The organism is Streptomyces sparsogenes subsp. cuspidosporus (assembly GCF_039532705.1).
Classification (GTDB): Bacteria; Actinomycetota; Actinomycetes; order Streptomycetales; family Streptomycetaceae; genus Streptomyces; species Streptomyces sparsogenes.
The window spans coordinates 1-41,462 of sequence record NZ_BAAASD010000061.1; the positions used below are offsets into that span (position 1 = coordinate 1).

Consider the following 41,462-nt stretch of genomic DNA (forward strand, 5'->3'; position numbering starts at 1 on the left):
CAAGGAGCCAGGCCCGCGCAAGGGCACTGCGGCGCCCAAGGGCGCGGCGGCGCGCGCGGCCACCGCCGCGCGCGGGGACTCCACGGCGCGCAAGGGCACAGCCGCGCGCCGGGGCACGACGGCACGCGAAGGGACGGCCGCACGCAAGGGGGCGGCTCCCCGGGAGCGGGTGGCCGCCCGCGAGCGGGCCGCGCGCCTGGTGCGCTCTCCCCGGGGCGCGGGCGCCCCCCGCCCGCCGCGCCGCCCCGCCCGGGGCAGCCTGCCGGAGGCGGTGCGCCGAACGCAGACGAGGGTCAGACGGGCCTGGGACCGGCCGCTGACCGCCTACTACCTGATCATGGGCGGCAGCCTGCTGATCCTGGTGCTCGGCCTGGTGATGGTCTACTCCGCCTCCCAGATCAAGGCGCTCCAGTCGGGCCTGGCCCCCTCCTACTTCTTCCGCAAGCAGCTGCTCGCCGCCGTGCTGGGCGGGACGCTGCTGCTGCTCGCCGTGCGCATGCCCATCAAGCTGCACCGCGCCTTCGCCTATCCGCTCCTGGCGGGGTCGGTCTTCCTGATGTGCCTGGTCCAGGTGCCGGGGATAGGGGTGGCGGTCAACGGCAACCGGAACTGGATCTCCTTCGGCGGACCGTTCCTGCTCCAGCCCAGCGAGTTCGGCAAGCTGGCGCTGGTGCTGTGGGGGGCGGATCTGCTGGCCCGCAAGCAGGACAAGCGGCTGCTGACCCAGTGGAAGCACCTGCTGGTCCCGCTGGTGCCCGCGGCGGCCCTGCTGCTCGGCCTGATCATGCTGGGCGGGGACATGGGCACCGCGATCATCCTCACCGCCATCCTCTTCGGCCTGCTGTGGGTGGCCGGCGCCCCCACCCGGCTGTTCGCCGGCGTGCTGGCCTTCGCCGGGGTGATCGGGGTGCTGCTGATCAAGTCCAGTGCCAACCGGATGTCCCGGCTCGCCTGCATCGGGGCCAACGAGCCGGGCCAGAATGATCAGTGCTGGCAGGCGGTGCACGGGATCTACGCCCTGGCCAATGGCGGCTGGTTCGGCTCCGGACTCGGGGCGAGCATGGAAAAATGGGGCGAACTACCTGAACCGCACACCGACTTCATCTTCGCCATTACCGGGGAGGAACTCGGCCTCGCGGGGACGCTGTCGGTGCTCGTCCTCTTCGCGGCTCTAGGCTATGCGGGTATCCGCGTGGCCGGACGCACGGAGGACCCCTTCGTGAGGTATGCCGCGGGAGGCGTGACCACTTGGATCACGGCCCAGGCCGTGATCAACATCGGCGCGGTGCTCGGCCTGCTGCCGATCGCCGGGGTCCCGCTCCCGCTGTTCTCCTACGGAGGGTCCGCCCTGCTGCCGACCATGTTCGCGGTCGGCCTGCTGATCGCCTTCGCGCGGGCGGAACCGAGCGCGCGGGCGGCGCTGGCCACGCGGCAGCCTGCTTTGTGGAAGAAGCTGGCTCGGGTGAGACGGAAGACGATGAGACGGCGCGTCAAGAAGCGGCCGTCCGGAGAGCGGTGAATTTCGGTGCATGTCGTACTCGCCGGTGGGGGGACCGCCGGCCACATCGAGCCCGCGCTCGCCCTCGCGGACGCCCTGCGCAGGCAGGATCCGACCGTGGGGATCACGGCGCTCGGCACGGAGCGGGGACTGGAGACCCGGCTCGTGCCCGAGCGTGGTTACGAACTCGGGCTGATCCCCGCCGTACCGCTGCCACGCAAGCCGACCCCCGAGCTGATCACCGTCCCCGGGCGGCTGCGCGGCACGATCAAGGCCGCCGAGCAGATCCTGGAGCGCACCAAGGCCGACTGCGTGGTCGGCTTCGGCGGCTATGTGGCCCTGCCCGGCTATCTGGCCGCCAAGCGGCTCGGCGTGCCCATCATCGTCCACGAGGCCAACGCCCGGCCCGGCCTCGCCAACAAGATCGGCTCCCGCTACGCCAAGTTCGTCGCGGTCTCCACCCCGGACAGCAAGCTGCGCGGCGCCCGCTACGTCGGCATCCCGCTGCGCCGCTCCATCGCCACCCTCGACCGGGCGGCGGTCCGCCCCGAGGCGCGCGCCGCCTTCGGCCTCGACCAGAATCTGCCCACCCTGCTGGTCTCCGGCGGCTCCCAGGGCGCGCGCCGGCTGAACGAGGTGGTCCAGGCGGTCGCCCCGTTCCTCCAGCGGGCCGGAATCCAGATCCTCCACGCGGTCGGACCGAAAAACGAATTGCCGCGCGTGGACAACATGCCCGGTATGCCGCCCTACATCCCGGTACCGTACGTGGACCGGATGGACCTCGCGTACGCCGCGGCGGACATGATGCTCTGCCGCGCGGGCGCGATGACCGTCGCCGAGCTGTCCGCCGTCGGGCTGCCGGCCGCCTACGTCCCGCTGCCCATCGGCAACGGCGAACAGCGGCTCAACGCCCAGCCCGTGGTCAAGGCCGGCGGCGGGCTGCTGGTCGACGACGCGGAGCTGACCCCCGAGTGGGTGCAGGGCAATGTGCTCCCGGTGCTCGGCGACCCGCACCGGCTGTACGAGATGTCCCGGCGCGCCGCCGAGTTCGGCCGCCGCGACGCCGACGATCTGCTGGTCGGCATGGTGTACGAGGCGATCGCCGCCCGCCGCTAGGCGTACGGCGAGCCGGGCCGGAAGGCGCCCCCCCGGGGGGCCACCGGCCGGAAACAGGAGGAGAAGCGTGGCCGGAGCGACGACCGCCAAGAGCGGTGCCCGACGGACGCCGCCCCCCGGCCCGCCCCCGCCCCTCCTCAGGGCACGCCGCCGCCTCCGTCCGCCCAGCCGCCGCACGCTGCTGGTCACGGGGGTGGCGGTGGCGCTCCTCGGCTCCGGCGTCACCTGGCTGCTGTACGGATCGAGCTGGCTGCGGGCCGAGCGAGTGACCGTCAGCGGCACGGCCGCCCTCACCCCGGACGAGGTACGCCGGGCCGCCGACGTCCCGCTGAACGAGCCGCTGGTGGCGGTGGACACCGGCGCCGTGGAGCGCAGGCTGCGGACGCGGCTGCCACGCATAGCGGACGTGGACGTCTCCCGCTCCTGGCCGCACACCATCGCCGTACGGGTCACCGAGCGCAGGCCCGAGGCGCTGGTCGAGAAGAACGGCAAGTTCGTCGAAGTGGACGAGGAGGGCGTGCTGTTCGCGACCGTCTCACAGGCACCGAAGGGCGTTCCGCTGCTGGAAGTGGAGGCGGACCGGTCGCCGAGTTCGCGCCATTTCGGCGCGGCCAGGCTGCGTCGCGAGGCGGTGGCCGTGATCACCCAACTGCCCGAGACGGTCCGGGCGGACACCCTCACCGTGCGCGTCCGCTCCTTCGACTCGATCACGCTGGGGCTGACCCGGGGCCGCGCGGTGGTGTGGGGCAGCTCCGAGCGCGGGGCGGCGAAGGCGAAGACGCTCACCGCGCTCATGAAGGCCGAGCCGGACGCGGAGCGCTACGACGTGCAGGCGCCGACCGCCCCCGCCGTGGCGCACAGTTGACACGCATCGCGGCAGGCCAGGACCCTGGTTGGCTAGCCCGCTGGGTGATCACATAGGGTGAAAAGAAAAACGGGAGGTTCGGCGTGTTCATTGAACGCGCGCCGCTTGTCGACTTAGTGTCCTGTTCCGAAGAGTCCAGGAAACAGAGGCACTGGTAACCCTAAACTTCAGCGTTAGGGTTGGGGTCGGCGATCAGAACCGTCCCATTCGGCATCAGTCGGCGCACCGCGGCAACGGCGGGGTGGCGACACGTAACTCGAGGCGAGAGGCCTTCGACGTGGCAGCACCGCAGAACTACCTCGCAGTCATCAAGGTCGTCGGCATCGGCGGCGGTGGCGTGAATGCCATCAACCGGATGATCGAGGTCGGGCTCAAGGGCGTCGAGTTCATCGCGATCAACACCGATGCGCAGGCCCTGCTGATGAGTGACGCCGACGTCAAGCTCGACGTCGGCCGGGAACTCACCCGCGGCCTCGGCGCCGGGGCCAACCCCGATGTCGGCCGCAAGGCCGCCGAGGACCACCGCGAGGAGATCGAGGAGGTCCTCAAGGGGGCCGACATGGTCTTCGTCACCGCGGGCGAGGGCGGCGGCACCGGCACCGGCGGCGCCCCCGTCGTGGCCAACATCGCCCGCTCGCTGGGCGCCCTGACGATCGGCGTGGTCACCCGTCCCTTCACCTTCGAGGGCCGCCGCCGCGCCAACCAGGCCGAGGACGGCATCGCGGGGCTGCGCGACGAGGTCGACACCCTGATCGTGATCCCGAACGATCGACTGCTGTCCATTTCGGACCGTCAGGTGAGCGTGCTCGACGCGTTCAAGTCCGCGGACCAGGTGCTGCTGTCGGGCGTCCAGGGCATCACCGACCTGATCACCACCCCGGGCCTGATCAACCTCGACTTCGCGGACGTCAAGTCGGTGATGTCCGAGGCCGGCTCGGCGCTCATGGGCATCGGCTCGGCCCGCGGCGACGACCGCGCGGTGGCCGCCGCCGAGATGGCGATCTCCTCGCCGCTGCTGGAGGCCTCCATCGACGGCGCCCGCGGCGTGCTGCTCTCCATCTCCGGCGGCTCCGACCTGGGCCTGTTCGAGATCAACGAGGCGGCGCAGCTGGTGAGCGAGGCCGCGCACCCCGAGGCGAACATCATCTTCGGCGCGGTGATCGACGACGCGCTCGGCGACGAGGTCCGGGTCACCGTCATCGCGGCCGGCTTCGACGGCGGCCAGCCGCCGGCCAAGAACCGCGACAAAGTGCTCGGCTCCTCCTACAGCGGCGGCAGCCGCGACGAGACCCTCGGCTCCACCGGCCCGAGCACCGGCCGCACCTCCTCCGACACCGGCAGCCGGCCGTCCTTCGGCGGGCTCGGCAGCGTCACCCCGCGCGAGGAGGAGCCCCTCGCGCCCGAGCCGACCCCGGTCGCCGAGGTGCCGTCCACCCCGATGCCCGCCCCCCAGGTCCCGCCGGCCCGTCCGTACCCGGAGAGCCAGGCCGAGGAGCTGGACGTGCCGGACTTCCTCAAGTGAGCCGTGGCGACATGGCTCCACGGCGATCCTGAAGCGATCCAGAAGTGATAGCGCAACAGTACGACGCGAGCGGCGCGCACTTCGCCTTCACCGACCGGTGGGGCGGAGTGAGCGCCGCTCCGTATGACGAGCTCAACCTCGGCGGCGCGGTCGGCGACGACCCCGCGGCCGTACGGACCAACCGCGAGCTGGCGGCCAAGGCGCTGGGCCTGGACCCGGCCGACGTCGTCTGGATGAACCAGGTGCACGGCCGTGACGTGGCCGTGGTCGACGGGCCGTGGGGGGACCGGGAGGTCCCCGCGGTGGACGCGGTGGTGACGGCGCGTCGGGGGCTCGCCCTCGCCGTGCTCACCGCCGACTGCACCCCGGTGCTGCTGGCCGACCCGGTGGCGGGCGTCGCCGGGGCCGCGCACGCCGGACGGCCGGGCCTGGTCGCCGGGGTGGTCCCCGCGGTGGTGCGGGCCATGACCGAACTGGGCGCGGACCCCGCCCGGATCCTCGCCCGCACCGGGCCCTCGGTCTGCGGACGCTGCTACGAGGTTCCCGAGGCGATGCGCGCCGAGGTCGCCGGGGTCGTGCCCGAGGCATGGGCCGAGACGAGTTGGGGCACTCCGGCGGTGGACGTGACCGCCGGCGTGCGCTCCCAGCTCGCGCGCGCGGGCGTGCCGACGGAGGGTCAGCCCCACGTCTGCACGCTGGAATCGGCGGACCACTTCTCGTACCGGCGCGAGCGCACCACCGGGCGGCTCGCGAGCTATGTCTGGTTGGGCGGCTGAGTCGTGACGGATCGCAGAACGGAACTGGCCGACAATCTGGCCCGCGTGGAGGAACGTATCTCCGCGGCTTGTGCGGCAGCCAACCGCAAACGTGAAGAAGTCACGTTGATTGTGGTGACCAAGACCTACCCGGCGAGCGATGTCCGGATCCTCGCGGAACTCGGCGTTCACCATGTGGCCGAGAACCGCGATCAGGACGCCGCCCCCAAAGCGGCCGAATGCGCCGATCTTCCGCTGATTTGGCACTTTGTCGGGCAATTGCAGACCAATAAGGTGCGATCGGTGGCCAGTTATGCCGATATGGTGCAATCCGTCGACCGCAAGCGACTGGTGGACGCGCTGTCGCGCGCCGCGGTGGGGGCCGGCCGTGAACTCGGCTGTCTGATCCAGGTCGCGCTCGACGCGGAGTCGGGTCAACAGGGAAGCAGGGGAGGTGTCGCGCCGGACGGAGTCGAGGCGCTCGCCGACGCGGTGGTGGCGGCGCCGGGGCTGCGCCTTGACGGGCTGATGACCGTGGCGCCGCTGGCCGGACCGTACGCGGGGCGGCCCCGGGCCGCCTTCGATCGGCTGATGGAAATCTCATCCGGCCTGCGCGCGGCCCATCCTGCTGCGAACATGGTCTCGGCCGGGATGAGCTCGGATCTCGAGGACGCGGTGGCGGCCGGAGCGACACATGTGCGCGTCGGCACGGCGGTGCTCGGAGTCCGACCCAGGCTCCGGTAACGTCGCGAAGAAGTCGGACCACAGCACAAAATATGGTCATTCCCGCCAAAAGGCGGGCAGGCCGCGTGGATCCAAGGCATCCGGTGGCGGAGCCGATCCACCACAGAGCGGAGGACGCAGAGAATGGCCGGCGCGATGCGCAAGATGGCGGTCTACCTCGGCCTCGTGGAGGACGATGGGTACGACGGCCGGGGATTCGACCCCGACGACGAGTTCGAGCCCGAACCGGAGCCCGAGCGGGATCGTCGCAGGCATCAGGTGGCGGAGACCGAGCCCCGTCCGGAGAGGGGCGAATCTGTACGAGTCGTCCACCCCCCGGCGCAGCGTGAACCCGCCCCGCTCGCAGCGGAAACCGGGCGACCCGCGCGAATCGCCCCCGTGGCATCCATCACACCTGAACGTCATAACTTGGAGAAGAACGCGCCGGTGATCATGCCCAAGGTCGTGTCCGAGCGAGAGCCGTACCGCATCACGACGCTGCACCCCAGGACCTACAACGAGGCCCGTACTATCGGGGAACACTTCCGTGAGGGCACCCCGGTGATCATGAATCTGACGGAGATGGACGACACGGACGCGAAGCGACTTGTCGACTTTGCGGCCGGACTCGTCTTCGGTCTCCATGGGAGCATTGAGCGGGTGACTCAGAAGGTGTTCCTGTTGTCTCCTGCTAACGTCGATGTCACGGCGGAGGACAAGGCCCGTATCGCAGAGGGCGGGTTCTTCAACCAAAGCTGAGACGCAACACGGCAACACCGAGACAACAACAGGCCGTACGGCCGAGCACGCAAGGGGAGAGGGACGCGCGGGATGGACGTCGCACTGCAGGTGATCTACATCGCGCTGTATTGCTTCCTGATCGTGCTGATCTTCCGGCTGGTGATGGACTACGTCTTCCAGTTCGCCCGCTCATGGCAACCCGGTAAGGCGATGGTGGTCATCCTCGAGGCCACCTACACTGTCACCGATCCGCCGCTGAAGCTTCTGCGGCGGTTCATCCCGCCGTTGCGTCTCGGGGGTGTGGCGCTCGACCTGTCCTTCTTCGTTCTGATGATCATCGTCTGGATCGTGATCTCCGTCGTCCGCAATTTTGCGAGCAGCGTGTGAACGATACGGTCTTGCCGATTGCCGACGACTACGTTGAGGTGAGTTAGAGATGCCGTTGACCCCCGAGGACGTGCGGAACAAGCAGTTCACGACCGTCCGCCTCCGAGAAGGCTATGACGAGGACGAGGTCGATGCCTTCCTCGACGAGGTCGAAGCCGAACTGACCCGCCTGCTGCGGGAGAACGAGGACCTGCGCGCCAAGCTGGCCGCCGCGACGCGGGCCGCCGCGCAGAGTCAGCAGCAGAATATGCGCAAACCTCCGGAACAGCAGGAGCGACCCGGCGCCCCCGTGCCCGCCGCCATATCCGGACCGCAGCCCGTGCCGCCCGGCCAGCAGCAGATGGGTGGCCCGCCCCAACTCCCGGGTGGTGCCCCGCAGCTGCCGGCAGGCCCGATGGGTCAGGGCGGTCCGGGTCCGATGGGGCAGGGCGGCCCCGGCCCGATGGGTCAGAACGGCCCGATGGGCCCCGGTGGCCCCATGGGCGGCCCGATGGGCGGCCCCGGCGGTCCGCAGATGCCGCAGCCGGGCCAGGGCCCGGGCGGCGACAGCGCCGCGCGCGTGCTCTCGCTCGCGCAGCAGACCGCCGACCAGGCGATCGCGGAGGCCCGTTCCGAGGCCAACAAGATCGTCGGCGAGGCCCGCAGCCGCGCCGAGGGCCTGGAGCGGGACGCCCGCGCCAAGGCCGACGCGCTGGAGCGGGACGCGCAGGAGAAGCACCGCGTCGCCATGGGCTCGCTGGAGTCGGCCCGCGCCACGCTGGAGCGCAAGGTCGAGGACCTGCGCGGCTTCGAGCGCGAGTACCGCACCCGGCTGAAGTCGTACCTGGAGAGCCAGCTGCGCCAGCTGGAGAACCAGGCCGACGACTCGCTGGCCCCGCCGCGCACCCCGGCGACCGCGTCGCTGCCGCCGTCCCCGTCCATGACCGGTTCCATGGCCTCGGCCGGCGCCGGCACGATGGGCGGCCACACCATGGGCGGCAACCAGTCCATGGGCGGCCACACCCAGGGCGGCGGCGCGCCGTCCTACGGCGGCCAGCAGCAGATGTCCCCCGCGATGACCCAGCCGATGGCCCCGGTGCGGCCGCAGAGCCCGCAGCCGATGCAGCAGGCGCCGAGCCCCATGCGCGGGTTCCTCATCGACGAGGACGACAACTGACGCCGCGGCGCGCGTAACGCGCGCAGCGCGTGGCGTCGGCAGTCATACGATCCGGGCCCGGGAGCATCGCTCCCGGGCCCGGGTTGCTTGTGCGCCCTCAGCCGGCGCCGGTCTCGCGGACCTCGGTGGAAGCGCAGAGCGCCGGAGGTGGCTGCTTGGCAGCCCCCTCCGGCGCTCACCGGAACGGGATTACGCCTTGCGGAGGCGGAACGAGAGGTTCAGGCCCTCGTCGGAGAACTCCTCGCCGTAGCCGGAGTCGCCCTCGCCCAAGCCACCGTCGCCCAAGTCGCCGTCGGCGGACGCGAAGTCCGTCGCCAGGACCTCGTCCGCGATCAGCGCGGCGTGGTCGGTCAGCGCCGTACGGACCTCCTCGTCCGCGGAGCGCCAGCGCAGCGCGATCCGGTCGGCGACGTCCAGACCGCTGTTCTTGCGGGCCTCCTGGATCAGCCGGATCGCGTCACGGGCCAGGCCCGCGCGCCGCAGCTCCGGGGTGATCTCCAGGTCGAGGGCCACCGTCGCGCCCGCGTCGGAGGCGACCGACCAGCCCTCGCGCGGGGTCTCGGTGATGATCACCTCGTCCGCGGACAGCGGGACCGTCTCGCCGTCCACGACCACCGACGCCGTCCCCTCGCGCAGCGCCACCGACAGCGCGGCCGCGTCCGCCTCGGCGATCGCCTTGGCGACCGGCTGGGTGCCCTTGCCGAAGCGCTTGCCCAGGGCGCGGAAGTTGGCCTTCGCCGTGGTGTCCACCAGCGAGCCGCCGACCTCGCTCAGGGAGGCCAGGGACGAGACGTTCAGCTCCTCCTCGATCTGCGCGCGCAGCTCCGCGGACAGCGACTCGAAGCCGGACGCCGCGACCAGCGCGCGCGACAGCGGCTGCCGGGTCTTGACCCCCGACTCGGCGCGGGTCGCGCGGCCCAGCTCCACCAGGCGGCGCACCAGCGCCATCCGGGTCGACAGGTCCGGGTCGATCAGGTCCTTGTCGACCTCCGGCCAGGTGGCCAGGTGCACGGACTCCGGGCCGTCCGGGGTGACCGGGACGACCAGATCCTGCCAGACCCGCTCGGTGATGAAGGGGACGAGCGGGGCCATCAGCCGGGTGACCGTCTCGATCACGTCGTGCAGGGTGCGCAGCGCGGCCGCGTCGCCCTGCCAGAAGCGGCGGCGGGAGCGGCGCACGTACCAGTTGGACAGGTCGTCGACGAACGCGGACAGCAGCTTGCCGGCGCGCTGGGTGTCGTACGCCTCCAGGGCCTGCGTCACCTGGTCGGTCAGCGTGCCCAGCTCGCTCAGCAGCCAGCGGTCGAGCAGTGGCCGGTCGGCCGGCGCCGGGTCGGCCGCGCTCGGGGACCAGCCGGAGGTGCGGGCGTACAGGGCCTGGAAGGCGACCGTGTTCCAGTAGGTGAGCAGCGTCTTGCGGACGACCTCCTGGATGGTGCCGTGGCCCACCCGGCGGGCCGCCCAGGGCGAGCCGCCGGCGGCCATGAACCAGCGGACGGCGTCCGCGCCGTGCTGGTCCATGAGCGGGATGGGCTCCAGGATGTTGCCCAGGTGCTTGGACATCTTCCGCCCGTCCTCGGCCAGGATGTGACCGAGGCAGACCACGTTCTCATAGCTCGACTTGTCGAAGACGAGCGTGCCGACCGCCATCAGGGTGTAGAACCAGCCACGGGTCTGGTCGATGGCCTCGCAGACGAACTGCGCCGGGTACCGCTTCTCGAAGGTCTCCTTGTTGTGGTACGGGTAGCCCCACTGGGCGAAGGGCATCGAGCCCGAGTCGTACCAGGCGTCGATGACCTCGGGCACCCGCACGGCCTCCAGCGAGCAGCCGTCGGCGGGGCAGGTGAAGGTGACCTCGTCGATGAACGGCCGGTGCGGGTCCAGGCCCGACTGGTCGGTGCCGGTCAGCTCCGTAAGCTCGGCGCGCGAGCCGACGCAGGTGAGGTGGTTCTCGGCGCAGCGCCAGATGGGCAGCGGCGTGCCCCAGTAGCGGTTCCGGGACAGGGCCCAGTCGATGTTGTTGTTGAGCCAGTCGCCGTAGCGGCCGTGCTTGACCGACTCCGGGAACCAGTTCGTCCCCTCGTTCTCGCGTAGCAGTGCGTCCTTGATCGCGGTGGTGCGGATGTACCAGGACGGCTGCGCGTAGTAGAGGAGGGCGGTGTGGCAGCGCCAGCAGTGCGGGTAGCTGTGCTCGTACGGCACATGGCGGAACAGCAGGCCGCGGGCGCCCAGGTCGGCCGTCAGCGCCTCGTCGGCCTTCTTGAAGAACTGGCCGCCGACCAGCTCCAGGCCCTCCTCGAAGGTGCCGTCCGGGCGGACCGGGTTGACCACCGGCAGGCCGTAGGCGCGGCAGGTCCGCAGGTCGTCCTCGCCGAAGGCGGGGGCCTGGTGGACCAGGCCGGTGCCGTCCTCGGTGGTCACGTAGTCGGCGTTGACGACGAAGTGGGCCTCGCCGTCGAAGTCCACGAGGGTGAAGGGCCGCTGGTAGGCCCAGCGCTCCATCTCGGCGCCGGTGAACGCCTGCCCGGTCGCGGTCCAGCCCTCGCCGAGCGCCTTCTCCAGCAGCGGCTCGGCGACGACCAGCTTCTCCGTGCCGTCGGTGGCGACCACATAGCGCACCTCGGGGTGCGCGGCGACGGCGGTGTTGGACACCAGGGTCCACGGGGTGGTGGTCCACACCAGCAGCGCGGCCTCGCCGGCGAGCGGCCCGGAGGTCAGCGGGAAGCGCACGAAGACCGAGGGGTCGACGACCGTCTCGTAGCCCTGCGCGAGCTCGTGGTCGGACAGCCCGGTGCCGCAGCGCGGGCACCAGGGGGCGACCCGGTGGTCCTGGACCAGCAGCCCCTTGTTGAAGATCTCCTTGAGGGACCACCACACCGATTCGATGTACTCGGGGTTCATGGTCCAGTACGCGCCGTCGAGGTCGGTCCAGAACCCCATGCGCGTGGTGAGCTCGGCGAAGGCGTCGGTGTGGCGGGTGACGGACTCGCGGCACTTGGCGTTGAACTCGGCGATGCCGTACGCCTCGATGTCCTGCTTGCCGCTGAAGCCGAGCTCCTTCTCGACCGCCAGCTCGACCGGCAGGCCGTGGCAGTCCCACCCCGCCTTGCGGTCGACGTGGTAGCCGCGCATGGTGCGGAAGCGCGGGAAGACGTCCTTGAAGACGCGGGCCTCGATGTGGTGGGCGCCCGGCATGCCGTTGGCGGTCGGCGGGCCCTCGTAGAAGACCCACTCGGGCCGCCCCGCCGACTGCTCGAGGCTGCGGGCGAAGATCTTGTTCTCCCGCCAGAAGTCGAGCACGGCGTGCTCGAGGGCGGGCAGGTCGACCTGGGCGGGCACCTGGCGGTACTGCGTCATCGGATCCTTCCTCCGGCGGATACGTGCGGGGCTTGCGTTCCGTCGGAGGGACGAGAGCTCGCGCTCCCGCGGTACCACCCTCCTTGGCCGGGAGCGCTGTGAGCTCCTGGCCCCCTCATTGGGGTCGCGACGCCGGTTCTACTGGCCCTGGGCGGGGGTTCTTCCGGCGGCTCCGGGGTGATCCTTCACATCGCGCTCGCCCCCGGGCTCGCACCGTCCCCGGGTCGCTCATGGCTGCGTACGACGCTACTCGTCCCCTTCCACGCCTTTCGCTTCGCCCAGTGTACGGGTCCGGGCGGACCTGGGCCGACCGGTTTCCGGGCTGCGCCGAGTGAGGTACCGGCGGCCGGGGCGGTGACCCGAACGGCGATACGCCGGGTGCCGGAGTCCGCCCGGCCGGGGGAATCGCCACGCGGTACCGGTTCGGTGCCGGATTACCGGGCGGGCAGTGGGGCACAACCGATGAGACCGGGTTGTCCTCCGGGCAAGCCGGGCGAATCGGGCGGCGTGCCCCGTTGCCGCGTGCCAGAAGTCGATTTATCGTTCCGGAACGATTCGCGTGCAAGATCACAAAATGTGAAGGGGCCGCGGCCATGGTGGCGAGGAAGACCGCCGTGCAGAAGAGCACGGCGAAGGCGACGAAGGCCGCGACCGCCAAGACGAGCGCCTCCGGCAAGAAGGCGGCGCCCGCCACGGCGGCCAAGAAGGCCGCGGAGAGCACAGTGGGAAAGAAGGCCGCGGCCGAGCGGGCCCCGGCGAAGGGCGCCGCGAAGACGCGCGCGAAGAACGCCGTGGCGAAGCCGGCCGCCGCCGAGCGGGCCACGACCCACCGGCTCACGGCCGAGGACCCCGGAGCCAAGGACTCCGGGGCCAAGGACTCCGGGGCCAAGGACGCCGGAGCCAAGGACGCCGGAGTCAAGGACTCCGGGGCCAAGGACGCCGGAGTCAAGGACACCGGAGCCAAGGACACCGGAGCCAAGGACTCCGGGGCCAGGAAGGCCGCGGCCAGGAAGAGCCCGGCGAAGAAGACCCCAGCCAAGAAGGCCACAGCCGCGAAGGCCGCACCGGCCGAGCAGGCGGTGCCCGCGAAGAAGACGGGAGCCAGGAAAGTGGTTGCGAAGAAGACTCCGAGTGGGGCGCCGACCGCGAAGCAGGCCCCCGAGACGCCCGGCGCCGTCCCCAAGGCCCGCGCCGGCGCCGGCCCCGCGGCCCCCGGCGACCTCGCCGTACGCCCGGGAGAAGAGCCGTGGTCGCCGGAGGAGGTGGCCGAGGCGCGCGCCGAGCTGCTGGCCGAGGCCGGGCGGCTGCGCACCGAGATCCTCGCCTCCGAGGAGGCGATCAGCGGGCTGATGCGCGACTCCGGCGACGGGGCCGGCGACGACCAGGCCGACACCGGCACCAAGAACATCACCCGCGAGCACGAGCTGGCCCTGGCCGGCAACGCCCGCGAGATGCTGCTGCAGACCGAGCGCGCCCTGGACCGGCTGGACGCCGGGACCTACGGGCTCTGCGAGAACTGCGGCAACCCCATCGGCAAGGCCCGCATGCAGGCGTTCCCCCGCGCCACTCTCTGCGTGGAGTGCAAGCAGCGGCAGGAGCGGCGCTGACCGACCGTCGGGATTGCCGTACCCTCGTCCTCAGCCAGGGGGAGACTGGCCCGGACGATGTTGAGGGACTGACGTGACAGAGGCGGAGCAGGCCATCGGTACGCCAGAAGCGGGGAAGGCCGAGGAAGGCGCCACCGCGAGCGGCGACGGCGCGCGGCCCGGGCGCGGGCGGCGCGTCGCGGTGCTGCTCGCGGTCGCCGCGTTCGCCTACCTCATCGACCTGGGCAGCAAGCTCCTCGTGGTCGCCAAGCTGGAGCACCACGACGCGGTCGACGTGATCGGCACCTGGCTCCAGTTCAAGGTGATCCGCAACAAGGGCGCGGCCTTCGGCTTCGGCGAGGCCATGACCATCGTCTTCACGGTGATAGCGGTCGGCGTCATCGTCGTGATCGCCCGGCTGGCCCGCAAGCTCTACAGCCTGCCGTGGGCCATCGCGCTCGGGCTGCTGCTGGGCGGCGCCTTCGGCAACCTCACCGACCGGGTCTTCCGCGCCCCCGGCGGGCTGCAGGGCGCGGTGGTCGACTTCATCGCGCCCCGTAACTACGCGGTCTTCAACCTCGCCGACTCGGCCATTGTCTGCGGCGGCATCCTGATCGTCATCCTGTCCTTCCGCGGCCTGGACCCGGACGGCACCGTCCACAAGGACTGACGCACGAAGACGGGCGTGGGACGACGGGCGCACGCAGACTGACGTACGAACCGGGCGGTGCGGTCCGGCATACTCGACGGGTGAGTACGATTCCCGAGATCCGCACGCTCCCCGTACCCGACGGCCTCGAAGGCGAGCGCGTCGACGCCGCGATCGCACGCATGTTCGGCTTCTCTCGGACCAAGGCGGCGGAGCTGGCCGCCGCGGGCAAGGTGCAGGTCGACGGCAGCGTCGCGGGCAAGTCCGACCGGGTCAGCGGGGGCGCCTGGCTCGAGGTGGAGATGCCGCGGGCCGCGCCGCCCGTGCAGGTCGTCGCCGAGCCCGTCGAGGGCATGGAGATCGTCCACGACGACGAGCACGTCGTGGTCGTCGACAAGCCGGTCGGGGTCGCCGCCCACCCCAGCCCCGGCTGGACCGGCCCCACCGTGATCGGCGGGCTGGCCGCCGCGGGCTTCCGCGTCTCGACCTCCGGGGCCGCCGAGCGGCAGGGCATCGTGCACCGGCTGGACGTCGGCACCTCCGGCCTCATGGTCGTCGCCAAGTCCGAGCGCGCCTACACCCTGCTCAAGCAGCAGTTCCGCGAGCGCACGGTCGACAAGCGCTACCAGGCCCTCGTCCAGGGCCACCCCGACCCGCTGAGCGGCACCATCGACGCGCCGATCGGCCGCCATCCGCAGCACGACTACAAGTGGGCCGTGACCGCCGAGGGCAAGCCCAGCGTCACCCACTACGACCTGATCGAGGCGTTCCGCGCCGCCAGCCTCCTCGACATCAAGCTGGAGACCGGGCGCACCCATCAGATCCGCGTCCACATGGCCGCCCACCGCCACCCGTGCGTCGGCGACCTCACCTACGGCGCCGACCCGACGCTCGCCAAGCGGCTGAAGCTGACCCGGCAGTGGCTGCACGCGGTGCGCCTGGGCTTCGAGCACCCGGGGGGCGCCGGCTGGGTGGAGTTCACCAGCCCCTACCCGGACGACCTGCAGAGGGCGCTGGACACCGTCCGGGCGGAGAGCGCGTGAGCCACCCGATCGCGGTCGTGGGCCAGGACGCCCTCGCGGCCTGCCGCGACGTCCGCCGCGAGGTCTTCGTCGTCGAGCAGCGGATCCCCGAGGCCGAGGAGATGGACGCGTACGACGCGCACGCCGTCCACCTGCTCGCCACCGGCCCCGACGGCCCGGTGGGCACCGTCCGCTTCCTGCACGGCGCGGCCGCCGACAAGAAGTACGGCCACGCCGGTGTGGACGGCGCCACGACCGCGGCCCTGGGCCGGCTCGCGGTCCTGCCGGCCGCGCGCGGCACCGGGCTCGGCGCGGAGCTCGTCCGCGCGGTCGAGGCCGAGGCGCGGCGGCGCGGGCTGACCGAGGTCTACCTGGAGGCCCAGACCCACGCCCTCGGCTTCTACGAGCGCCTCGGCTACGCGGTGTACGGCCCCGAGTTCGACGAGGGCAGCGGCATCCCGCACCGCGCCATGCGCAAGGCCCTCCGGTAAGGCCCTCAGCCGCGGCGCGAGCCCGTGCCGTCCTTGCGGAGTTCGCCGTCGAAGCGGGCGAGGCGGTCCTCGGAGCCGGGACCGGCCCCGGGCGCGGGGCGCGGCGGGTGGACGGTCGCCGTGGTGATGCGCGGCAGCGCGTACGGATGGTGCTCGCGCAGCCACGCGATCATCTGCTCCCGCACCTCACAGCGCACGGTCCAGGCGTCGTCCGGGTCCCGGGCCGTGATCAGCGCCCGCACCACCATCGTGGACGGCGTGGTGTCCGTGACCGCCAGGTTCCAGTCCCGGCCGTCCCAGGCGGGGGACTTCCGCACGATCTCGCCCAGCTTCATCCGCATCGCCTCGATCGGCGCCGAATGGTCCAGGTGGAACAGGACCGCGCCGGTCTTCTGCGTGCCGCCGCGCGACCAGTTCTCGAACGGCTTGCCGGTGAAGTACGACACCGGCATGGTGATCCGGCGCTCGTCCCAGGTCCGCACCGACAGGAAGGTCAGCGTGATCTCCTCGACCGTGCCCCACTCGCCGTCCACGACCACCGTGTCGCCGATCCGCACCATGTCGCCGAAGGCGATCTGCAGCCCGGCGAAGAGGTTGCCCAGCGTCGACTGCGCGGCGACACCCGCGACCACGCCCAGGATCCCCGCCGAGGCCAGCATGGAGGTGCCCACCGTGCGCATCGTGGGGAAGGTCAGCAGCATCGCCGACGCCGCGACCACCCCGACGATCGCGGTCACCACCCGCTGGATCAGCGTCACCTGGGTGCGCACCCGGCGCACCCGCGCCGGGTCGTGCGCGCTGGCGGCATAGCGGTAGTACGAGGACTCCACCACCGCCGCCGAGACCCGCACCGCCAGCCACGCCGTGGCCGCGATCAGCACCAGCGCCAGGACCTGCCCGATGCCCGACGCGTGCTCCCGCACCACCCGGGCGTGCGTCTTGTCGTACGAACCGCGCAGCAGCGCCGCGCACACCGTCACCTGGAGGGGGAGCCGGGCGCGGCGCAGCAGGCCCCACAGCGGCGTCTCGGGGTGCCGGGCGTCGGTGCGCAGCAGCAGCCGGTCGACCGCCCAGCCGATGAGCAGCGTGATGGCGACCGAACCGCCGATGACGATCAGCGGACGCAGTATGTCCTCCATGGACACGTATCCTTTTCCTTCCCTCGGGGGCACCGGGCGTTCCGCTTCCCCGGAACACAACTGGCACGATGGGCGAAGCGCTCCGCGGACAAGGAAGTGACCCAGTGACCCGTTCCCCGATCCTGCTCCTCCATTCGATGTACGGACTGCGACCCGCCGTACACGCGGCCGCCGACCGGCTGCGCGCCGCGGGCCACGAGGTGCACGTACCCGATCTCTACGAGGGGCGGACGGCCGACAGCGCCGAGGACGGCATGGCCCTCAAGGAGGAGATCGGCCGGGAGGAACTGCTGCGGCGGGCCGTGGCGGCCGCCGCGCCGCTGTCCGACCGCGGCATCGTGTACGCGGGGTTCTCGCTCGGCGGGTCGATCGCCCAGAACCTCGCGCTCGGCGACGAGAAGGCGCGCGGGCTGCTGCTCCTGCACGGCACCTCGGACATCGCCGACGACGCGGCGACGGACGGCCTGCCGGTGCAGCTGCACGTCGCGGACCCGGACCCGTTCGAGCCGCACGACTGGCTGAACGCGTGGTACCTGCGGATGGGGCGCGCGGGGGCGGAGGTGGAGGTCTACCGCTACCCGGGGGCCGGGCACCTGTTCACCGACCCGGACCTGCCGGACTACGACGAGGAGGCGGCCGAGGCCACCTGGAAGGTGGCGCTCGGCTTCCTCGAGGAAGTCACGGAGGGCTGACGGAAGAGCCGGCCCGCTGGGCCCGGCCCCAGCGGGTCAGCGCACCGGGCCCTCGGCGCGCTCGACCCGCTGGGTGCCGGAGCGGGTCCGGTAGGAGCGCGCCCAGGAGGCGGTGGCGGCCGGGTCGGTGCGGTCGGAGACCACGTAGTAGTCCATCTGGGCCCGCTCGGGGGTGACGTCGAGCACGCCGTAGCCGTGCGAGTCCATGTCCACCCACCTGACGTGGCGGTTGGCGGCCCGGATCGCGGCGGCCGCGGCGAGCGAGACCGTGTGCGGCGCCACATGCAGGATGTCGTCCAGGTTGTCCGAGGTCACCGAGGTGACCACGAACTCGGTCGCGGCGGAGGCCGACAGCGGGTACGTCGCGGCCTTCACCGGCACGTCGTTGGCCCAGGCCATGTGGATGTCGCCGGTGAGGAAGACGGTGTTGCCGATGGAGCGGCCGGTGAGATGGGCGAGCAGCTCGCGCCGGTCGTCCGTGTAGCCGTCCCACTGGTCGGGGTTGATCGCCAGGCCCTCCTTGGGCAGCCCGAGCAGCTCGGCGAGCGGCCCGAGCAGCTCGGCGGGGACGGCCCCGAAGGCGACCGGCGAGATCATCACCGAGTTGCCCACCAGCCGCCAGGTGGTGCCGGAGGCGGCCAGGCCCGACTTCAGCCAGTCGAGCTGGGCCCGGCCGATGATCGTGCGGTCGGGGTCGTCCACGTCGCCGCTGCCGGTGGTGGCCTGCTGCGAGCGGAAGGACCGCAGGTCGAGCAGGTGCAGATCGGCGAGGTTGCCGAAGCGCAGCCGCCGGTAGGTGGTGCCCTCGGTGGAGGGGCGCACCGGCATCCACTCGAAGTAGGCGCGCTTGGCGGCGGCCACCCGGGCCGCCCAGTCGCCCTCGGTGCCCGGGGTGTGGTTCTCCGCCCCGCCGGACCAGGCGTCATTGGCGAACTCGTGGTCGTCCCAGATCGCGATCAGCGGCCGGGCGGCGTGCAGCGCCTGGAGGTCGGGGTCGGTCCTGTACCGGCCGTGGCGGATCCGGTAGTCGGCGAGGGTGACGATCTCATGGGCGGGGGAGTGGGCGCGGACCGTGTACTTCCGCTCGGGGTACGCGCCGCTCGCGTACTCGTAGATGTAGTCGCCGAGGTGGAGGGTGGCGTCCAGGTCGGCCCGCGCGGCCAGGTGGCGGTACGGGGAGAAGTAGCCGGCCTCCCAGTTGGCGCAGGAGACCACGCCGAAGCGGAGGGCGCCCGGGGCGGCGTCGTGCGCCGGGGCGGTGCGGGTGCGCCCCACGGGGGAGAGCGCGCCGGGCTCGGCGCCGAAGCGGTAGAAGTAGTCCGTGGCGGGCCGCAGCCCGCGGACGTCCGCCTTGACGGTGTGGTCGGCCGCGGCGGTGGCCCGTACGGTGCCCCGCGCGACGACCGCGGAGAAGTCCTTGTCCTCGGCGACCTCCCAGGTCACCTCGGTGTCAGGGCCGAGCCCCGAGCCGGGCACCGCCTCGGGGGCGGGCGTGACGCGGGTCCACAGCAGGACCCCGTCGGGCAGCGGGTCGCCGGAGGCGACGCCGTGCAGGAAGGCGGGGCCCTCGGCGGCGCGGGCGGGGGTGGCCGGGGCGGCCAGGGGCAGCAGGGCGGCGGTGGCGGCTGCTGCCGTGACGGCGGTGCGGCGCGTTATGGCGGCGTGGTGGAGGTCGGTCACGGCGGATGACACTACTGGCTGGTAGTCACGCGGCGCAGGGCTCTTCGCCAAGTTCGCCCGCCCGTCGCCGACCGGTCACCGCCGGGTCGCCGCACGGCTCGCGGGCGGCTCGCAGGTGGTTCGCGGGGCGCGCCGCCGGGGTGTCGGCGCGCCGCGGCGGCACGCCCGACACCCCGGCGGGGGCGCCCCTCGGCGCTACTTCTTCAGGTTCTCCCGGACCACCGAGTTGAACTGTTCGGGGGTGATCGGGGGCGCCTGCTGTCCCTGGACGGTCACCGTAAGGATCTTGCCGTTCAGCTTGATCGTCGGGGTGCTGTTCACGTCCTTGGTGTCGTTGAACGTCTTGGACATGGCCAGCGCCCACCGGTCGTAGGTGCCGTTCGTCACGGCCTTCTCGAAGGACTTGTTGCCCTTGAGCGCCTTGACCTGCTGGGCGATCTCGATCAGCTTCTGGTCGCTGGCGAAGGCGTCGTCGGTCTCCTGCTGGGGGTGGTTCTTGGCCGAGAAGAGCGCCGACTTGTACTCCAGGAAGGCGTCCGGGCTGACATTGAGGGCCGCGCCCAGCGCGCTCAGGGCGTTCTTCGAACCCGCCCCGATCATGCCCTCCTTGTCGTCCAGGAAGGTGCCCATCGTGTACTGCGCCTTGAAGGTGCCGTCCTTGATGTCCTTCGCCACGGTGCTGCCGGTGTACTGCTCGAACTGCGCGCAGACCGGGCAGCGCATGTCCTCGTAGACGTGCAGGGTGTTCTTGGCCTTCTGGTCGCCGATGACCACGGTCGTGCCCTGCGGGCCGGTCGTGTGGGCGGGCTTGACCAGGGGCTCCTTCTCGGCGGCGGCCTTCCACTTCTTGCTGGCGTCGCCGCCGCCGCCGTTCATCTGGCTGACGCCGTAGCCTATGCCGCCCGCGATCGCGAGGATGGCGGCGACCGCGCCGCCGACGATCAGCTGGCGGAGCGTCCGGTCCTTCTTGGCCTGCCGCTCGCGCTCGGCGCGCAGCCGCTCGCGCGCGGCCTGCTTGTTCTGGTGGCTGTTGCGGTTGCTCATGGTGGATCGCTCTCCGTCGTGTGAAGGTCGTACGAAAGGGTGGGAATCGCTGTGCTCAGGCGGCGGCTGAGCACGGCGGTCCACGCCGCACGACGGAGTGCACGAGAAGGGGGAGCGCCGGGGCCGGGCTCGGTGGGCCCGCCGGCCGCGGAGCGCGGCGCCGGGCCGCGAAGGCTGCGGTGACGACCGCGACGGCCAGCAGCAGCGGCCGGAAGGCGAAGGCGGCGAGCGAGGACAGCAGCCGGCCCACGGCGGCCTCGCCGCGCCGCAGCCAGGCCGCGGCGACCAGCCCGAGGGCGACATGCGCGGCGAGCAGCAGCCAGGGGGTGGCGGAGCCCACGGCGGACGCGAGGGAGCCGCCGCCCGGCCCGGCGACCCGGGCCAGCGGGGAGCCGACGCCGCCGGTGCCGCACAGCACGTCGACGCCCAGGGCGCGCAGGGAGCCCGCCACAGGGCCGCCGGAGGGCCCGTAACAGGCGCTCTGGCCGGTGGTGAAGACCGTGTCGGCCGCCAGCTCCAGGGGGACCAGCAGCGCGGCGATGCTCCAGTAGCCGCGCTCCCGTCCCGCCAGGGCGTACGCGATCACGAAGACGAGGACGGACAGCCCTGCCACGGTCGTCAGCGGCAGCGGGGTGCTCGACAGCAGGACGTGGGCGGAGGAGGACAGCGTGACGCACAGCGCTGTGAACAGCGCCGCGCGCAGTCCCCTCAGCAGCGGTCCCGTCCCGTCCATAGAGTCCGATTGTCACACGACGGGCTGTAGGGGCGACATCAAGACCGTGGGACGGGGAGGCACCCAGCGCGCGAGCACGTGCGCGGCCGGGTGCCCCTGCCGGCCGGGAGTCCGCCGCTACAGCCCGGGGATGCGGCCGTTCCGGAAGAGGTCCACGAAGATCTGGTGGTCGGCCCGCGCCCGCGCCCCGTAGGAGTGCGCGAAGTCCACCAGCAGCTCCGCGAAGCCGCCCTCGTCCGCCGCGATCACCGCGTCGATGGCCCGCTCGGTGGAGAACGGCACCAGCGAGTGGCCGCTCTGGTCGTCGGCGGCCGCGTGCATCGTGGCCGTCGCCCGCCCCAGGTCGGCGACGACGGCCGCGATCTCGGCCGGGTCGTCGATGTCCGACCAGTCCAGGTCCACCGCGTACGGCGAGATCTCGGCGACCAGCTGCCCGGCGCCGTCCAGCTCGGTCCAGCCCAGCCACGGGTCGGCGTGCGCCTGGAGGGCGCGCTGCGAGATGACCGTGCGGTGGCCCTCGTGGTGGAAGTACGAGCGCACCCGCTCGTCCGTGATGTGCCGGGAGACCGCGGGGGTCTGCGCCTGCTTCATGTAGATCACCACATCGTTCTCGAGGGCGTCGCTGTTGCCCTCCAGCAGGATGTTGTACGAGGGCAGCCCCGCGCTGCCGATGCCGATGCCGCGGCGGCCGACGACGTCCTTGACGCGGTAGGAGTCCGGCCGGGCGAGGCTGGACTCGGGCAGCGTCTCCAGATAGCCGTCGAACGCGGCCAGGACCTTGTAGCGGGTCGCCGCGTCCAGTTCCACCGAGCCGCCGCCGGGGGCGAAGCGCCGCTCGAAGTCACGGATCGTGGTCATCGAGTCGAGCAGCCCGAAGCGGGTCAGCGAGCGGGCGTCGCGCAGCGCGTCCAGCAGCGGGCCCTCGGCGGTCTCCAGGGTGAACGGCGGCACCTCGTCGTCCTTGGCGCCGACGGCCAGGGCGTGGATACGCTCGCGGTAGGCGGCGGCGTAGATGCGCACCAGCTCGCTGATCTTCTCGTCGCTGAGCGCCTTGGTGTAGCCGATCAGCGCCACGGAGGCCGCGAAGCGCTTGAGGTCCCAGGTGAACGGGCCGACGTACGCCTCGTCGAAGTCGTTGACGTTGAAGATCAGCCGGCCGTTGGCGTCCATGTAGGTGCCGAAGTTCTCGGCGTGGAGGTCACCGTGGATCCACACCCGGCCCGTGCGCTCGTCCAGGTAGGGCCCGCCGTCCCGCTCCTGCTCCGCGTCGGCGTAGAAGAGACACGCCGTGCCGCGGTAGAAGGCGAAGGCCGAGGCGGCCATCTTGCGGAACTTGACGCGGAAGGCGGCCGGGTCGGCGGCGAGCAGCTCGCCGAAGGCGGTGTCGAAGACGGCGAGGATGTGCTCGCCTCGCTGGTCCGCCTGGGTCTGCTGGGTCGGCATCGCGGGGCGCCTCCTGGTGCGTGGAAGGAGAAGTGGACGGAGAAGGTGAAAAAGAGCATGACAAACAATGGCGAACGGGACGGGTTGCCCGTCCGTCCCAACGCCTGAGGCTACTCGTGGGTGCCCACGAGCTGTCAGTCCGGAGGGGTAACCTTCGGAGCTGTTCCGTCAGCCCGTAACCGCCCTTCACCGATCGTTCGCCGGAGGTCTGCCACCGTGACCAAGCCGCCCTTCACGCACCTGCATGTCCACACCCAGTACTCGCTGCTGGACGGTGCGGCGCGGCTCAAGGACATGTTCAACGCCTGTCAGGAGATGGGCATGACGCACATCGCCATGACGGACCACGGCAACCTGCACGGGGCGTACGACTTCTACCAGCAGGCGACCGGGGCGGGCATCACGCCGATCATCGGGATCGAGGCGTATGTCGCCCCCGAGTCGCGGCGCTACAAGCGGCGCGTCCAGTGGGGCCAGCCGCACCAGAAGCGGGACGACGTCTCCGGCTCCGGCGGTTACACCCACAAGACGATCTGGGCCTCCAACAAGGCCGGTCTGCACAACCTCTTCCGGCTCTCCTCGGACGCCTATATGGAGGGCTACTTCGTCAAGTGGCCCCGGATGGACAAGGAGACCATCGCCCAGTGGTCGGAGGGCCTGATCGCCTCCACCGGCTGCCCCTCCGGCGAGGTGCAGACCCGGCTGCGGCTCGGCCACTTCGACGAGGCACTCAAGGCCGCCTCCGAGTACCAGGACATCTTCGGCAAGGACAAGTACTTCCTGGAGCTGATGGACCACGGCATCGAGATCGAGCGCCGGGTCCGCGACGGCCTGCTGGAGATCGGCAAGAAGCTCGGCATCCCCCCGCTGGTCACCAACGACTCGCACTACACCTACTCCCGCGAGGCCGAGGCCCACGACGCCCTGCTGTGCGTCCAGACCGGCAAGAACCTCTCCGACCCCGACCGCTTCCGCTTCGACGGCTCCGGCTACTACCTGAAGTCGACCGACGAGATGTACGCCATCGACTCCTCCGACGCCTGGCAGGAGGGGTGCCGCAACACCCTGCTGGTCGCCGAGCAGATCGACACCACCGGATGGTTCGAGAAGCGCGACCTGATGCCCCGCTTCGACGTGCCCGAGGGCTACACGGAGGTCTCCTGGTTCCAGGAGGAGGTCCGGCGCGGCATGGAGCGCCGCTACCCGGGCGGGGTGCCGGAGGACCGCCAGAAGCAGGCCGAGTACGAGATGGACGTCATCATCCAGATGGGGTTCCCGGGCTACTTCCTCGTGGTCGCCGACTTCATCATGTGGGCGAAGAACAACGGCATCGCGGTCGGCCCCGGCCGCGGCTCCGCGGCCGGCTCGATCGTCGCGTACGCGATGGGCATCACCGACCTCGACCCGATCGACCACGGTCTGATCTTCGAGCGGTTCCTCAACCCCGAGCGCGTGTCCATGCCCGATGTCGACATCGACTTCGACGAGCGCAGGCGCGGTGAGGTGATCCGGTACGTCACCGAGAAGTACGGCGCCGACAAGGTCGCCCAGATCGGCACGTACGGCACCATCAAGGCGAAGAACGCGATCAAGGACTCGGCCCGGGTGCTCGGCTACCCGTACGCGATGGGCGACCGGATCACCAAGGCCATGCCCGCCGATGTGCTCGGCAAGGGCATCCCGCTGTCCGGCATCACCGACGAGAAGCACCCCCGCTACAGCGAGGCGGCCGAGGTGCGCGGGATGTACGAGAACGAGCCGGACGTGAAGAAGGTCATCGACACCGCCCGCGGCATCGAGGGCCTGGTGCGGCAGATGGGTGTGCACGCCGCCGGCGTGATCATGTCCAGCGAGACGGTGACCGAGCATGTGCCGGTCTTCTCGCCGAAGAACGACGGCCAGGTCGTGACCCAGTGGGACTACCCCACCTGTGAGTCGCTCGGCCTGCTGAAGATGGACTTCCTCGGCCTGCGCAACCTGACCATCATGGACGACGCGGTCAAGATGGTGCGCCAGAACAAGGGCGTGGACCTCAAGCTGCTCGAGCTGCCGCTGGACGACCCCAAGACCTATGAGCTGCTGTGCCGCGGTGACACGCTTGGCGTCTTCCAGTTCGACGGCGGCCCCATGCGCTCCCTGCTGCGCATGATGAAGCCCGACAACTTCGAGGACATCTCCGCCGTCTCGGCCCTCTACCGGCCGGGCCCCATGGGCATGAACTCGCACATCAACTACGCCCTGCGGAAGAACGGCCAGCAGGAGATCACCCCGATCCACCCCGAGCTGGAGGAGCCGCTCAAGGAGGTCCTCGGCATCACCTACGGCCTGGTCGTCTACCAGGAGCAGGTGCAGAAGGCCGCCCAGGTGCTCGCGGGCTACTCGCTGGGCCAGGCCGACCTGCTGCGCCGCGCGATGGGCAAGAAGAAGAAGGAGGTCCTCGACAAGGAGTTCGTCCCCTTCCAGAAGGGCATGCGGGACCGGAACTACTCGGACGAGGCCATCCAGGCGGTGTGGGACGTGCTGGTCCCGTTCGCCGGCTACGCGTTCAACAAGGCCCACTCCTCGGCGTACGGCCTGGTCACCTACTGGACCGCCTACCTCAAGGCCAACTACCCCGCCGAGTACATGGCCGCGCTGCTCACCTCGGTGCGCGACGACAAGGACAAGTCGGCGATCTACCTCAACGAGTGCCGCCGCATGGGCATCAAGGTGCTCACTCCGAACGTCAATGAGTCCGAGGCGAACTTCACCGCCCAGGGCGACGACGTGATCCTCTTCGGTCTCACCGCGGTTCGAAACGTCGGACAGAACGTGGTGGAAGCGATCATCCGCGGTCGCAAGTCGAAGGGGAAGTACACCTCCTTCCCCGACTACCTGGACAAGGTCGAGGCGGTCGTCTGCAACAAGCGCACCACCGAATCGCTCATCAAGGCGGGCGCCTTCGACGAGATGGGCCACACCCGCAAGGGGCTCATGGCCCACTACGAGACCATGATCGACAACGTGGTCGCGGTGAAGCGCAAGGAGGCCGAGGGCCAGTTCGACCTCTTCGGCGGCATGGGCGGCGACGACAGCGGCGGCGACGGGCCGGGCTTCGGGCTCGACGTCGAGTTCTCCGACGTCGAGTGGGACAAGGCCTATCTGCTCGCCCAGGAGCGCGAGATGCTCGGCCTGTACGTCTCCGACCACCCGCTCTTCGGCATCGAGCACGTCCTCAACGACAAGGCCGACGCCGCCATCTCCCAGCTCACCGGCGGCGAGCACGCGGACGGCGCCATCGTCACCATCGGCGGCATCATCTCCGGCCTGCAGCGCAAGATGACCAAGCAGGGCAACGCCTGGGCCATCGCCACCGTCGAGGACCTGGCGGGCTCCATCGACTGCATGTTCTTCCCCGCCACCTATCAGCTGGTCTCCACCCAGCTCGTCGAGGACGCCGTCGTCTTCGTCAAGGGACGGCTCGACAAGCGCGAGGACGTGCCGCGGCTGGTCGCCATGGAACTGATGGTCCCCGACCTCTCCGAGGCCTCGGCCAACGCACCGGTGACCATCACCATCCCCACGGTCAAGGTCACCCCGCCGCTGGTCGAGAAGCTCGGCGAAGTGCTCACCCACCACCGGGGCTCCACCGAGGTGCGGATCAAGCTCCAGGGGGCGCGCAAGACCACCGTGCTCCGGCTCGACCGGCACCGGGTCACCGCCGACCCCGCCCTGTTCGGCGACCTCAAGGTGCTGCTGGGCCCGGCCTGCCTGGCGGGCTGACGACACGTAGGAACGCTCCGGAAGACCGGCTCATGAAAGGGGCGCGCCCGGACCGGGCGCGCCCCTCAATCGCTCTGTGACAGCGATCCGTTCGGCGATCAGTTGTGGCCGAAGCTCTTCTGCCGGTCCTTACGGGCGGCGGCCGAGGGGGCCGCGGGGCCGCCCTCCGACTGCATGGCGTGCGACTGCCCGTCCATCGAGGGGCGTTGCGTCTGCTCGCTCTGGCGGTCGGCCGTACCGCGGCTCTGGCGCTGCTGCTGTTCCTGCTGCTTGCGGTCGCGGTTCTTGTTCTTGGCCATGGTGCTGTGCCTCCAGTTGGGATCGGCCCCCGAGGGGAAGAGCCCTTCGGGAAGAACAGTGGCACGTCCGAGCGAAGGCTGCATTTCGGGCAATTACGGTGAGTGAGAAGGAGGGTCTTCGAGGGTAGGCCGTATCCGCCACGCCAGTGATCCAGTTCGGACTGATAACCGCCGTCGCGTCGGGCAGACTCCACATGAGGCCGAAAGCGAGAAATCGAGGCACGGCTGTGCACGGGGGGCGACCGAGGACTGGACTTCAGGAAAGAGGGTGGAACGTGGACCGCTGCGTCGTCCTGGTGGACGCCGGTTATCTGCTGGGCGCCGCCGCGAGCCTGCTCGCCGGGGAGCCCGCCCGGTCCCGCATCTCCGTGGACCACGCGACCCTTATCCAGGGACTGCGTGAGCGCGCCGAAGCCGAGACCGAGCGGCCGTTGCTGCGCATCTACTGGTTCGACGGAGCACCCGACCGCGTCCCCCAGCCCGAGCACCGGCGGCTGCGCGTGATGCCCCGCGTCACCGTCCGGCTGGGCGCCCTGACCCGCAGCGACGGCCGCTGGGCGCAGAAGGGCGTGGACGCCGCCATGCACGCCGAGCTCACCGAGCTCGCCCGCAACCGCGCCTGCTCCGACATCGTCCTCGTCACCGGCGACGGCGACCTGCTGCCCGGCCTGATGTCCGCCAAGGAACACGGCGTGGCCGTCCATCTGTGGGCCGTCCAGGCCGCCGACGGCGACTACAACCAGTCCGAGGACCTGGTCGCCGAGGCCGACGAGCGGCGCGTCCTGGACCGCGCCTGGATCACCCGGGCCGTCCGCGCCAAGGACCTCACCGGGGCGTGCGCGCCCGCCTCCGAGCCCCGCCCGGAGATCGCGGCCATCCTCTCCGCGCCGCTGCCCGAGACCGCCGCCGCGGCCGCCGCCGGGGCGGTGAGCGGCATCTCCGGGGTCTCCGGCGTCGCCGGGGACCTGGCGCCGGGCCGCAACGGCGCCACCCGGCCGGGCACCGCGCCCGCCCGCGGCCCCGGCAGGACGCCCGCCGACCCCGCCCGGGACGACCGCTCCGGCCCCGCCGGCCCGGGCGGCGGGGCGGCCACGACCGGCTCCGAGGCCGGCTCCGCCCCCGGCGGCAGAGGCGTGCCCACCCCCAAGGACCTCGCCGACCTCGGCCGCGGCCCCGCCGGCGGCCACCCGTCCCACCCCGCGCCCAGCGCCACCCTGCGCTGGTCCTCCGACAAGGGCTGGATCGACCGCGGCCCGGGCACGGGGCTCGGCGAGCCGCCGGAGACCGCCGGGCTGCCCATGCTGGCCCAGCTCACCAGCCCCGAGCAGCGCTGGGCCGACCGCGAGGAGGACATCACCACCGTCAGCGGCGACCCCTTCGAGGTGGGCCAGGTCTTCGCGCGGCGCTGGATCGAGCGGCTCTCCGACCCCGGCCACCTCCAGCAGCTCTCCACCGAGTACCCGCGCATCCCCCACCGCATCGACGGGGAACTGCTGCGCTACGCCGCCCGCTTCGGACTGCTCGCCCACAAGGACGACCAGATCGACGAGCACGACCGCTACGCCATCCGCGCGGGCTTCTGGCGCGAGATCGACACCCGCACCGCCGCGGAGCACTCCCCGGCGGCCGAGTAGGCCGGACGGAGCCCGCGGCCCACGCCCCCACCGGACCCTGAGAGCAAGGGTGGGTGATTGGGCGCGTACCCTCATAGCTCGTGAGGACGGGCGCGAAACAGGCCGCGGGCGGCGATGTGGTGTGCGCCGTGCGCGGGCTGGTCAAGACCTATCCGGCCGCGCGCGGCCGCCGGGGCGTGCCCGCCGCGCCCGCCGTCCGCGCGAGCGACGGCATCGACCTCGAGGTGCGCCGCGGCGAGGTGTTCGGGCTGCTCGGCCCGAACGGCGCCGGGAAGTCCACCCTGGTGCGCCAGCTCACCGGGCTGCTCCGCCCCGACGACGGCAGCGTCCACGTCCTCGGCCACGACCTCGTACGCCACCCCGAGCGCGCGGCGCGCCTGCTCGGCTATCTGGGGCAGGACTCGACCGCGCTGGACGAGCTGACCGTCGCCCTCGCCGCCGAGACGACGGGCCGGCTGCGCGGGCTCGACCTCCGGGCGGCCCGCGCCGAGCGGGACGCGGTGATCGAGGAGCTGGGGCTCGGCGAGCTCGCCGGGCGCCCGCTCAAGAAGCTCTCCGGCGGTCAGCGGCGGCTGGCCTGCCTGGCCGCCGCCCTGGTGGGGGAGCGGCCGCTGCTGGTGCTGGACGAGCCGACCACCGGAATGGACCCCGTCGCCCGGCGGGCCGTGTGGGCGGCCGTGGACCGGCGGCGGGCCGAGCGGGGGGTGACCGTGCTGCTGGTCACCCACAATGTGATCGAGGCGGAGACCGTGCTGGACCGGGTGGCGGTGCTGGAGCGCGGCCGGGTGATCGCCTGCGACACCCCGGCCGGGCTGAAGGCGCTGGTCGCCGACGAGGTCCGGGTGGAGCTGGTGTGGCGCGACGAGCCGCCGCTCGACGCGCCCGGGGTCGCCGCGCTGCGGGAGGCCGCCCGGGCCTCCGGGCGGCGCTGGACGCTGCGGATGGCCCCGGAGCAGGCCCGGGCCGCGATCGCCACGGTGACCGGCGGTCCCGCCTTCGCCGCGCTCGACGACTTCACGCTCGCGACCCCTAGCCTGGAGGACGTCTATCTCGCGCTGGGCGGCCGCTCGGAGGGGGCGGAGGGGCTGGTGAAGGCGTGACGACCAGGGCGGAAACCGGGGGAAGAGCAATCGCCGGGAACAGGAGCAGCGCAAGGTGAGTGTCGTGCCCGCGGAGGCCGTGTCCGGCGAAGACGCCCGTTCCGGGGCCGGCGCCCCGGCCGGCGGGGCGCCCCGGCCCGGCGGCGACGCCGTACCCGCCCCGCTGGCGGCGCGGGCGCGGCTGCTGCCCGCGCTGGCCGCCGTCTACCGGGCGCAGCTGTCCCGGGCCCGGGTGGCGCGGATACCGCTGCTGTTCGTCGCGACCTTCCAGTCCGTGGGGATCATGATCCTGATGCGCGGGGTCGTGGACGGCGGGGTGGAGGCGCGGTCCGTGGTCGCCGGGTCCAGCGTGCTGGTCGTGGCGTTCGTCGCGCTGAACCTGCTGGCGCAGTACTTCGGCCAGCTCCGGGCGAGCGGCGGGCTCGACCACTACGCGACCCTGCCGGTGCCGCCCGCCGCCGTCGTGCTCGGCGCGGCCGCCGCGTACGCGTCCTTCACCGCGCCCGGGACGGCGGTCACCGCCGTGGTGGGGAGCGCGCTGTTCCAGCTCCCGATGGCGCATCTGTGGGTGCTGGTGGCGGTGATCCCGCTGTCCGGGGCGGCCCTGGCGGGCCTGGGCGCGGCGCTCGGGCTGCTCGCGCCGCGTCAGGAACTCGCCACGCTCTGCGGGCAGTTGGGCATGTCGGCCGCGCTGCTGCTGGGCGTGCTGCCCGCCGAGCGGATGCCCGCCGTGGTGTCGTACGCGCGTGACGCGCTGCCCTCGACGTACGGTGTGGAGGCGCTGGCGCGGTCCTTCGACAGCAGCCCCGACTGGCTGGTGGTCTGCGCCGACCTCGGTGTGTGCGCGGCCGTGGCGGTGGTCTCGCTGACCGCGGCGACCTGGGCCTACCGCCGGGCAGCCGTGCGGTGACGCGGCGCGGCGGGCCTCCCGCCGACCGGTGGACGCCCGTCGCCTGGCACCATGACGGGGTGACCGCACCGTTGACTCCGCACGACCGGCCTCAGCCCCATCAGTCCCTGCCGCACGACCAGTCCCCGCCTGGAGGTGCTGTGCCCCACCCGTCCGCTCCGGACCACTCCGCCCCGGACCCCTCCGAGCCGGGCTCCTCGGCTCCGGACCCCTCCGAGCCCGGTCCCGAGCTGCGCGCCGAGCTGGTGCAGGCGGCGCTGGTGGCGATCGGGGTGGCGGTGAGCGGGGTGCTGCTCGGGCTGGTGTGGCTGTGGCTCGCGCCGCGGGTGCCGCTGGTCTGGATCGGTGACGGGATCTACCCGAAGGACGCCGAGGGCGAGCAGGCGATGGGCGCGGACGGGGTGTTCACACTGTGGGCGCTGGCCTTCGGGGCCGTGTCCGCGGCCGTCGTCTTCTGGTTCTTCCGGCGGGGCGGCATCGCGCTGGTCGTGGGTCTCGCGATCGGCGGGGTGCTCGCGTCCGTGATCGCCTGGCGGCTGGGGGTGTGGCTCGGGCCCGCGGCCGACATCAAGGCGCACGCCAAGGACGTGGGCCGGAACGTGACATTCGACGCCCCGCTGAAGCTGGGCGCCAAGGGGGCACTGCTGGCCTGGTCGTTCGCGGCCATGGCGGTCCACCTGGGGCTCACCGCGCTGTTCGGGCCCCGAGACGAAGAGCCGGCGCAGCCGGCCGGCTGAGCGGTGCGGGGCGGTCGGCCCAGCTCGCCGTTGGCCGGGGGCACCTCCCAGCGGTAGCTGGGGGAGAACCGAGCCCTGAAAAAGGGGCTAGAACCGCGCGATGGGTGCCAGCACCGCGTCCGTGAGGGCCGCGAGGTCCCCCGGCGACAGCTCGACCTCCAGCCCGCGCCGCCCCGCCGAGACGCAGATCGTCGCGTGCTCGGAGGCCGACGCGTCCAGCGCGGTGGGCAGGCGCTTGCGCTGCCCGAGCGGGGAGATCCCGCCCAGCACATAGCCCGTGGCGCGCTCGGCCGCCGCCGGATCCGCCATGGCCGCGCGCTTGCCGCCCACCGCCGCCGCGAGGGCCTTGAGGTCGAGCGTGGCGGAGACGGGCACGACCGCGACGGTGAGGCCGCCGTCGACGCTCGCGACGAGGGTCTTGAAGACCCGGGCCGGGTCCACGCCGAGGGCCTGCGCGGCCTCCTCGCCGTACGAGGGGGCCGCCGGGTCGTGCTCGTACGCGTGGAGCGTGAAGGCGGTGCCGGCGGCGGTCAGGGCGGTGGTGGCCGGGGTGCCGGCGGAGGTCTTCTTCTTGGCCATCTCGGTGGGGGCTCAGTTCGGGCTGGTGGGGTGGCGGGTCAGATCGACCGCCGGAAGCGAGGGGAGCTTACCGATGACCGCGCTCTCCGCGCGCAGCAGTTTCAGCTCCTCCGCCAGCCGGCTCGCGGTGTCGGGGGCCTGGAGCAGCCGCTGCTTGGCGGGCGTGTCCAGCACGGCGGCGGCCGCGACCAGGTAGGACAGCACGGACGGCTCGTCGGGCAGGTCCTGCTGGGCGGCCAGGGTCCGCTCGCGGGCGCCGGCCAGCCGCTTCTGGTAGGTCCGGAAGGCGCGTACGACCCCGGAGGCCAGCGCCCCGGCGCCGTCCCCCGGCTTCTCGTCGAGCTCGTCGATCTCGGCCGTCAGGTACGGGCCCGAGGCGTCGACCGAGCGCAGCTCGAAGCGGGTGGTGCCGGTGGCGAGCACCTCGAAGGTGCCGTCCTTCTGCTTCCGGATGGTGGCCGCGTCCGCGACGCAGCCCACGGCGTGGAAGGACTTCATCGGGTCCGGGCCGAACCCCGCCGCCGCGCCGCGCTCGGGCTCGGCGGTGGGATCGGGCAGGCCGACGGCGGTCGTCGCGACCTCGCGGCCGTCCCGGATGGCGATGACGCCGAAGCGGCGCGGCACGTCCTCGGGCAGCGCCAACAGGTCGCGCATCATGGCGCGATACCGCTGCTCGAAGACGTTCAGGGGCATGACGAGCCCCGGGAACAGCACCGTGTTCAGCGGGAAGAGCGGAAGGCGCGCGGAGGTCACGGGCGTTAAGCCTAGTCGTCCCGCGCGCTCCGATCACTGGCGGCGCAGCAGCCGGGAGGCTCCGGCGGCGACCGTGGTGGCCAGGACCCAGCCGAGCATGATGGTCACGATGGCCGCCCACTGGACCGCGCCGTCGGGTTTCCAGTAGCCGTCCTGGCCCAGATCGATCACCGGGAGCAGCAGGTCCAGGGTGTACAGGGAGGCGTTCCAGTGGGGCGACTCGGCCGGTTTGATGGCCTCCGGTCGGTTGTGGGCGAAGAACACCGAGCCGATCGCCCACAGGACCGCCATCCACACCGCGGCCCGGCCCGGGCGGTAGCCGTAGGCCACGGTCCAGTCCTGGAGGTAGCCCCACAGCTTTCCGGCCAGCGGCAGCGTCTCCCGGCGCCGGCGCTCCTTGGCGAGCAGCACCTCGCGCGCCTCCGAGTCCTCGCCGCTGCTGCGCATCGCCTGGGCCAGCATCTCGTACGGGCCCCGGGAGAACTCGGGGGTGGCGGCCGCCACCCACTCCAGCCGCCGCGACAGCGGGAAGTGGCCGACCGGTATCAGACACTCGTACGAGAAGCCCGCCATCGCCAGGCCGCCGGGGCCCGGCCAGCTCACCGACTTGTCAACCAGGTTGACCACCCGCGCGCCGGAGAGGATCACCCGCCCCCGCTGCGGCCGCTCGCCGACGAACCGCAGCTCGGGCGTCTGGATGCGGCGCAGCGACAGCTCCTGGTCGTTCTCCATGACGAAGCGGGCCTGGTCGAAGTCGACCGCGTCGCCGAACCGCCCGTCGTCCAGCCGTATCCCGCCCTCGCACTCGAAGCGCTGGATGCGGGTGCCCCGGGTCGGCGTGTTGCTGGTGCCGTACGGCGGGGTGGCGCCGCCCGAGTAGTTCGCCACCCCGGCGGCGGTGAGGTAGAGGCTGCGCTCGACGGTCAGCTGCGGCGCGTTCAGCGCGTGGCGCCCGTAGGGGTTGCGCAGCTGGGCGCCGCGCAGGCTGAGCGACACGCCGATCTGCGCGCCGCGCAGCCTCAGCTCGCCGTGCGACTCGATCATCTCGGCCTGGAGGTCCTGGCCGACGGTCAGTCCGTCGGCGCTGATCGACAGGCCCCGCCGGTCGCGGCGCACCACTAACTGGTTGAGCAGCAGGTCCGTGCCGATGTGGGCGTCGGTGAGCCGGATGCCGTGCTCCACCACACAGCGCGGCAGATGCAGATCGCCCTCGGTGCGCAGCCGGGCCCCCTCCAGCCGCGGCAGCGCGCAGCCGACCAGGCGGAGGGTGGTGAAGCTCGTCTCGGGGAGCAGCACCTCCTGCTCGAAGCGGCAGTTCTTCATCTCCACGTACGGCTCGATGGTGCCGCCGGCCAGGTCGAGCTGGCCCGTGATGTGCACCCCGTTGAGCTTGAGCGCGGCGACCCGGCCCGGCTGCGGGGTGGGGCCGTCGAGCAGCAGGAGGGCGACGACCCGGGCGCGCACGCTGCGCTCGGGCCCCCAGGCGTAGGGGCCGGAGGGGTCGTTCCGCTGGGGGTGGGCGGTGCGCAGATCGTGGGTGCTGCCGTTGCGGAACGCCTGCCACATGCCCCACTCCGCGGTGGTCAGGTCGAGCCCCGGGGGTGGATCGCCGTCGTGTGGCTCGGTCACAGCCGTGTCCCCTCCTGTTCTCCGTACCCCCGTACGGATCCCCATTCCCGCTGAGTAACCGCTTGAACGCTCGCGGTCAGAGTCAACTTAGACCGTCCGGCAGCGGTACGTATCACTGACTGATACGGGGGGCGGGCCGCCGGTGCGGGTCTGAGACAATTGATCGCGTGATCTCCCGAATCGATCTGCGCGGCGCCGCCTTCCCGGAAGGCGGGATCGACCGCGACCTGCTGCCCCGTGCCGAGCTCGACGTCGAGGCCGCCCTGGAGAAGGTGCGTCCCATCTGCGACGACGTGCGCCATCGCGGCACCGCGGCGCTGATCGACTATGCGCGGCGGTTCGACGGGGTGACCATCGAGCGGGTGCGGGTCCCCCGGGAGGCGCTGACGCGCGCCCTCACGGAGCTGGACCCGGCCGTGCGGGCCGCCCTGGAGGAGTCCATCCGGCGCGCCCGGCTGGTCCACCGCGAGCAGCGGCGCACCGACCACACCACGCGGGTCGTGCCGGGCGGCACGGTCACCGAGCGGTGGGTGCCGGTCGAGCGGGTGGGGCTCTACGTTCCGGGCGGTCGGTCGGTCTACCCGTCCTCCGTGGTGATGAACGTGGTGCCCGCGCAGGAGGCCGGGGTCGGCTCGATGGCCGTCGCCTCGCCGCCGCAGAGTGAGTTCGGCGGGCTGCCGCACCCCACCATCCTGGCCGCCTGCGAGCTGCTCGGCGTGGACGAGGTGTACGCGGCGGGCGGCGCCCAGGCCGTCGCCATGTTCGCCTACGGCACCGAGGAGTGCCGCCCGGTCTCCCTGGTCACCGGGCCGGGAAACATCTATGTGGCCGCGGCCAAGCGGCTGCTCAAGGGGCGGATCGGCATCGACGCCGAGGCCGGCCCCACCGAGATCGCGATCCTCGCCGACACCACCGCCGACCCGGTGCACGTCGCCGCCGACCTGATCAGCCAGGCCGAGCACGACCCGCTGGCCGCCTCGGTGCTCGTCACCGACTCCGAGGAGCTGGCCGCGGCGGTCGAGAAGGAGCTGGACGCGCAGGTCGCCGCGACCAAGCACGCCGAGGAGCGGATCCGCCCCGCGCTCGCCGGCCGGCAGTCCGGCATCGTGCTGGTCGACGGCCTGGAGCAGGGCCTGGCGGTCGTGGACGCCTACGCCGCCGAGCACCTGGAGATCCAGACCAGGGACGCGGCCCGGGTCGCGGCCCGGGTGCGCAACGCCGGCGCCGTCTTCGTCGGGCCGTACGCGCCCGTCAGCCTCGGCGACTACGCGGCGGGGTCCAACCACGTCCTGCCCACCGGCGGCTGCGCCTGCCACTCCTCGGGACTCTCGGTGCAGTCCTTCCTGCGCGGCATCCACGTCGTCGACTACACCCGCCAGGCGCTGGCGGAGGTCGCCGGGCATGTGGTGACGCTCGCCGAGGCGGAGGACCTGCCCGCCCACGGCGCGGCGGTGAAGGCAAGGTTCGACTGGAAGGTGCCGGGCGACAAGTGACCGGGATCGACGACCTCCCCATCCGGGACGAGCTGCGCGGCAAGTCCCCGTACGGCGCCCCGCAGCTCGATGTGCCGGTGCGGCTGAACACCAACGAGAACCCGTATCCGCTGCCCGAGGAGCTGGTGGCGCGGATCACCGAGCGGGTCGCCGAGGCGGCCCGCCACCTCAACCGCTACCCGGACCGGGACGCGATCGAGCTGCGCACGGAGCTGGCCGGATATCTGACCCGCACGGCCGGGCACCAGGTCTCCGTGGCCAACGTGTGGGCCGCCAACGGGTCCAACGAGGTGCTGCAGCAACTCCTGCAGACCTTCGGCGGGCCCGGGCGCACGGCCATCGGCTTCGAGCCCTCGTACTCGATGCACGCCCTGATCTCGCGCGGCACCGGCACCGGCTGGATCTCCGGCCCCCGGAACGCGGACTACACCATCGATGTCGACGCGGCCCGCGCCGCCATCGCCGAGCACCGCCCCGACGTCGTCTTCATCACCTCGCCGAACAACCCGACCGGCACCGCCGTCGAGGCCGAGACCGTGCTGGCCCTCCACGACGCCGCGCAGGCGGCGCGGGCGGACGCGGCGGGGGCGCTCGTGGTGATCGACGAGGCGTACGGGGAGTTCAGCCACCGTCCCTCGCTGCTGCCGCTGATCGAGGGACGCCCCCGGCTGGTCCTCTCCCGGACGATGTCCAAGGCCTTCGGCGCGGCCGGGCTGCGGCTCGGCTACCTCGCCGCCGACCCGGCGGTGGTCGACGCCGTCCAGCTGGTCCGGCTGCCCTACCACCTGTCCGCCGTCACCCAGGCCACCGCGCTGGCCGCCCTCGAGCACACCGATACGCTGCTCGGGTACGTCGAGACACTCAAGGCCGAGCGGGACCGGCTGGTGAGCGAGTTGCGCGCGCTCGGCTGCGAGGTGACCGAGTCGGACGCCAACTTCGTACAGTTCGGCCGCTTCGAGGACGCCCACGCGGCGTGGCAGGCCCTGCTGGAGCGGGGGGTCCTGGTCCGTGACAACGGCGTACCGGGCATGCTGCGGGTCACCGCGGGCACCCCGGCCGAGAACGACGCGTTCCTCGACGCGGTACGCGAGCTGATGAAGGAGACAAGCGCATGACCCGCGTGGGCCGTGTGGAGCGCACCACCAAGGAAACCTCGGTCCTCGTCGAGATCGATCTCGACGGCACCGGCCAGGTCGACGTCTCGACGGGCGTCGGCTTCTACGACCACATGCTCGACCAGCTCGGCCGCCACGGTCTCTTCGACCTCACCGTCAAGACCGAGGGCGACCTGCACATCGACACCCACCACACCATCGAGGACACCGCCCTCGCGCTCGGCGCCGCCTTCAAGCAGGCGCTCGGCGACAAGGTGGGGATCTACCGCTTCGGCAACTGCACGGTGCCGCTGGACGAGTCGCTGGCCCAGGTGACCGTCGACCTCTCGGGCCGCCCGTACCTGGTGCACAGCGAGCCGGAGAACATGGCGCCGATGATCGGCACGTACGACACGACGATGACCCGGCACATCCTGGAGTCCTTCGTCGCGCAGGCGCAGATCGCCCTGCACGTCCACGTCCCGTACGGGCGCAACGCCCACCACATCGTCGAATGCCAGTTCAAGGCGCTGGCGCGAGCCCTGCGCTACGCGAGCGAGCGCGACCCGCGGGCCGCCGGAATCCTCCCCTCCACGAAGGGCGCGCTGTGAGCGACGCACACGCGGCCGCCCGGCCGCAGACGACACGCAAGCCGCGCTTTCGCCGCGTGGGCGACCGTGACATCAGCCGCTGCCGCGGCGGGGCGAACGGAATGATGCTGTGAGCGGTCTGTCCACTGTCTTCATCGTTCTCGGTCTGTTCCTGCTCGGCGGGGTCATCTCCTTCGTCAAGCAGGGCCTGCCCAGGAGCGTGATCGTGCTGCTCGGCATCGGGGCGGCGATGTCGCTCACCGCTGGGATCCTTCGGCTGGAGGTGTGGAATTGAGCACGGGCGCCAAGAAGGTCGTCGTCTTCGACTACGGCTTCGGCAACGTACGGTCCGCCGAGCGGGCCCTCGCCCACGTCGGCGCCGATGTGGAGATCACCCGTGACTACGACCGCGCCGCCGCCGCCGACGGCCTGCTGGTCCCCGGGGTCGGCGCCTTCGCCGCCTGCATGAAGGGGCTGCGGGAGGCCCGCGGCGACTGGCTGGTGGAGCGCCGGCTGGCCGGCGGGCGCCCCGTCATGGGCATCTGCGTGGGCATGCAGATCCTCTTCGGGCGCGGCATCGAGCACGGCGTGGAGGCCGAGGGCCTGGACGAGTGGCCCGGCACCGTCGAGCAGCTGAACGCGCCCGTCGTCCCCCACATGGGCTGGAACACGGTGAAGGCCCCCGAGGACTCCCGGCTCTTCGCGGGCCTGGACGAGGACGCCCGCTACTACTTCGTCCACTCCTACGCGGTCCGCACCTGGGAGCTCGAGGTCACCAACCCGAAGATCGCGGCCCCCAAGGTCACCTGGGCCACCCACGGCGAGCCGTTCGTCGCCGCGGTCGAGAACGGGCCGCTGTGGGCGACCCAGTTCCATCCCGAGAAGTCCGGCGACGCCGGGGCGCAGCTGCTGCGCAACTGGCTGGACACGCTCTGACCGGCCCGGCCGCACCCGTCAACTCCGCAAGCCTCACAGCCCTCACAGCCCCGTAGCCCTCACCGTAAGGTCCCCCATGCGCACCCACCGCCTCGAACTCCTCCCCGCCGTCGATGTCCGCGACGGCCAGGCCGTACGCCTTGTCCACGGCGAGTCCGGCTCCGAGACGTCCTACGGCGACCCGCTGGAGGCCGCCCTCGCCTGGCAGCGGGCCGGCGCGGAGTGGCTGCACCTGGTGGACCTCGACGCGGCCTTCGGCACCGGCGACAACCGCGAGCGGATCGCCGAAGTCGTGGCCACCATGGACATCAAGGTCGAGCTGTCCGGCGGCATCCGCGACGACGCCTCGCTCGCCGCCGCCCTCGCCACCGGCTGCACCCGCGTCAACCTGGGCACCGCCGCGCTGGAGTCCCCCGAGTGGGTCGCCAAGATCATCGCCGAGTACGGGGACCGCATCGCCGTGGGCCTCGACGTCCGCGGCATCACCCTGCGCGGCCGCGGCTGGACCCGCGACGGCGGCGACCTGTACGAGACGCTGGCCCGCCTGGACTCCGAGGGCTGCGCGCGCTACGTCGTCACCGACATCGCCAAGGACGGCACCCTCCAGGGGCCCAACCTGGAGCTGCTGAAGAACGTGTGCGCCGCGACCGACAAGCCGGTCGTCGCCTCGGGCGGCGTTTCCTCCCTTGACGATCTGCGCGCCCTTGCGACCCTGGTGCCGGAGGGCGTGGAGGGCGCCATCGTCGGGAAGGCGCTCTACGCCAAGGCGTTCACCTTGGAAGAGGCGTTGGAGGCGGTTTCCGTATGAGCTCACCCGAGAGTGTCCGGCGTGTCCAGGCGGACAGCCCGTGGGAGGAGACCATCGGCTTCGCCCGGGCCGTCGCGGCCGGCGACCGGGTCCTCGTCTCCGGGACGATGCCGCTGGTGGGCGGGGTCCTCCAGGGCGAGGGCGATCCGTACGAGCAGACGCTGGCCGCCTTCCGGAACGCGCTGGACGCGCTGCGGAAGTTCGACCTCGGCGTCGAATCGGTCATCCGTACCCGCATGTACCTCACCCACGCGCGCGATGTGGACGAGGTGGGACGCGCCCACAAGGAGCTCTTCGACGCCGTGCGCCCCGCCGCGACCCTGGTCGTGGTCTCCGGTTTCGTCGACTCGCGCGTCCTGGTGGAAGTCGAAGTAGAAGCATTCCGAGGAGCCGACGCGACATGACCCTGGCGGTCCGAGTCATCCCCTGCCTGGACGTGGACAACGGCCGGGTCGTCAAGGGAGTCAACTTCCAGAACCTGCGGGACGCCGGCGACCCCGTCGAGATGGCCAAGGTCTATGGCGAGGAGGGCGCCGACGAGCTGACCTTCCTCGACATCACGGCCTCCTCCGGCAACCGCGAGACCACGTACGACGTGGTGCGCCGCACCGCGGAGCAGGTCTTCATCCCGCTCACCGTGGGCGGCGGCGTCCGCACCGTGGAGGACGTGGACAAGCTGCTGCGCGCGGGCGCCGACAAGGTCGGCGTGAACACGGCGGCCATCGCCCGGCCCGAGCTGATCCGGGAGATCGCCGAGCGCTTCGGCAGCCAGGTCCTCGTCCTGTCCGTCGACGCCCGGCGCTGCCAGGAGGGCACGGTCACCTCCTCCGGCTACGAGGTCACCACCCACGGCGGCCGCCGTGGCACCGGCGTCGACGCCGTCGAGTGGGCCCAGCGGGCGGCCGAGCTGGGGGCGGGGGAGATCCTGCTGAACTCGATGGACGCCGACGGCACCAAGGACGGCTACGACACGGCCATGATCGAGGCCGTCCGCAAGCACGTCACCGTCCCGGTCATCGCCAGCGGCGGCGCGGGGAAGCTCTCCGACTTCCCCCCGGCGATCGCGGCGGGCGCGGACGCGGTCCTCGCGGCCTCGGTCTTCCACTTCGGCGATCTGCGCATCGGGCAGGTCAAGGAGGCGCTGCGGGAGGCGGGGCACCCGGTGCGGCTGTAGGCCTGGCCTCAGGCCTCCGGGCGGCCGGCCGTGCCGCCGCCCGGAGCGCCGGGCCCCGGCTCAGCGCCCGATGTCGAAGGCGCGCAGCACCAGCTTGCGCTTGGGGTCATCGAGCGGATGGCCGATCACATACAGCTTGTCCCCCCATGTGCCGACGCTCATCATGTCGACACGGTTCAGCGAGTGCCCCGGCGTGTAGAGCACGCCCCGGGACCGCTCCTTGCCGTCCCGTAGCCCGAGGGAGACGAGCGTCGGGTCCCCGCCCAGCTGACGTGCCGCCTTCAGGGCGAGCACCTTGCCGTCCTCCATGCCGACCTGCCGGGTGTTCTTCTTGGACCACAGCACCTCGCCGGTCTTGAGGTCGGTGGCCCCCAGGCCCGAGGTGGTGCCGTAGTTGGACAGCAGCACCGACGCGTCCTTGTCGACGAGCTCCGTGTTTCCGAACTGGACGTTCCCCAGCTTGCCCGTCAGACGGAAGCTCTTGTCCGGCTTTCCGTCTTCCGTATAGGTCTGCAGATAGCGCTTTTCGTCGTCGTTGCCCTCCTGGTCGACCAGGACCAGGGTCAGCGGGTCGTCCCCCACCACCTGCTCCACGTCCCGCTTCTCGTTCGGGAACTTCCAGTTGTCCCCGTACCGCAGGTCGAGGATGCTGAGCTGGTTCTCCGGCTTGGCGTCGCTGCAACTGCTGGAGTAGGCGAGATAGCCCGCGGACCACTCGATGTCGTTCCCGCAGTCGCGGCCGCGCGAGTACACCGTCCACTTCTTGGCGCCCCCGGAGATGGAGTACGCCGACACCCCGCCGATGCCGGCGATCACCGTGTCGTCGCTGACCTGGACGTGCGGCGCGACCGTCTTGTAGCCGCTCGACAGGTTCTTCGACCACAGGGTCCGTCCGGTCTCGGTGTCGAAGACGACCAGGTACGCGCAGTCGTTGCCGCCCGCGTCGTAGACGGCGGCGCCGACACCGTCGGAGTTCGGCTGCGGGGCGATGGCGCACACCTCGCTGGCCCCCTTGGGGGTCTTCACCGTCCACAGCTTCTTGCCGGTCTCGGGGTCGAAGGCGCGTACGCCGTTGTCGTCGGCGTAGACGGGGCCGCGGTTGGTCGTCCACAGGGCGGGCAGTCCGCTGAGGTTGCCCAGGACGTGCGACTCGGGCAGCTCCGTCTGCCACTTCTGGTGCAGCGCGTTCGCCGGTGGCCCGGACTGCTTCGCCGAGGGGCCGCCGGAGCCGTCGGAGTCCGAGGTGTCGTGCCCGGCCACCGCGACCGCGATGCCGCCCGCGATCAGCAGGACGGCGAGGGCGATGGCGGCCGCGACCTTGCCGCCGCCGCGCCGCGGCAGCAGCGGCGGGGGCGGGGGCCACGG

38 protein-coding genes are annotated in these 41,462 nt (G+C 71.9%); 27 read left to right on the forward strand and 11 right to left on the reverse strand.

The window, feature by feature from the left end; all coding sequences use genetic code 11:
• The first annotated feature begins 169 nt into the window (after positions 1 to 169).
• From ftsW to ABFY07_RS39205, 9 genes are all read left to right on the forward strand, one after another.
• Positions 170 to 1,519: a putative lipid II flippase FtsW gene (gene ftsW, locus ABFY07_RS39165; protein ID WP_346179070.1), complete on the forward strand. Its 1,350-nt coding sequence runs from the start codon at positions 170 to 172 to the stop codon at positions 1,517 to 1,519.
• 6 nt (positions 1,520 to 1,525) lie between these two features.
• Positions 1,526 to 2,614 (forward strand): undecaprenyldiphospho-muramoylpentapeptide beta-N-acetylglucosaminyltransferase, encoded by a 1,089-nt coding sequence (murG, locus tag ABFY07_RS39170; RefSeq protein WP_065958555.1) that lies wholly within the window; start codon positions 1,526 to 1,528, stop codon positions 2,612 to 2,614.
• A gap of 67 nt (positions 2,615 to 2,681) precedes the next feature.
• The gene (locus ABFY07_RS39175) at positions 2,682 to 3,479 is read left to right on the forward strand and encodes a cell division protein FtsQ/DivIB (RefSeq protein WP_346179047.1); all 798 of its coding nucleotides are present in this window, start codon (positions 2,682 to 2,684) and stop codon (positions 3,477 to 3,479) included.
• 277 nt (positions 3,480 to 3,756) lie between these two features.
• Positions 3,757 to 5,001 carry a cell division protein FtsZ gene (gene ftsZ, locus ABFY07_RS39180; protein WP_346179048.1) on the forward strand — a complete coding sequence of 415 codons (1,245 nt, stop codon included), beginning with the start codon at positions 3,757 to 3,759 and terminating at the stop codon, positions 4,999 to 5,001.
• Positions 5,002 to 5,045: 44 nt separating this feature from the next.
• The gene (pgeF, locus tag ABFY07_RS39185; protein WP_346179049.1) at positions 5,046 to 5,777 is read left to right on the forward strand and encodes a peptidoglycan editing factor PgeF; all 732 of its coding nucleotides are present in this window, start codon (positions 5,046 to 5,048) and stop codon (positions 5,775 to 5,777) included.
• A gap of 3 nt (positions 5,778 to 5,780) precedes the next feature.
• Positions 5,781 to 6,500 carry a YggS family pyridoxal phosphate-dependent enzyme gene (locus ABFY07_RS39190; protein WP_065958551.1) on the forward strand — a complete coding sequence of 240 codons (720 nt, stop codon included), beginning with the start codon at positions 5,781 to 5,783 and terminating at the stop codon, positions 6,498 to 6,500.
• 123 nt (positions 6,501 to 6,623) lie between these two features.
• Entirely contained in the window at positions 6,624 to 7,238 is a 615-nt protein-coding gene (locus tag ABFY07_RS39195; RefSeq protein WP_065958550.1) for a cell division protein SepF, read from the forward strand.
• Between the two features lie 72 nt (positions 7,239 to 7,310).
• Entirely contained in the window at positions 7,311 to 7,607 is a 297-nt protein-coding gene (locus tag ABFY07_RS39200) for a YggT family protein (RefSeq protein ID WP_065958549.1), read from the forward strand.
• A gap of 49 nt (positions 7,608 to 7,656) precedes the next feature.
• Positions 7,657 to 8,763, forward strand: a complete 1,107-nt coding sequence (locus ABFY07_RS39205) for a DivIVA domain-containing protein (protein WP_065958548.1) — start codon at positions 7,657 to 7,659, stop codon at positions 8,761 to 8,763.
• 189 nt (positions 8,764 to 8,952) lie between these two features.
• Here ABFY07_RS39205 and ileS read toward each other — a convergent pair whose 3' ends face one another.
• Complete coding sequence (gene ileS / locus ABFY07_RS39210; RefSeq protein WP_346179050.1) at positions 8,953 to 12,120, reverse strand: isoleucine--tRNA ligase; 3,168 nt, start codon at positions 12,118 to 12,120, stop codon at positions 8,953 to 8,955.
• Positions 12,121 to 12,713: 593 nt separating this feature from the next.
• Here ileS and ABFY07_RS39215 point away from each other — a divergent pair.
• From ABFY07_RS39215 to ABFY07_RS39230, 4 genes are all read left to right on the forward strand, one after another.
• Entirely contained in the window at positions 12,714 to 13,727 is a 1,014-nt protein-coding gene (locus ABFY07_RS39215; protein ID WP_346179051.1) for a TraR/DksA family transcriptional regulator, read from the forward strand.
• A gap of 73 nt (positions 13,728 to 13,800) precedes the next feature.
• Positions 13,801 to 14,376: a signal peptidase II gene (gene lspA, locus ABFY07_RS39220; protein ID WP_346179052.1), complete on the forward strand. Its 576-nt coding sequence runs from the start codon at positions 13,801 to 13,803 to the stop codon at positions 14,374 to 14,376.
• A gap of 80 nt (positions 14,377 to 14,456) precedes the next feature.
• Positions 14,457 to 15,398 carry an RluA family pseudouridine synthase gene (locus ABFY07_RS39225; RefSeq protein WP_065958544.1) on the forward strand — a complete coding sequence of 314 codons (942 nt, stop codon included), beginning with the start codon at positions 14,457 to 14,459 and terminating at the stop codon, positions 15,396 to 15,398.
• Complete coding sequence (locus ABFY07_RS39230; RefSeq protein ID WP_346179053.1) at positions 15,395 to 15,868, forward strand: GNAT family N-acetyltransferase; 474 nt, start codon at positions 15,395 to 15,397, stop codon at positions 15,866 to 15,868. The genes ABFY07_RS39225 and ABFY07_RS39230 overlap by 4 nt, the downstream gene beginning before the upstream one ends.
• A gap of 5 nt (positions 15,869 to 15,873) precedes the next feature.
• On the opposite strand, the gene ABFY07_RS39235 is transcribed toward ABFY07_RS39230, so the two are convergent.
• Positions 15,874 to 17,007, reverse strand: a complete 1,134-nt coding sequence (locus ABFY07_RS39235) for a mechanosensitive ion channel family protein (protein ID WP_346179054.1) — start codon at positions 17,005 to 17,007, stop codon at positions 15,874 to 15,876.
• A gap of 68 nt (positions 17,008 to 17,075) precedes the next feature.
• Between ABFY07_RS39235 and ABFY07_RS39240 the strand changes: the two genes are divergently transcribed.
• On the forward strand, positions 17,076 to 17,699 hold the full coding sequence (locus tag ABFY07_RS39240) for a dienelactone hydrolase family protein (RefSeq protein WP_346179055.1): 624 nt from the start codon (positions 17,076 to 17,078) through the stop codon (positions 17,697 to 17,699).
• Between the two features lie 36 nt (positions 17,700 to 17,735).
• Here ABFY07_RS39240 and ABFY07_RS39245 read toward each other — a convergent pair whose 3' ends face one another.
• The 4 genes from ABFY07_RS39245 to ABFY07_RS39260 form a co-directional block, all read right to left on the reverse strand.
• On the reverse strand, positions 17,736 to 19,379 hold the full coding sequence (locus tag ABFY07_RS39245; protein WP_346179056.1) for an alkaline phosphatase D family protein: 1,644 nt from the start codon (positions 19,377 to 19,379) through the stop codon (positions 17,736 to 17,738).
• A gap of 195 nt (positions 19,380 to 19,574) precedes the next feature.
• Positions 19,575 to 20,423 (reverse strand): thioredoxin domain-containing protein, encoded by an 849-nt coding sequence (locus ABFY07_RS39250; protein ID WP_346179057.1) that lies wholly within the window; start codon positions 20,421 to 20,423, stop codon positions 19,575 to 19,577.
• Between the two features lie 55 nt (positions 20,424 to 20,478).
• Complete coding sequence (locus ABFY07_RS39255) at positions 20,479 to 21,156, reverse strand: hypothetical protein (RefSeq protein WP_346179058.1); 678 nt, start codon at positions 21,154 to 21,156, stop codon at positions 20,479 to 20,481.
• A gap of 117 nt (positions 21,157 to 21,273) precedes the next feature.
• Complete coding sequence (locus ABFY07_RS39260) at positions 21,274 to 22,599, reverse strand: DUF2252 domain-containing protein (protein ID WP_346179059.1); 1,326 nt, start codon at positions 22,597 to 22,599, stop codon at positions 21,274 to 21,276.
• Positions 22,600 to 22,815: 216 nt separating this feature from the next.
• On the opposite strand from ABFY07_RS39260, the gene dnaE reads away from it, so the two are divergent.
• Positions 22,816 to 26,361, forward strand: a complete 3,546-nt coding sequence (gene dnaE, locus ABFY07_RS39265; protein ID WP_346179060.1) for a DNA polymerase III subunit alpha — start codon at positions 22,816 to 22,818, stop codon at positions 26,359 to 26,361.
• 98 nt (positions 26,362 to 26,459) lie between these two features.
• Here the strand turns inward: dnaE and ABFY07_RS39270 are convergent, their stop codons facing one another.
• A complete protein-coding gene (locus ABFY07_RS39270; protein ID WP_065958535.1) occupies positions 26,460 to 26,660 on the reverse strand; it encodes a hypothetical protein in 201 nt (66 codons plus the stop codon).
• Between the two features lie 275 nt (positions 26,661 to 26,935).
• Between ABFY07_RS39270 and ABFY07_RS39275 the strand changes: the two genes are divergently transcribed.
• The 4 genes from ABFY07_RS39275 to ABFY07_RS39290 all read left to right on the forward strand — a co-directional run bounded on the left by ABFY07_RS39275 (position 26,936) and on the right by ABFY07_RS39290 (position 31,041).
• A complete protein-coding gene (locus tag ABFY07_RS39275) occupies positions 26,936 to 28,294 on the forward strand; it encodes an NYN domain-containing protein (protein WP_346179061.1) in 1,359 nt (452 codons plus the stop codon).
• An 80-nt stretch (positions 28,295 to 28,374) separates the two neighbouring features.
• Positions 28,375 to 29,394 (forward strand): ABC transporter ATP-binding protein, encoded by a 1,020-nt coding sequence (locus ABFY07_RS39280; RefSeq protein WP_346179062.1) that lies wholly within the window; start codon positions 28,375 to 28,377, stop codon positions 29,392 to 29,394.
• Between the two features lie 55 nt (positions 29,395 to 29,449).
• Positions 29,450 to 30,304 (forward strand): ABC transporter permease, encoded by an 855-nt coding sequence (locus tag ABFY07_RS39285; RefSeq protein WP_428837087.1) that lies wholly within the window; start codon positions 29,450 to 29,452, stop codon positions 30,302 to 30,304.
• A 59-nt stretch (positions 30,305 to 30,363) separates the two neighbouring features.
• Positions 30,364 to 31,041, forward strand: coding sequence for a DUF2567 domain-containing protein (locus ABFY07_RS39290; RefSeq protein WP_346179063.1), 678 nt, complete (start codon positions 30,364 to 30,366; stop codon positions 31,039 to 31,041).
• 87 nt (positions 31,042 to 31,128) lie between these two features.
• On the opposite strand, the gene ybaK is transcribed toward ABFY07_RS39290, so the two are convergent.
• From ybaK to ABFY07_RS39305, 3 genes are read right to left on the reverse strand one after another with little or no spacing between them, the layout of a single operon-like run.
• Entirely contained in the window at positions 31,129 to 31,620 is a 492-nt protein-coding gene (gene ybaK, locus ABFY07_RS39295) for a Cys-tRNA(Pro) deacylase (RefSeq protein ID WP_346179064.1), read from the reverse strand.
• Between the two features lie 12 nt (positions 31,621 to 31,632).
• Positions 31,633 to 32,373, reverse strand: a complete 741-nt coding sequence (locus tag ABFY07_RS39300) for an LON peptidase substrate-binding domain-containing protein (protein ID WP_065958530.1) — start codon at positions 32,371 to 32,373, stop codon at positions 31,633 to 31,635.
• Between the two features lie 33 nt (positions 32,374 to 32,406).
• Positions 32,407 to 34,002 (reverse strand): oxidoreductase, encoded by a 1,596-nt coding sequence (locus ABFY07_RS39305; RefSeq protein ID WP_065958529.1) that lies wholly within the window; start codon positions 34,000 to 34,002, stop codon positions 32,407 to 32,409.
• A 167-nt stretch (positions 34,003 to 34,169) separates the two neighbouring features.
• On the opposite strand from ABFY07_RS39305, the gene hisD reads away from it, so the two are divergent.
• The 8 genes from hisD (at position 34,170) to hisF (ending at position 40,097) form a co-directional block, all read left to right on the forward strand.
• The gene (hisD, locus tag ABFY07_RS39310) at positions 34,170 to 35,495 is read left to right on the forward strand and encodes a histidinol dehydrogenase (protein ID WP_346179065.1); all 1,326 of its coding nucleotides are present in this window, start codon (positions 34,170 to 34,172) and stop codon (positions 35,493 to 35,495) included.
• Positions 35,492 to 36,610, forward strand: coding sequence for a histidinol-phosphate transaminase (locus ABFY07_RS39315; protein WP_346179066.1), 1,119 nt, complete (start codon positions 35,492 to 35,494; stop codon positions 36,608 to 36,610). Before hisD ends, ABFY07_RS39315 begins: the two co-directional genes overlap by 4 nt.
• Positions 36,607 to 37,200 (forward strand): imidazoleglycerol-phosphate dehydratase HisB, encoded by a 594-nt coding sequence (gene hisB, locus ABFY07_RS39320; RefSeq protein ID WP_065958526.1) that lies wholly within the window; start codon positions 36,607 to 36,609, stop codon positions 37,198 to 37,200. The genes ABFY07_RS39315 and hisB overlap by 4 nt, the downstream gene beginning before the upstream one ends.
• 109 nt (positions 37,201 to 37,309) lie before the next feature.
• Positions 37,310 to 37,474, forward strand: coding sequence for a hypothetical protein (locus tag ABFY07_RS39325; protein ID WP_170066523.1), 165 nt, complete (start codon positions 37,310 to 37,312; stop codon positions 37,472 to 37,474).
• Positions 37,471 to 38,115, forward strand: a complete 645-nt coding sequence (gene hisH / locus ABFY07_RS39330) for an imidazole glycerol phosphate synthase subunit HisH (RefSeq protein ID WP_065958525.1) — start codon at positions 37,471 to 37,473, stop codon at positions 38,113 to 38,115. Before ABFY07_RS39325 ends, hisH begins: the two co-directional genes overlap by 4 nt.
• A 76-nt stretch (positions 38,116 to 38,191) precedes the next feature.
• Complete coding sequence (gene priA / locus ABFY07_RS39335; protein WP_346179067.1) at positions 38,192 to 38,923, forward strand: bifunctional 1-(5-phosphoribosyl)-5-((5-phosphoribosylamino)methylideneamino)imidazole-4-carboxamide isomerase/phosphoribosylanthranilate isomerase PriA; 732 nt, start codon at positions 38,192 to 38,194, stop codon at positions 38,921 to 38,923.
• Complete coding sequence (locus ABFY07_RS39340; protein ID WP_065958523.1) at positions 38,920 to 39,327, forward strand: RidA family protein; 408 nt, start codon at positions 38,920 to 38,922, stop codon at positions 39,325 to 39,327. The genes priA and ABFY07_RS39340 overlap by 4 nt, the downstream gene beginning before the upstream one ends.
• On the forward strand, positions 39,324 to 40,097 hold the full coding sequence (gene hisF, locus ABFY07_RS39345; RefSeq protein ID WP_346179068.1) for an imidazole glycerol phosphate synthase subunit HisF: 774 nt from the start codon (positions 39,324 to 39,326) through the stop codon (positions 40,095 to 40,097). The genes ABFY07_RS39340 and hisF overlap by 4 nt, the downstream gene beginning before the upstream one ends.
• Positions 40,098 to 40,157: 60 nt before the next feature.
• Here the strand turns inward: hisF and ABFY07_RS39350 are convergent.
• Positions 40,158 to 41,462 (reverse strand): outer membrane protein assembly factor BamB family protein (locus ABFY07_RS39350; RefSeq protein ID WP_346179069.1); only part of this gene is annotated, 1,305 nt, incomplete at its 5' end.

What these genes read in the sequence shown, in the direction of transcription:
- ABFY07_RS39195 (WP_065958550.1), top strand. Translation starts at nt 6,624, where the DNA reads ATGGCCGGCGCGATGCGCAAGATGGCGGTCTACCTCGGCCTCGTGGAG.
- ABFY07_RS39200 (WP_065958549.1), top strand. Translation starts at nt 7,311, where the DNA reads ATGGACGTCGCACTGCAGGTGATCTACATCGCGCTGTATTGCTTCCTG.
- ABFY07_RS39205 (WP_065958548.1), top strand. Translation starts at nt 7,657, where the DNA reads ATGCCGTTGACCCCCGAGGACGTGCGGAACAAGCAGTTCACGACCGTC.
- ileS (WP_346179050.1), bottom strand. Translation starts at nt 12,120, where the DNA reads ATGACGCAGTACCGCCAGGTGCCCGCCCAGGTCGACCTGCCCGCCCTC.
- ABFY07_RS39215 (WP_346179051.1), top strand. Translation starts at nt 12,714, where the DNA reads ATGGTGGCGAGGAAGACCGCCGTGCAGAAGAGCACGGCGAAGGCGACG.
- ABFY07_RS39235 (WP_346179054.1), bottom strand. Translation starts at nt 17,007, where the DNA reads ATGGAGGACATACTGCGTCCGCTGATCGTCATCGGCGGTTCGGTCGCC.
- ABFY07_RS39240 (WP_346179055.1), top strand. Translation starts at nt 17,076, where the DNA reads ATGGGCGAAGCGCTCCGCGGACAAGGAAGTGACCCAGTGACCCGTTCC.
- ABFY07_RS39250 (WP_346179057.1), bottom strand. Translation starts at nt 20,423, where the DNA reads ATGAGCAACCGCAACAGCCACCAGAACAAGCAGGCCGCGCGCGAGCGG.
- ABFY07_RS39255 (WP_346179058.1), bottom strand. Translation starts at nt 21,156, where the DNA reads ATGGACGGGACGGGACCGCTGCTGAGGGGACTGCGCGCGGCGCTGTTC.
- ABFY07_RS39260 (WP_346179059.1), bottom strand. Translation starts at nt 22,599, where the DNA reads ATGCCGACCCAGCAGACCCAGGCGGACCAGCGAGGCGAGCACATCCTC.
- ABFY07_RS39270 (WP_065958535.1), bottom strand. Translation starts at nt 26,660, where the DNA reads ATGGCCAAGAACAAGAACCGCGACCGCAAGCAGCAGGAACAGCAGCAG.
- ybaK (WP_346179064.1), bottom strand. Translation starts at nt 31,620, where the DNA reads ATGGCCAAGAAGAAGACCTCCGCCGGCACCCCGGCCACCACCGCCCTG.
- hisB (WP_065958526.1), top strand. Translation starts at nt 36,607, where the DNA reads ATGACCCGCGTGGGCCGTGTGGAGCGCACCACCAAGGAAACCTCGGTC.
- priA (WP_346179067.1), top strand. Translation starts at nt 38,192, where the DNA reads ATGCGCACCCACCGCCTCGAACTCCTCCCCGCCGTCGATGTCCGCGAC.
- ABFY07_RS39340 (WP_065958523.1), top strand. Translation starts at nt 38,920, where the DNA reads ATGAGCTCACCCGAGAGTGTCCGGCGTGTCCAGGCGGACAGCCCGTGG.
- hisF (WP_346179068.1), top strand. Translation starts at nt 39,324, where the DNA reads ATGACCCTGGCGGTCCGAGTCATCCCCTGCCTGGACGTGGACAACGGC.